A 57671-nucleotide genomic window follows, 5' to 3' on the forward strand; every position below is an offset into this window, starting at 1 on the left:
TGCTGCACGAACATTCGTCATGAACGAGACCAACTCCTCGGGTGGAGACCGCTGTATCGGGTGGGACCTCTGTACTCGCCGCGGCTGGATGCGCCCGGACGATGCGGAACGAGCGGAATGGATTGTGATACTGCCCTGAATATCGTTCCCGTTGTGTTACAAGTTCCCGGAATCAGTTTCGGGGACGTAAAACAATGCGAGCGGCATCTCACCGGGGCCCGCGCAGGGCATGATCGACGTGGCGCCGACAGCCCGACGCCACGACAGCCGCTGCGCCGGAACCGCTTCCGCCCACCCGACCACGAGAGGAGCCGATGACCACCCCGCCTCCCGCACCGAGACTCGAGATCACCGATCGGACCCCGGTCGGCATCGCGAGCGCCGTCACGCGCCGGATCCACGACGGCGCGCTCGCCCCGGGTGATCGGCTGCCCACGGTGCGCGCGCTCGCGAGCGAGCTCAAGGTCTCGCCCGTGACGGTGAGCCAGGCGTGGCACGCACTCGCTGCCGCGGGCACGATCGTCTCGCGCGGACGAGCAGGCACCTTCGTCGCCGACGACGCACTGGTCCGGCGCACGCGGCCGTCGGCGACTTCCGGGGCGCCGGGAGCCTCGCGCTACCGGCGGCTGCACCCCGGCAGCGAGGCGTCGTTCGCGCTCGACCTCTCCCGCGGAACACCGGATCCCGCACTGCTTCCCAGCATCGACGACGCTCTGCGCCGGATCTCGGGCGCGGGGCTCGCCGCCGACTATCTCGGCGACCCGATCCTGCCGGATCTCGATGCGCTGCTCCGGCGGTCGCTGCCCGACGCCGGCGAGCGGATCGCGATCCTCGACGGCGCGGTGGACGCCGTCGACCGCACGGTGCGCGAGTACGTGCGCTTCGGCGACACCGTCCTCGTCGAGGATCCGTGCTTTCCACCGTTCCTCGATCTGCTCACACGGGCGGGAGCCGAGCCGCTCGCGGTGCGGTGCGACGATCGCGGGCTGCTGCCGTCCGGGATCGAGGCCGCCCTCGCGCGTGCCAGGCCCGCGCTCGTCATCGTGCAACCGCGAGCCCACAACCCGACGGGAGCGTCGATGGACGACGCCCGCGCACGAGCGGTCGCCGGCGCGCTCGCGTCGTCGTCGGCCCCCGTCGTCGAGGACGATCACGCGGGGTCGATCGCGCGCGGCGAGCCCGTGTCGCTCGCCCCGTATCTCCGCGGGCGCTTCGTGCACGTCCGGTCGTTCTCGAAGTCGCACGGCGCGGATCTGCGGCTCTCCGCGCTCCGCGGTCCCGCCGAGTTGATCGATCCCGTCGTCGAGCGCCGGATGCTCGGGCCGGGCTGGACGAGCCGCCTGCTGCAACGCCTCCTGTTGTCGATGCTCACCGATCCCGTCGCGGCGGCCACCGTCGCGAGCGCGCGCGACACATATGCGTCGAGGGTCGCGTGCGTCCGTGACGCGGCGGCCCGCGCGGGACTCGACCTGCCCGACGCCGACGGGATCAATCTGTGGATCCCGGTGCACGACGAGTCGGCGGCACTCGTGAGCCTCGCTGCCGCGGGTATCCGCGCCGCGCCGGGCACACCCTTCCGTGTCGACGACGCGAACCCCGGCTCCACGCACCACGTGCGCATCACGGTGAGTGCCGTCGACCCGGAGCATGCGCCGTGGCTCGGCCACCAGCTCGCGGCGGCGGCCGTCGCCGAGCCGATATACCCGCGCCGCTGAGCCGCCGGGACGTAGGTTGGGAGCGAGTCGACGACTGCGACATGCGGAGGTGAGGACGATCGACACCGCGAACCCCGGCAGCGAGAACGACCCCGACGACGACGCCGTTCTCGTCGAACGCGTCTACGAGCATCCGATCGACGACGGCGACGGCTACCGCGTGTTCGTCGACCGGTTGTGGCCGCGCGGACTGCGCAAAGACGCGTTCCACTACGACGACTGGGCCAAGGAACTCGCCCCGTCGACCGACCTGCGTCGCTGGTACTCGCACGACGCGTCCCGCTTCTCCGAGTTCCGGTCGCGCTATTTCACCGAGCTCGATTCGCCCGCGGCACGTGCCGAGCTCGCCCGCGTCCGCGCGGACGCCGACGGCAGACCGCTCGTCCTGCTCACCGCGACGCGCGACGTTGGGCACAGCAACGCCGAGGTTCTCGCCGAATTCCTGCGGGGCGACACCGACGAGCCGGCCCCCTGGTCGTCCGGCTGAGCGCTAGGGTCACCCAGGGGATACCGAAAGGACACCGGGTGGCCGACTTCGATCGCGACACGATTCTGCCCGCACTCTTCGCCGAATGGGACGTCCTGCTCGAGCTGCTCGACGGCATCGAGGCAGACGCGTGGTTCACCCCGACCGCCCTGCCCGGGTGGACGGTGCACGACATCACCGCTCATCTCGTCGGGACGGAGTCGATGCTCGCGGGCATCGCGACGCCGCGTGTCGACGTCGACGTCGCCGCACTCCCCCACGTCCACAATCCGATCGGTGAATTCAACGAGCAGTGGGTCGAGGCGCTGCGGGAGCTGCCGGGCAGCGAGATGGTCGTGCGGCTCGCGGAGGTGACGCGACGACGCCGCGAGAGTCTCACCGCGATGTCCGACGACGACCTGCACGCCCCGGCCGACACCCCCGCGGGTCGCGCGAGCTATCTGCGGTTCATGCGGATCCGCGTGTTCGACTGCTGGGTGCACGAACTCGACATCCGCGATGCCATCGGCGTCCCCGGCGACGAATCCGGGCCGCGGGCCGAGGTCGCGTTCGATGAGATGATCCCGGCACTGGGCTTCGTCGTCGGCAAGAAGGCGAAGGCGCCGGACGGCACGCATGCACGGTTCTCGCTCGGTGGTCCGATGGCACGCGAGATCTCCGTCGAGGTGCGAGACGGACGCGGCGCCGTGTCCGCTGCGGCGGAGTCGGAGTCGGAGCCGGAGCCGACCGTCGGCCTCGCCCTCGATTCGCGGCTGTTCACCCGGCTGGCGACGGGCCGCACGCACGCGTTCGATCACCCCGGCGAGATCACCGTCACCGGAGACGCCGATCTCGGTCGCGCGATCGCGAACTCCCTCGCGTTCACGATGTGATCCCGGGGCACCCGGCGATCCGCGCGTATCTGGCGTCGTACCGGTTCGGACCTTCGGCCGGCGAGTTCGCGGCGTTCGTGGGGGCGGCCCGCTCGGCCGTCGTCGTGGCGGCCGCGGCGGATGTGTGGCCCGCGCGTGCGCGGGCTGGCGCGGTCGACAGCGAACTGCGCTCGCTCCGTGAGATCGGTCTGCAGGCGACGGAGCTCGATCTGCGGCCGCACGTCTCGCCGCACCATCGCGGACCGGACGCCGTCCTGCTCCGCGCACTCGACGCCGCGGACCTCGTGTGGGTCCGGGGCGGAAACACCTACGTCCTGCAGGCACAGCTGGTTCGATCGGGCGCCGGAGCCGCGATCGACGAGCGCGTACGGGCCGGTGCGCTGGCGTACGCCGGGTACAGCGCGGGAGCGTGCATCGCGGGGCCGACGACGATCGGACTCGACGCATCGGACGATCCGCGTGAGGTGGCGGAACTGGATGAGGTGGGCGCACCGGAGAGCCCGAGCGGAACGCCCGGCAGTGAGGGTCTGTCGCTCGCACCGTTCTGCGTCGTCCCCCATGCGCGCGATGCGAGCGGGGAGCAGTCGCTCCTCGGGACGGCAGAGCAGGTCGCGGACACCGTCGCGGCGATCGAGCGGGCCGGATTCACGGCCCTCGAACTGGGTGACGACGCCGCCGCCGTCACCGATGGCGACGGCCGCTGGCGTCACGTCACGCCGGTGACGCGCACGCCGATCGACGTCAGCGCATCGCGGACGGGAGCGGGCCCAGGGCAGCCACCCGCACCAGGGCGGTCCAGCTGAGCGCACATCGCCGGGCGGTCACCTCGTCGGCGTCGGCGAGCAGGACGTCGAGCAGGCTGCGCGGGTGTGCGCGCCAGCAGCGGGCCAGGCCGTCGACCTCGGCGACCGTGAACAGGCCCGTACCCCGCAGCGATTCGGTCCACTCGTCGATGTGCCCGGCGTGGATCTCCTCGAGCGAGTCGTACGCAGGACCGGCGTCGAGAAACTCCTGCGAGAGGACCGAGGCGGCCAACTCGGCGAGCCTGTCGTAGGACGCGCCCCCGAGCATCGCGCCGAAGCCGCGGGTCGGCGCCGGAAGATCGAATCGGGCTTCGGTGAAGACTGGTTCGGCGGTCATGTCGGTCCCTCCAGGTCACAGGTTGGCGCCCGGCCGACCTGCAGCGATCGACCCATCGTGAGAAACCTGACGCCGGGGTGTAACGCGGTACCACTTTCTGACGATGCGGTGACGCTAGCCCACCGACGGGCGTTGCGCACCCCCTACGTCGGAACGATCCGGTAACAGAGTGACGCACGTTACGAGAGGGAACCGTCCGGATCCCGGCTATGGCGTACGTCACTCTCGGCACCGGCTCGTGCCACTAGGCTGCTCACATGACCGACACGACCGTCGTGGACGACCCCGACAACTCCCGTTTCGTGCTGCGCGTCGGCGACGCGATCGCCGCCTTCGCCGAGTATCGGGACGAGGGCGCCGCCCGCGAGTTCTTCCACACCGTCACCGAACCCGACTTCCGTGGCCGCGGCCTCGCACGCACCCTCGTCGAGCACGCCCTCGACGACGCCGAGCACCGCGGTCTGCGCGTCGTCCCCACGTGCGAGTACGTCGCGAAGGTGGTCTCCGGCGAGCCGCGCTATCAGGCGCTCGTCGACGGCTGACGGTCCGCGGACCCGCGATCAGCGGAACCCCACGACGCGGGTGCCCCACGCTTCGCGCATCTCGCGATCGGGGTCGAGCGCGAGTGCGTCCTGAGCGTCGACGAGCAGCGTCGCGCGCTCGTCGGTCGTGTACGGCGCCCAATGCGTCGAGCCGTCGAGTGCGGTCGGGGTTCCGTTGTGCGCGAACGACGTCCACCGTCGTTGCACTCGCGCCGAGACCTCGAGCGCGGACCTGCGCCCGCCGAGCCAGAACGTCGGGTCGACGTCCAGCGTCCCGAAGTTCCCGAACACGTACGGCAGTTCGGTGGCGTGGGCCGCACCCACGCGCGCGGCCCGCAACATCGGTGTCGCGTGGTCGAATCGGTACACCCACGTCGGGCAGTACCTGCTGTGCGCGTCCGCGACCCAGATCGCCGGCATCCGGAAGGCCGCGTCCCGCGAGACCGCGAGAGCGCCCTTCGGCGACGCGGGATCGGGATACGACGCGAGGATCTCCTCGAGGCGGTCGCGCCCGATCTCTGGAGAGTCGACCGCGAGCGCGTCGAGCATGGCACGCACCGATTCCGCCGTCACCGGCAGCAGCGCGGACTTCATGAACCGGAAGATCGACGCCTCGTCGCGGTTCGAGCCGATCACGAGAGGGATCCGGTGTGCGCGCCCCTTCTGGAACGCCGCGACCGGATACCACGGCAGGAACACCCGATCGACGACGGGCGCGAACGCGAGGGTCCCGGGAATCCGGGACGGGACCTCGTCGAGCAGTGCGTCTCCCGCGGCGACGAGATCGTCGACCGGGACGTCGCGCAGACGGGACGCGTCACCCAACTCGAGGAGGTCGAGGAACCGCCGCGTCACCTCCCGCGCGCGGTCGGCCCCGTACACCGACGTGGCGGGCGGACTCTGCGCGATCGCGCGATCGAAGGCGTGCGCCGCGGCCGGGCACGTCATGAGCGTCGTGATGGACGCACCACCGGACGACTCCCCGAACACCGTCACGTCGTGCGGGTCGCCGCCGAAGCTCGCGATGTTGCCCCGAACCCACCACAGCGCCGAGAGCTGATCGCGCAGGCCGCAATTGGTCTCGTAGTGCGAGTCGGCGTCACCGAATCCGCTCGGATCGAGGAAACCCAGCGGGCCGAGCCGGTAGTTGATCGTGACGACGACGACCTCGCCGCGGCGCGCGAGTTCCGTGCCGTCGTAGATCACCTGCGAGCCCGATCCGAGACCGTAGGCACCGCCGTGGATCCACACCATGACGGGGTACGGCTCGGGGCCGGGCGGCGGGGCCCACACGTTGAGCGAGAGACAGTCCTCGCTGTGTTCCGTCTCCGGATCGATCTGAACCCCGACACCCGTCCCCTGCGGTGCGATGGGGCCGAATCGGGTGCAGTCGCGGATTCCGCGCCACGGCTCCCGCGGCTCGGGGGCGCGGAATCTTCCCTCGCCCGCGGTCGACGCCGCGAACGGGATTCCCCGCCACACGCGCAGGTCACCGGCGACCTCACCGCGCACCGGACCCGCGCGTGTCCGTGCGACCAGCGAATCGGTGTCGTTCACGGGCGCCTTCCTCGTCGTCCGTAGGGCCGGCTTCCCCCCCACGATAGGCAGTGTTACCCTCGTCCGTGTCCGACACGAGGTGCTACCCGGATCGGGACGCACCACGGCGTCCCGGACGAGGTGGCTGAGAACACACCCGACGAACCTGCTTCAGGTAATACTGACGAAGGGATGTCATGGCTACAGCCGACTTCGACGTGCGCGACCTTCACTCCGATGCGTCCGCACTCGACGACGAAACCTCCACCGCCACAGCGAGATTCACCGACGAACTGTGGTCCCGCACGATGCGGATCCGCCGCGCGATCGACGACCTCGAGTTCCTCGTCCGGCTCGGCGACGGCACCCTGCCGCCCGACGTCTTCCGGGTCTACATCGAGCAGGATCAGCTCTACCTCGAGGGGTACTCGAAGGCCCTCGCGCTCGTCTCGGCCGGGGCACCGGACCCGCAGGCCGGGGGGTTCTGGGCCACTTCGGCCGCCACCGCCGCGACCGTCGAATCCGCGTTGCACGGCGACCTGCTCGGCAGCGATGCCTTGCCGGACGCGACCGGCACGCCCGTCCACACCCCCGAGTGCCTGGGCTACGTCTCGTTCCTCACGGCGACCGCCGCGACGCGGCCGTACGCGGTGGGCGCGGCCGCGGTGCTGCCGTGCTTCTGGATCTACGCGGACGTGGGCCGACGGCTCGCGCAGCAGGCGCGCGACGTCCTCGCAGCGGATCCGGATCACCCCTACGCGAGATGGGTCACGACGTACGACGCCCCCGAGTTCCACGAGTCCGTCGAGCGCGCCCGCGAACTCGTCGACGCCGCTGCGGCGGCCGCGACCGAGGCCGAACGCGAGGAGATGGCACACGTCTTCGACATCGCGTCACGCTACGAACTGATGTTCTGGGATTCGGCGCTGCACCCCCGCCCCTGGCCGGCCTCGTGACGCGGCGGCTGCGCGCCGCCCTGACCGTCGTCGTCGCCGCCGTGATCGGCGCGGCGACCCTCGCCGGATGCTCGTCGCCGGGCTCCGACGACGGCACCGTCAGGTTCGCGCTCGACTGGACGCCCAACACCAATCACACCGGGCTGTACGCCGCGATCGAGAACGGCTGGTTCGAGGAGGCCGGTCTCGACGTCGAGGTCCTCCCGTACAACGACACCTCGCCCGACGTCCTCGTCGCATCGGGCGGCGCCGACTTCGGAATCAGCTTCCAGCCGTCGTCGACGTTCTCGAAAGCCGCCGGAGCACAGTCGGTGTCGGTGCTCGCGCCGCTGCAGCGCTGGGCCTCGGGAATCGCGGTTCGCGCCGACGCCCAGGACATCACGCGGCCGCGTGATCTCGACGGCAAGACCTACGCCGGCTTCGGCGATCCCGGCGAACAGGCGTTGCTGCAGCAGGTGATTCGCGCCGACGGCGGACGCGGCGAGTTCACCACCGTGACGCTGGGTACCTCCGCGTACGAGGCGGTCTACTCGGGACAGGCCGATTTCACGTCGTCGTTCTACGCGTGGGAGGGCATCGAGGCGGAGCGCCGGGGTACACCGATGCGGTACTTCGACCAGACCGACTACGGGATCCCCGAGCAGTACGCGATCGTCGTCGACGGCAATCGCGACTGGCTCGAGGCGAATCCCGACCGCGCGCGGGCGTTCGTCGGCGCTCTGGAACGTGGCTACCGGTTCGCCGCCGACGACCCGGATGCCGCGGCCGATCTGCTGATCGCGGCGAATCCGGGCGTCTTCACCGACGAAGAGCTCGTCCACGAGAGCCAGCGGATGCTCGCCGAGCGTTACATGCGCGACGCGAACGGCGACGTCGGGCGGCAGACCTTCGAACAGTGGGCCGGATACTCGGGATTCCTGTACAGAGCGGGCGTCCTGACCGGGCCCGACGGCACACCGCTCACGAGCGAACCCGACTGGTCGGAGTACTTCACCGACGAGTACCTCGACTCGCCGTGAGCGGCGTCGTGGAGAACGAATCGTGAACGCGCTGCGCCGGATCGGGCCCGCGCTGCTCGTCGTCGCGGTTCTCCTCGTGGTGTGGCAGGTGTACGTCGCCGTCTCGGGCGTCGCGCCGCAGGTTCTGCCCTCCCCCACCCGCGTCGCGGAGATGGGGTGGGCGAACCGCGCCGACATCGGGGCGCACACCGCCGCGACGCTGCAGGTGACCTTCGTCGGGTTCTCGCTCTCGCTCGTGTGCGCATGGGCACTCGCGATCGCGATCGACTTCTCGCCGTTGCTGCGACGCGCGGTGATTCCGCTGCTGGTCGTGTCGCAGACGCTGCCGATCATCGCGATAGCGCCGCTCATGATCATCTGGTTCGGCTTCGGCCTGCTCCCCAAGGTGCTCGTCGTCGCACTCGCGACGTTCTTCCCGATGGCGATCGGTCTCGTCGAGGGGTTCGCGTCGGCGGACCGCGGCGCGGGCGCGCTGCTCCGCAGCATGGGAGCCACACGCACTCAGGTGTTCCGGTACGTCCGCCTGCCGTCGGCCCTTCCGCGGTTCTTCACGTCGCTGCGCATCGGGATCACGTACGCGGTCGTGGGCGCGGTCTTCGCCGAGTACGTCGGCGCGACGTCGGGCCTCGGCATCTACATGGCGCTGCAGAAGAACAGCTTCCGCACCGACCTCGTGCTCGCGGCCGTCGCGGTGACCGCCGCGATCAGCGTCGTCCTCTATCTCACGACCTATCTCGTCGAACGCGTGGTGACGCCGTGGGCGCTCGCCGAACCGCAGCGACGGACACCCGCAGTCCGGGAGAACGCATGACACCGTCCACCGAGTTCCTCACCGCCCGCGGGCTGCACAAGTCCTTCTCCGGCGATCACGGCACGCGCGCGGTGCTCGGCGGTGTCGACTTCCACGTCGCGCGTGGCGAATTCGTCGCGATCGTGGGACCGAGCGGATGCGGGAAGAGCACGCTGTTCACGCTCCTCGCGGGGCTCGACGACGCCGACTCCGGCGAGATCGTGCTCGGCGGCGAACGCATCACCGCCGGTGTACCCCGGTGTGCGTACATGCCGCAGAACGATCTGCTCTTCCCGTGGCGGTCGGTCCTCGAGAACGCCTCGCTCGGGCTCGAAGTACAGGGGGTTCCGCGGGCACGCGCACGCGAACGGGCCGGGACACTGTTCGCGGAGTTCGGACTCGACGGTTTCGAGGACGCCCGGCCGTCGCAACTCTCGGGCGGGATGCGCCAGCGAGCGGCACTGGTGCGCACCGTCGTTCAGGAACGCCCGCTCCTGCTCCTGGACGAGCCGCTCGGTGCCCTCGACTCGCTCACCCGCACCGACATGCAGTACTGGCTGCAGGACGTGTGGTCGCGGTTCCGCTGGACGGCCCTGATGATCACGCACGACGTCCGCGAGGCCCTGCTGCTCGCCGATCGTGTTCTCGTCCTCGCGCCCAGGCCCACTCGCGTCGCTCGCGAGATCCGCGTCGATCTGCCGCGCCCACGGACGCTCGACACCACCGCCACCGACGAGTTCACCGCGCTCGAACGCGAGGTCCTCGCTGCGCTGGTGCCCACCGTGAGTACGTGAGACTCCGTCGTGAGTACGTGAAAGTTCGTTCGGGGCGGTACGGGCCGGTATCGAAACCGTAAACCGGAACGTACCGACCTGCGGCACCGCACATTCCCCGGTTTCTATAGCGTCACGGCGTCCCCATCCACCGCGATCCCGGGCGTAGCGTCGATCAGCACACACGACGGGGTGTGGCCGCGCCCCGTGCCGTCGACGGAGACGAACGGAGGCATCATGAGCGTTGCCGAACGTGCGCGCGCCGACGCTGCCACACCGCGCCGCTCGCCGCGCCTCGCGCGCCGGCGGCCGACCCGGGCCGTCGCACCCGTGATCGAGGAGTTCGCGGGCGCGTCGTTGCAGTCGCAGGTGCTGGCGCAGTCCTTGCGCCGCACCGTCAAACCGCTCCTGAAGACCTGGTCGCGGTACCCGACGCTGCCGTGGCCCGCAGGCCTGATCGATCTCGCCTTCCAGCCCGTCGGACCCGCGCCGGGCCACGACCGCACCCGCGTGCGGCTCCCGCACTCGTTCGCCGAATTCGTCCGTCCCACAGGCGACCCCGGCGCCACCCAGGACGACACGCCACGCGCGATCCTCTACCTCCACGGCGGCGGCTTCCTGTGCTGCGGCGTGAACACCCACCGGCAGATGGTCGCGCGCATCGCGAACCGGTCGCATGCGGACACACTGAGCGTCGCGTACCGGATGATCCCCGAGGCACCCCTGCGCGGGGCCGTCGCGGACGGCGTGGACGGCTATCGCTGGCTGCTCGACCAGGGCTACGAGCCCGGCCGGATCGCGATCGTCGGCGACTCGGCGGGCGGCTTCCTCGTCTTCATGGTGACGCTCGAAGCGCTGGCCGAAGGCCTGCCCGCGCCCGCCGTGGACGTCGCGATGTCGCCGCTCACCGACCTCGATCCGGCCCGCAAGCTCGCGCATCCCAACGCGAAGGCGTGTCCGGTCTTCCCCGACAGCGCGCTGCGAGCGCTGTCGGTGCTCATCGACCGCGTCGACACCCACGCCGGGTCGATCCCGTGCGACTCCCCCGTCGACGCCGACCTGCGAGGCATGCCGCCTGCGCTCATCCAGGTCGGATCCGACGAGATCCTCTACCCCGACGCACTGCTCATGGCCGAACGGCTCGGCGCGGCGGGGGTCCCGAGCACGGTGCAGGTGTTCGAACGTCAGGTCCACGTCTTCCAGGCGGCAGCCGGCTTCGTCCCCGAAGGCCGCCGGGCCCTGTCCGAACTCGGCCGTGTCGTCCGCGAAGCGACGGCCTGAGACGACCGTCACTCGCGCGAAACCTGAGAGAGCGATAACGGCCGCCGTTATCTAGTGTGTACCGCGCTAGTCAACCAGCGGCGATGCCTCCAGGACCGTGCACCGTTTCGCCGCCCGACACGGACGGGTACGCATGAGAGATGGAACAGTCGTCGCCGGAACCGCGGTGGTCGCCGCACTGACCATCGGCGCCGGCGTGCTCGTCGGTGCCGCGGACGGCGTGTTCGCCGGACCGCCGCCCGTCGTCGAACCGCCCGAACTCGTCACGTCGGGGCTCAACGTCGCGACCGGCTTCTACACGTCCCCCACCTCGGTGCGTCCCGTCGTCGAGATCCCGCCGTCGCCGACGTGGGCCGTCGCACCGCCGCGCACGGCACCGCCCCGCACCACGGCCGCCCAGAGCTCCGAGCCGCCACGACCGCCCGGCGAGGAGCACGACCGCCCCGCCGAGGTGATCGAGCTCGCGGTCGCTCCCCAGCCCACGGAGCCCGCCGTCGTCGATCTCCGTCCCGTCACCCCGGTCCCGCCGCCCGAGCCCGCACCCGAATCCCCCGCGCCCGCCGAGCCCGCCGAGCCGGCTCCGGAGGAGCCCGAGATCACGATCCCGCCCGTCGCCGCGCCCGCCGAGTAGCCGCCGGCAGCCCGCCACCGCGAGTCCGGCTGCCACGACGCCGCGGCGGTAGAGTGATTCCCGTCCGGTTACTGCGGCACGGGGACGGAGGCTCGGCTCATGGCGAAATCCGCGCCGTCGAACGGGCCGGACGAGCAGGGCTTCGACCTCGACAGCGCGGTCAACCGCGCGTGGGCCGAGTTCCAGGTGAGCCTGGCCGATCACATCTCGCAGATGGCTCCCGGTGACGCCCTCGTCCTCGAGAACGGTTACGACGACCTCGGCGAGCAGGCCGAAGACCACGAGCCTCCCGATCAGGGACGTACCCCGTCGTCGGGCGCGACGGGCATCCGGCCGTGTGTGCAGTTCGTCCTCGACGCGGGCGACCGCGTCCGGTGCGAGGTCCCGTCGAACCACTTCCTCCATCCGCGCCGCACCCTGACACGCGCCGCCGAACGGCGGCTCACCGAACTCGGCTGGGCGCCGCCGTCGCGCTCGCCCCTGCAGCCGGGGCGCGGCGGCTCCGCGACCTTCCGGATCGACCATCCCCGCACCGGCGCGGACCGCCTCGCCGCGATGGCCGCCGCGGCGTTCCGCGACGTCTGGAACGTCACGCATCCGTCGTTCCTGCGCGCCGACTCCGGCGCCGGCACCGCCGTGGCGCTCGCGTACTCCGCCGACCCGCCTGTCTTTCCGGAGATCGATCCGCTTGCGGCGATCGCGCCCCGCGACACCGACCACCTCACCGAGATCGTCATGTACGCGCTCGTACCGTTGCTCGGCGTCGTCCCCGAACAGGATTCGGACGGCGACATCCCGATCCGCTCGGGCGGCGGCATCGTGTTCGTCCGCGTGACCGACACCGGCATCTCGCTCTTCGCGCCGCTCGTCCAGGACATCGTCGACCGCACGCGCGCCGCCGAGGTCACCGGTGACCTCAACCGGACGTGGTCGGGACTGAAGTTCGTCCTCGCGGACGACCGGCTCTCGGTGTTGTGCGACGTGCCGGCACGGCCGTTCGTCGCACAACACCTCCGCGACGCGCTCGATCTGTGCGGGGCCTTCGTTCGCACCGTCGACGACCGCTTCGCCGCGCGACTGCACGGCACCGCGTTCTTCTCGGATCAGGACGACAAACACGGGTCGTCGGCGGCACGGACGCACCGCAGACTCACGACGGGCGATCTCCCCGTCGAACTGCTCACGCTGCACGACCTCGACCCCGAGGGCACCGGCACGCTCGACGGCGCGACCGTCGCGGCGGTGTGCGGCGGCAGCCACCAACGCATCGCGCACGTCCTGCGGATGGGCAACGAGTGGGTCGCACAGTTCCGGCGCGACGCCGCCGAGACGAGTGCCCGCGGCGACGACGCGCATGCGGACACCCTCGATCGCGACGGCGACACGTGGGAGCGGGTCGTCACGAGCCTGCGCAAGGCGCTACGACTCGTCAACGGGCGGCCGGGAACCGAGCCCGAGACCACCGTCGACCCGGACGACGACGACACGCGGTTCGGCGCCAGCGGACGTCACCGCCCGCCCGGCGACACCTGACGCCGCTGCGGCCGATACCGCCGCCGCTCCCGGCGGTGAGCGATCGCGAGGAACCAGCACGTCGGTGCGCCGACGACGGCGATCGTCGTCGCGAGCACACGGAGTTCGACGTGGTCCGCGCCGAACGGCGCGACGAACAGCACGATCGTGAAGAACACGGCGCCGAGTACCCGCCAGTGCGGGCCGACGACGGCCGCGATCGGAGACCAGACGGGCCGGACGGCACGCGAGATCGCCTGTCCCGCACGCCGCCACGCGGGCAGGGCCGCCGGTTCGGGCGGTGCCGGGGCCGGCCGCTCGCGCGCGGCGGACTCGCGATCGCGCCGGTCCCGCAGCGTCGTCGCGAGGTCGTCGACCGGTTCGATGCCGTCCTTCGTCCAGGTGAACAGGGCCATGTGCGCCGACCGGGCGTAGTCGCGAGCGTCCTCGGTGTAGCCCGACTGCGAGAAGAAGAGCAGCATGCGCCGCCAGTCGGCGCCGCGCGTGCTGTAGAGCCCGCGCAGATCCTCCGCGGTCGCCGGGCCGTCGCGCCATTTCACCTGTGCGGACGCACCCTGTGCGAACACGTCGATACCGTGGCCGGTGCCGTACTCGAGCGCAGTGGCGTCACGGAACCCGATCGTGCGCATGTACTCGGCCGCACTCGATTCGGCTTCCACCGACGTGCGTATGCGCACGATCCGTCACCCCTCTCACTCTCCGGTCTCGTGGCGACGGAGCGCGCCGCCACGATCGACGGTACACACGTCGCCGCGGCGACCGGGACCACCGCGCGATGCGGGCCGGTTGCTCGCGACGGCGAGTTTGACGGCCCGGCGGCCCGGGTACCCGTCCACAACCGATCGATCCGAGTCGCCGAACGAGGAGGACGGGTATGTCGCTGGACAGTTACGAAGGTGACGCCTCCCGCGTCACTCGCGGGCACGTCGGCACCGCGATGACCGACACCCGCGGATATCCGGGCTTCATCCTGATCGGCGGATCCTTCGCCGTGCTCGGGCTCTTCATCGTGGCGCTCGGGTACGGATTCGCCGGATGGGCCGTCATCGCGGGCATCGCGTTCGTCGTGATGCTCGGCGGCGGCGTCACCTACGCGTTGCTCGAGCACCGCCGCATCGTCCGGGTCAACGAACGCGAGAACCGCCCGGATCTCCAGGGCCACTGAGCTGCGGGGCCACTGAGCTGCGGGGCCACCGGGCTTCGGGGCCACCGGCCCCGTCGTCACCCCAGCGGCGGCCGCCGTGTGTGCCAGTCGGTAGCGCGCTCGTAGGCGTGCGCTGCGGCGAGCACCCGCTGATCGCCGTGCCGTGCAGCGACGATCTGCAGCCCCACGGGCAGGCCCGCGGCGGAGAAGCCGCACGGCACCGAGGCCGCCGGTTGCTGCGTCAGGTTGAACGGATAGGTGAACGGCGTCCAACTCGTCCACCGCTCCGCCGACGACCCTGGGGGAACCTCGACGCCCGCCTCGAACGCGACGATCGGCACCGTCGGCGTCACGAGCAGGTCGTAGGTCTCGTGGAACGTGCCCATCCGCAGACCGAGCGCCATCCGCCGCGCCATCGCCTCCAGATAGTCCTGCGCGCTGTAGGTGAGACCCTGCCGGCAGATCTCGGCGAGCCCGGGGTCGAGCAGCTCCCGCTGCTGCTCCGTGAGGTGCTCGGTGGCCTTCGCCGCACCGGCGAACCACAGGCACTCGAACGCCCACACCTCGTCCGCGAAACCGGGATCGACGGCGTCGACGCGCGCACCGAGATCCGCGAGCACGCCCACGGCCTTCTCGACGATCGCGTCGACCTCGGGATCGACCGTCGCGAACCCGAGGTCGCGGCTGTACGCGATCCGCACACCCTCGAGCGGGGCGTCCTCGGGCACCTCCGCGAGCGCCTGGACGTACGGCACCGCTGGCTGCGGCAGCGCCGACCAGTCACGCGCGTCGAAGCCCGTGACGACGTCCATCAGGGCCGCGGTGTCGGCGACGGTGCGCGTCATCGGCCCCGCGTGGGCGAGGGTGCCGAACGGACTCGACGGAAACAGCGGGATGGCGCCGTAGGTCGGCTTGAGGGTCGTGACGCCACAGAAGCTCGCCGGGATACGGACGGAACCGCCGCCGTCGGTGCCGAGGGCGAGCGGCGCCATTCCCGCGGCGACGGCCGCTCCCGCACCGCCGCTCGATCCGCCCGCCGTCGTGGCGGGGTTCCACGGATTGCGGGTGATGCCGGTGAGCGGGCTGTCGGTGACGCCCTTCCACGCGAACTCGGGCGTCGTCGTCTTGCCGACGATCACAGCACCCGATTCGCGGACCCGCGCGACGACGGGCGCGTCCTCGGGCCACGGCTGATCGGGGTCGACCGTCTTCGAGCCGCGCCGCGTGGGCCGGCCCGCGGTGAGGAAGATGTCCTTGATCGAGATCGGCACGCCGTCGAGCAGGCTCTTCGGCTCGCCCGCGAGCCAGCGTTTCGCCGAACTGCGCGCTTCCTCTAGCGCGAACTCGTCGTCGCGCACACAATAGGCATTGACAGTGCTGTCATGGCGGTCGATGCGTTCCAGCACCGCCGCGGTCGCTTCCTCCGGCGACACCTGCGCACTGCGATAGAGCGCGGCGAGTTCGGTGGCGGTCAACCCGGCGAGGTCCTCGAGATCGGTCACGGAACACTTCCTAACGCCGTCGGCCCCCGCTCGGGGGCGAATTCCATCACATCTGCTGGGGATCGACTCTCGTTCGATCGATAGTAGATTGTCAACAATAAGCACGCGAGAGAGCGGTGGCATCATGAGCAGCAACGTCGCCCGGCAGAAGTACATCGGAGTCATCTCCCCCTACGACTTCGCGCTCGATCGCGAGATCTGGAAGTGGACGCCCAAGCGCACCGACCTCCTCATGACGCGAACGTCCCATCTGGGACTGCCCTCCACGGTCGCGATGGCCGAGGGCATCTCCGACGACCGCACTCTGACCTCCCGTACCCGCGCACTGCTCACTACCGACCCGGACGTCGTGCTCTACCTGTGTACGTCGGGCAGCTTCGTGCGGGGCGCGGACGGTGAGCGCCACATGCGCGACGTCATGCACGGCGCGGGCGCGCGGCGGGCGATCACGACGTCGGGCTCGCTCGTCGACGCCGCCGCGGCACTGGGGGTGACGCGGCTCGCCGTCGCGACGCCGTATCTCGACAACGTGACCGGTTGCCTGCACGAGTTCCTCCACCAGAGCGGGATCGAGGTCGTGGGCGGGTCGGGGCTCGGGATCGACAGCCGGATCTGGGAGGTCGATTCGGCGCGCACGCGCGAGCTGGTCTTCGCGGCCGATCGCCCCGACGCCGAAGCGGTCTTCGTGAGCTGCACCAACCTGCGTACGTACGGATTGATCCGCGAGCTCGAGGCCGAACTCGGCAAGCCGGTCCTCACCGCGAACCAGGTGTCGGTGTGGAACGCGCTGCGGGTCGCCGGGATCAAGGCGCCCGACATCAAGCAGCGCCTGTTCCTGGAGACCCGCGGACCGCGCCGTGAACGGCTCGCGACGGTGTCAGAGCTCCCCGTCGTGCCGGTCGAACCGGAGGACCTCACCTTCCACACCGCGTAGCCAGAGGTCGTTCGAGGCCTCGGCGATCTCGTCGAGGCCGCGGACGATCGTCGCGAAGACGGTGCCCGGAACGAAGCCGAAGTCCGCGTTGAGCAGCAGGTTGTTACGACCGTAGAAGACGGCGAGGTCGATCTTGCCCTGCGCCGGAGTGTCGACGTCACCGTATCCGTGCGTCGACGGCGTGAGCTGCCACGGCGCGAACTCGAAGTACATGACGTCACCCGGAATCGGCGTGATGGTGGGGTTCTCGAGGCCCGGCTCCTCGTCGGCGAAGGCGTCGACGAGGGTGTAGATCTCGTTGCGTGCGTACTTCGCATGAAAGGCGTTCACCCCCAGCGGAAGTGAATTCCACACCGCATCGCACGTCCTGGGCGCCTCGGCGTCGAGAAGCTTCGCGACGCACGTGACGCCGCGCCGGGTGAGGGTGATGTCGATGTAGCGCGCCATGACGCTCCTTGCGCTCGGGACCGCGCCACCCGGCACGCGGGCGGCGCAGTCGGTACATTGACGACCGTCGGTACATTGTCGACAATCCTGCAATCGCTGATTCTGCACCGGAGGTGACATGTCCGCCACTCGCCCGGCCATCGGGATGCTCTACCCGGGACACTCCGCGGAGGACGACTTCCCCCGCTTCGAGCGCGTCCTCGGCGACGACGTCGCGCTCCCGGTGACGCACACCCTCATGAACGTCGACGCCCACCGGCTCGAGCAGCTCCTCGACTGGGGGCGCGACGAGACGCTCGCCGCGGGCGCCGACGACGCGGGAGCCGTGGACGCCCTCGTCTGGACGTGCACGTCGGGCAGCTTCTGCTACGGCTGGGACGGCGCCCACGCGCAGTCCGCGAAGCTCGCGCAGCACGCGGGCGTTCCCGCGTCGAGCACCTCACTGGCGTTCGTCCACGCGCTGCGGCACATGGGCATCGACACCGTCGGCGTGTCGGCCACCTACCCCGAGGACGTCGCGGAACTGTTCCGCGACTTCCTGAAGGCGGGCGGCATCGAGACCGTGCGGACGGTGGGCCACGACGTCGTGACGGCGGCCGAGGTGGGGACGTTCGGCCGCGACCGCCTCTTCGAGATCGCCGCGTCGGGCGATCACCCCGATGCCCAGGCGATCCTGCTGCCCGACACCGCCTTTCACACCGTAGAGCATCTCGATGCGCTCGACGCCCACGTCGGCAAGCCGGTTCTGACCGCCAACCAGGTCTCGGTGTGGGAGGCGCTGCGCCTCGTCGGCGTTCCTGCCCGGTACGCGGGGCTCGGCACGCTCTTCGGCGGCTTCGCCGCTCGTGCGTGACTTTCCGGTCCCCACTCCGGAAACTCACGCACGACCATTCCTTGACTCGTTCAAGTTTTATGCGGGATAGTGTGACTGTGCCCACAAGCGCGGATTTCCCCGAGCAGCTGCGGGACGTGAGGCTGCGCGTTACACGGCCCCGCATCGCGGTACTCGAAGCCGTCCATGCGCACCCGCACTCCGACACGGAGACGATCTTCACGGCCGTGCGCGAGAGCAGGCCCTCCGTGTCGCGGCAGGCCGTGTACGACGTCCTGCACGCCCTCACCGCCAAGGGCCTCCTCCGGCGTATCCAGCCCGCGGGCTCGGTCTCGCTGTACGAGGCCCGCGTCGGCGACAACCACCACCACATCGTGTGCCGTTCGTGCGGGACCGTCCGCGACGTCGACTGCGTCGTCGGCGAGCCGCCGTGCATCACACCTCCCGATCAGGAGGATTTCGTCCTCGACCAGGCCGAGGTCCTCTTCTGGGGCATATGCCCCGACTGTTCCGAAGCGTCTCGTTCGCCTCGGTGATCACAGCCCGATTCACCGAAAACCGGAAGGAAGCACGCAGTGTCAGAGAGCGAAAACCCGGTAATCCCTTCGCCGACGCCGAAGGCACACCGCCCGCGGACCAATCAGGACTGGTGGCCTGAGCAGGTCGACCTGTCGCCGCTCAAGAAGCACACACCGCAGGCCAGCCCGGTGGGCGCGGATTTCGACTACGCCGCGGAGTTCGCCGATCTCGACGTCGAGGCCGTCAAGCGCGATCTGTTCGAGCTCATGACCACCTCGCAGGACTGGTGGCCTGCCGACTACGGCCACTACGGCCCGCTGTTCATCCGGATGAGCTGGCACGCCGCCGGCACCTACCGCACCCTCGACGGTCGCGGTGGCGGTGGCGAAGGTGCCCAGCGGTTCGCACCGCTCAACAGCTGGCCCGACAACGCGAGCCTCGACAAGGCCCGGCGACTGCTGTGGCCGATCAAACAGAAGTACGGCAGGTCGCTCTCCTGGGCGGATCTGCTGGTGTTCGCCGGCAACTGTGCGATCGAGCAGATGGGGCTGCCGACTTTCGGCTTCGGGTTCGGACGCCCGGACATCTGGGAGCCGGAGGAGATCTACTTCGGCGAGGAGGAGTCCTGGCTCGCGACCAACCGCCGATACTCCGGTGAGCGCGAGCTGTCCAAGCCGCTCGGCGCCACGACGATGGGTCTGATCTACGTCAACCCCGAAGGGCCCGAGGGCCAGCCCGATCCGGTCGCCGCAGCCCACGACATCCGCGAGACCTTCGCCCGGATGGCGATGAACGACGAAGAGACGGTGGCGCTCATCGCCGGCGGGCACACCTTCGGCAAGACGCACGGCGCCGGCAATCCCGACCTCGTCGGTCCCGAGCCCGAGGCCGCCCCGATCGAGCAGCAGGGGCTCGGCTGGAAGAGTTCGTACGGCACCGGCGTCGGCAAGGATGCCATCACCGGCGGTCCCGAGGTGGTGTGGACACCGACTCCGACGAAGTGGGACAACACCTTCCTCGAGACGCTCTACGGGTTCGAGTGGGAGCTCACCAAGTCGCCTGCCGGAGCGTGGCAGTGGACAGCGAAGGACGGCGCCGGCTCGGGCACCATTCCTGATCCCTTCGACGGCCCCGGCCGGGCTCCCACCATGCTCACGACCGACCTGTCGCTGCGCGAGGATCCGGAGTACGCGAAGATCACGCGGCGGTGGCTCGATCACCCCGAAGAGCTGAGTGAGGCGTTCGCGAAGGCCTGGTACAAGCTGCTGCACCGCGACATGGGGCCGCTGACGCGCTATCTCGGACCGTGGGTCGCCGAACCGCAGCTCTGGCAGGACCCGGTTCCGGCCGTGGATCATTCGCTGGTCGACGAGGACGACATCTCCGCGCTGAAGGCGACGATCCTCGACTCCGGGCTGACCGTCCAGCAACTCGTGTCCACGGCCTGGGCGGCGGCCGCCAGCTACCGCGGCACCGACATGCGCGGCGGCGCCAACGGTGGCCGCCTTCGGCTGGCGCCGCAGAAGGATTGGGACGTCAACGAACCCAGCAAGCTCGCCGCGGTGTTGAGCACACTCGAGGACGTGGCCGATCGCTTCAACGCAGCGGCACCCGAGGACAAGAAGGTCTCCTTCGCAGACATCGTCGTCATCGCGGGCGCAGCAGGCGTCGAAAAGGCCGCGCAGAATGCGGGTTTCGCTGTCACCGTCCCTGTCACCCCCGGGCGGACCGACGCGTCGCAAGCGGACACGGACGTCGAGTCGTTCAGTTTCCTCGAGCCCGTCGCCGACGGCTTCCGCAACTACCTGCAGCCGGGTGTGAAGGCTCCGGTCGAGCATCTTCTCGTCGATCGCGCGTACATGCTCGACCTCACCGCTCCCGACATGACGGTGCTCGTGGGCGGGCTGCGGGCGCTGGGTGCCAACCACGGCGGCACGAAGCACGGCGTCTTCACCGACCGCGTCGGCGCGTTGACGAACGACTTCTTCGTCAACCTGCTCGACATGCGCACCCAGTGGAAGGTGTCGGAGGCGGAAGACGGTGTCTACGAAGGCACCGATCGAGTGTCGGGTGAACCACGGTGGACAGCCACGGCCGCCGACCTCGTGTTCGGCTCCAACGCGATCCTGCGTTCGCTCGCCGAGGTCTACGCGTCCGACGACGCGAAGGAGAAGTTCGTCGCCGACTTCGTCGCGGCATGGGTCAAGGTCATGAACAACGACCGCTTCGACCTGTAGGCGCTGCGCGCTCGTGAGTGAGTTTCCGGTGTGGGGCCGGAAACTCACTCACGAGTCGGAGGCCACGTAGCCACGCTGTTTGTCGACGACGTTGCGCAGCCCGTCTCCCGCGACGTACCGCTCGACGTTGTCGACGAACAGCTTCGCGAGGCGATCACGCCAGCCTCGCGCGTCGCCGCTCATGTGCGGCGAGATCAGAACGTTCTCGAATCGCCACAACGGCGACTCCGCCGGCAGCGGCTCCGTCTCGAAGACGTCGAGCGCCGCTCCGGCGATCGAACGCGACTCGATCGACGCGACGAGATCCTCCGTGACGACGAGTTCGCCCCGCCCGACGTTGATCAGCCGCGCCGTCGGCTTCATCGCAGCCAGGACGCGCTCCCCCACCATGTGCTCGGTCTGCTCGGTCAGCGGAGCGACCATCACCAGCCAGTCGTGATCGCCCACGTACGACTCGAGGTCGTCGCTCAGCCGCACCTCCCCGAAATCGGGGTCCCCGCTCCGCTCGCGCCGCCCGGCCCCGACGACCTCGACGCCGACGGCACGCAGCAGTCCCGCGATCTCACGGCCGATCGCACCGGTGCCCACCACGACGGCGCTCGTTCCGGCGAGCTGCTCGGTCTCACGGTGACGCCACAGCCGGCCGTCCTGCAGCCGCAGCGACCGCGGCACGTCCTTGGCGAACGCCAGCATCGACGCGAGCACGAACTCCGCGATCGGCCGGTCGAAGATGCCGCGCGAATTCGTCACCACCACATCGGAGTTCACGAGACCGTCGAAGAGCAGCGTGTCGACACCCGCCGCGGCGACGTGGATCCATCGCAGCGAGTCCGCTGCGGGCCACGCGGCCTCGAGGGCGTGGGAGAAGAAGTCCCACACCAGCAGGACCTCGGTACCGGGAAGCGCCTCGGCGAGCGTGTCCGCCGTCGCGTAGCGCACCTCCGCGACGCGCTCGACCGCGCCCAGACCGTCGGGCAGGTGCTCGTCGTGGAGGATCGTGACGATCACAGCACACCTCCGTCCCGCTGCTGCATGAGCGCCGTGAGATCGCGTACGGCGGTGTCCATGTGCTCGTGGATCGCCGCCTCGAGCTCCGGGAGTGCACCGCTGTCGAGCAGGTCGACGAGGTGCCGATGCTCGTCGGCCAGCACGTGCGGACGGTTGTAGGCGTTCGCGAGATGCACCATGCACATGCGTGATTCGGCGGCCAGCGTCGAGTAGATGCGGACGAGCCTGCTGTTGCCGGTCGCGTCCACGAGGGCCTGATGGAACGCGAGATCCTGTTTCGCCACGCGCGCCCAGTCGCCCGACGCGATCAGCGCGGGCATTCCGTCGACGATCTTCGAGAGCGTCGCGACGGCAGCCCGCTTGCGGGTCTTCGGGAAACCGAACACCGTCTGCGCCGCCGCGGTCTCCACCGCGTCACGTGCGGCGTAGATCTCGGCGACGTCGTCGGCGCTCAGTTCGACGACGAACACCCCCCGGTTGCGGTGACTGACCAGCAGCCCCTCCTGCGAGAGGCGTTGCAGCGCTTCGCGTACCGGCCCGCGCGAGACCTCGAGCTGCCCCGCGAGCGACGCCTCGCTGAGCTGCTCGCCCGGGCCGAACGAGCCGTCGAGTACCTTCTCGCGCAACTGGTTGGCGATGAGGACCGCCGTCTGCGGTGCGTCGATCGGCGACAGTGTCCTGCGTTGTGCTGCTCTCGCGGCTGTTCTCGCCATGGGTCGTCAGCCTTTCGGGATCGCCAGATACTTGTATTCGAGGAACTCGTCGATACCGATTCGCCCGCCCTCGCGGCCGAGCCCCGACTGCTTCACCCCGCCGAACGGTGCCGCGGGATTGGACACGAGGCCGGTGTTGAGGCCGACCATGCCGACCTCCATCCGGTCGCTCAGCCGCAGTGCCCGGTCGATGTCCTGCGTGAACAGGTATCCGACGAGCCCCCAGTCGGTGTCGTTCGCGACGCGGACGATGTCGTCCTCGTCGTCGAACGGATACACCGCTGCGACGGGGCCGAAGATCTCGGTCGACGTCATCTCCGAGGCGAGATCGACATCGGTGAGGACCGTCGGCGCGTAGAAGTAGCCGCGTCCCGTCGCCGGTTCGCCGCCGAGCGCGACACCGGCCCCGCGCTCCACCGCGTCGGCCACGAGCCGCTCCACCTTCGCGACGGCCGCCGCATCGATCAGTGGTCCCACGTCGGTCCCGTCGTCACGGCCGTCCCCGACCGTGAGCGCACCCATCCGCGCCGCGAGCTTGTCGGTGAACTCCGCTGCCACCGAACGATGCACGTAGAACCGGTTGGCCGCCGTGCACGCCTCACCCATGTTGCGCAGCTTCGCGACCATCGCACCGTCGACGGCCTTGTCGAGATCGGCGTCGGCACACACGATGAACGGTGCGTTGCCGCCGAGCTCCATCGACGTCCGCATGACAGTCGTCGCAGCCTGCTTCAGCAGGATCTTGCCGACCTCCGTCGAACCGGTGAAGCTGATCTTGCGGGCGAGACCACCCTCGAGCCAGGGGCCCACGACACCCGCCGCGTCCGTCGTCGTGACCGTGTTGAGGACGCCCGGCGGGAGCCCGGCCTCCTCGAGAATCGCGGTGAGTTTCAGTGCGGTGAGCGGGGTCTGCGGCGCCGGCTTGAAGACCATCGTGCAGCCCGCCGCGATGGCAGGCCCGATCTTCCGGGTTCCCATCGCGAGCGGGAAGTTCCACGGCGTCACCAGCACACACGGCCCGACCGGCACGCGATCGACGATGATGCGGTTCTTCCCGTCGCCCGTCGTCGTGGTGTCGCCCGAGATCCGCACGGCCTCCTCGGAGAACCACCGGAAGAACTCGGCGCCGTACGTGACCTCGCCGCGCGCCTCGGCGAGCGGCTTGCCCATCTCGATCGTCATGATCTTGGCGAGATCGTCGGCGCGGTCGAGAATCAGTTCGTAGGCGCGGCGCAGGATCTCGCTGCGCTCGCGCGGAGGGGTCCGGGCCCACTCGTCCTGCACGCGGGCCGCCGTCTCGATCGCGCGCTGTCCGTCGTCGGGACCGGCGTTCGCGACGGACGCGACGGCCGTTCCCGTCGCCGGGTTCTCGACGTCGAACGTCGCACCCGACGACGCCGGCGACCACTGCCCGTCGATGTAGAGCTCGGTGGGCACGCTCGGCAGTTCACGGGCGTACTGCATTCGGTCGCTGTCGGTCTCGGCGGTCATCGCTGGGCCTTCCGGGTGGTGTCGTCGCGCGGAGTGGATTCGTCTGCGCGGGGATCGAGGATCTGGGCGAGATGGACCGAGTCGCGGCCGGGATCGAGGTGACGGACCTGCATGTGACACGAGAATCCATCGGTGAGCACCTGCGCGGTGTCGGCTCGCAACGCGGGTGCGAGAGCCTGTTCTGCGACCTTCATGCTCGTCTCGTAGTGCTCCTTCTCGAAGCCGAAATTGCCGGCCACACCGCAGCACCCGGTTGCTTCGCGGACACGCTCGACGCCCACCGCCTTCAGCGCCGCGCGCTGCGTCGACGCCCCGAACGCGGCGTACTCGTGGCAGTGCGTCTGGACCGTCACCGATTCGGGGACGCTCGTGGTCGGGCGCCAGCCGTCGCCGGTGAGCCGGACGACGTGATCGGCGAAGCTGCGCACCCGGTCGGCGACCCGGCGCGCCGCGTCGGTGTGGACGAGTTCGGGCAGATCCTTGCGCAGGGCCGCCGCGCAACTGGGTTCGAGCACCACGATCGGGCGGTCGGTTCCGTCGTCGAGAGCCGCCGCCGCATCGGCCAACAGCGAACGCGCGGTGTCGAGTTGGCCCGTCGAGATGTAGGTCAGGCCGCAGCACGCGTCGGCGCGGCAGTCGGCGCTCTGGTCGGCGTCGCCGAGCACACGTCGCGCGGCATCGATCACCTCCGGACGGAACGCTCGGGTGAACGTGTCGGCGAACAGGACGACGTCCGCATCCGCCACGCGGTCGCCCACCGCGCGCCGGACCTCCTTGCGCGAGGCGAAGCGCGGGAGTTCCCTGGCGTCCGTCAGCCCGCCGAGTCGTGCACCGAGTTTCGCGAGAGACGGCATCGCGGCGAGCCGATTGACGAGTGGAGCCGAGCGCTCCACGAGCTCGAGCCATCGGGGCAACCACCCCAGCGAATAGTGCGAGAGCGGGCGGCGGTGCGTCTCGTAGTAGTGGTGATAGAACTCCGACTTGTACGTCGACATGTCCACCCCTACCGGACAATCCGTCGAGCATGCCTTGCACGACAGGCACAGGTCGAGCGACTCGCGGACGTCCTCGCTGGCCCAGCCGTCCGCGACGGTCGGTGCGCTGCGCACCATCTCCTGCAGCGCACGGGCACGTCCCCGGGTCGAATCCTTCTCGTCGCGGGTGGCCCGGTAGCTCGGGCACATCACGCCGCCCGTGTCCGCGCGGCAGCGGCCGACACCGATGCAGCCCTGCACGGCGTGCACGAAGTCCGCGACGGGGACGGGCCGGCTCGGCGTGAGATCGAAGCTGGTCTGCCACTCCCGGGGACTGACGCCGTCCTGCGAGAGGTCCGCCGTCAGCGGTCGCGCGTCGACGATCTGGTGTGGGTTGAGGATGCCCTGCGGGTCCCAGATCCGCTCGAACATCGTGAACGCCTCCATCATTCGTGACGAGTACATGAGCGGGAGGAGTTCCGAGCGTGCGCGGCCGTCGCCGTGCTCGCCGGACATCGATCCCCCGAACTCGACACAGAGCTGCGCGGCACGGCGGATGAACTGCGCCATCGTGTCGCGGCCCTCGGGTGTCCGCTGATCGAAGTCGATCCGGATGTGCATGCACCCGGCACCGAAGTGGCCGTAGAAGATTCCGGTGAGCCCGAACTCGTCGAGCAATGCGGTGATCGCGAGGAGGTAGTCGGCGAGCCGCTCGGGCGCGACGGCGGAATCCTCCCAGCCCGTCCACGATTCGCCGCCCTCCTCGAGGCGGCCCGACAGACCGGCACCGTCCTCGCGGACGCGCCACAACGAGGCGCGTTCGGCTGGGTCGTCGACCTGCCGGGCGTCGACGACGCGGCCGTCGGCACGCAGCTTCTCGAGCAGCTCGTCCCTGCGCTCGCGGACCTGGCCGAGGTCGTCGCCGTCGAGCGAGACGTACAGCCAGGCCTCGCCGTCCGGGAGTCCGACGACGGCGTCGGCGCCCCGCCGCCATCGCATCGTGTCGACGATCTTGGAGTCGATGCCTTCGAGTGCCGCCGGTTGGTAGCCGAGGATCGTCATCGTGTCGCGCGCGGCGTCCACGATGTCGCTGTACCCCAGGCACAACAGGATCGCCGCAGGCGGAACGTTCACGAGGGCGACGGTCGCGGCCACCACGATCGCGCACGTTCCCTCGCTCCCGACCAGCGCGCGCGACGTCGAACCCGTTCTCGGGCAGCAGGTTCTGCAGATGGAAACCGGACACCTGACGCGGGATCCTGCCCAGTTCGAGCCGGAAGTCCGCGAGATACTCGGCGGTCAGCGCACTCAGCTCGTCGGTGAGCCGCGCGGCTTCGTTCGCTGCCTCGGCGTCGGCCGGGTCGGTCGCGTGGATTCCGGTGCGCGTGGCCGTGACGCGGTGGCCCGACGCCGTCACCAGGTCGAGTGCGACGACGTGATCGGACGTCCGGCCGTAGCGCACGGAGTGATTCCCGCAGGCGTCGTTGCCGATGGCACCGCCCACCGTGGCGCGCGACTTGCTCGACGGGTCGGGCGCGAACGTCATCGCACCGTCCGACGCCGCGAGAATCTGTGCCTGGAGATCGGTGAGCACGATGCCCGGCTCCACCACGGCTGTCGACCCCTCGTACGACAGCACACGGTTCATGTACCGGGAGAAGTCGAGGACCACGCCCTCGCCGATCGCGTTGCCCGCCAGCGAGGTTCCGCCACCGCGCCCGACAACCGGCATACCGGCCGCACCGCACGCCCGGACGACGGCCGCCACGTCGTCCGCCGTGCGCGGGAAGACCACTCCGTAGGGTGGAACGCGGTAGTTCGAGGCGTCGTAGCTGTACTCGGCCCGGCGACGCGGCGACACGTCGAGTTCGATGCCCGCTGCGCGCAGTGACGCGACCAGATCGGCGGGTGCGGTGGTGTCCGTCAACCGAGCGCCACCTTCATGGCGGCGCCGATGCGCTCGAGACCCTGCGCGATCTCGGTGTCGCTCACGTTCAGTGCGGGAATGACGCGGACGACGTTGCCGTAGCCGCCGCACGTGAGCAGCAGCAGGTCCTGGTCGATCGCCGCCTGCTGCACACCGGCGGCGGCAGCGGCGTCGGGTTCGCCGTCGGCCGTGAAGAATTCGAGTCCCTGCATGAGACCTCGGCCGCGGACGTCCGCCAGGCCGGGGAACTGCGTCTGCAGGTCGCGGAGACCTGCATTGAGCTGATCGCCTCGGGCTGCGGCGTTCTCGACCAACTTCTCGTCGCGGATCACGTCGAGGGTGGCGACGCCCGCCGCAGCGGCGACGGCGTTGCCGCCGTAGGTACCGCCCTGCGATCCTGGCCACGCCTTGCCCATCGTCTCGGCGGAGGCGGCGATCGCGGAGATCGGGAAGCCCGAGGCGATGCCCTTCGCGGTGATGAGGATGTCGGGGCTCGCCGCGGACCACTGGTGTCCCCAGAACTTTCCGGTCCGGCCGACGCCGGCCTGCACCTCGTCGAAGATCAGCGCGATGCCGTGCCGATCGGCGCGCTCGCGCAATCCTTCGAGGAAGGCGACCGGGGTCGGCAGGTAGCCACCGTCGCCGAGCACGGGTTCGATGAGGAACGCCGCGGTGTCGGCGGGCGTCGAGATCGACTGCAGCAGATAGTCGAGTTCCTTCAGCGCGAACGCGACCGCCGTCTCCTCGTCCCAGCCGTAGCGCAGCGCGTACGGGAACGGGGCGATGTGGACGCCTGCCATGAGCGGCGCGAATCCGGAGCGGAACTTGGTGCCCGCCGTCGTCAGCGACGCCGCGGCGACGGTGCGGCCGTGGAAGCCACCGTGGAACGCGATGATGTTCGGGCGTCCCGTCGCCATGCGGGCCAGACGGACGCAAGCCTCGACGGCTTCGGCGCCCGTCGTGGCGTAGAAGACGGAATCGAGCCCGGCAGGGAGGTATTCGCCGAGCCTCTCGGTGAGCTGCAGCAACGGCTTGTGCATCACGGTCGTGTACTGGGCGTGGATGATCGAACCGACCTGCTCACGTGCGGCCTCGACGACGCGCGGGTGGCAGTGGCCGGTGCTCGTGACGCCGATACCGGTCGTGAAATCGAGGTAGTCGCGGCCGTCGGTGCCGTGAATCCAGCTACCGAGCGCATGGTCGACCACCACTGGGGTGGCCTGCTTGAGGACGGGGCTCAGGGTGGTCATGAGTACCCATGGTCATCGGCAAGTCGTCGATTGTCAACAATCGACAGGGGGTGACGGCGACTTGTTGAGCCCCTTCGCGAGCACCCACACCGCGGAGCGACGTCACTCTCCCCGAGCGCTAGAGTGCTCTCCGACGACCAGACCGAGGGGGATCACGTGTCGGAACTGAAGCTCGATGAGGGCACCATCGAACAATGCGTCGCCATCTGCGATCGGATGCTGGACAAGCTGATGCTGGCTCGAGGGCGCGCTTCGGTGACCCTTCGCGCCGATGGTTTCGGCACTCTCCCATCGGCGCTCCAACTCGCTGCAGGGTACGAACGAAAAGCGCAGGAGGTCGCTGAGACCTTGAACCACTACATCGCCGCCGTGCGCGCGATGCGTGAAGCGTTCGAACAAGGTGGGTTGGCCTACGCCGATGCCGATAGTCGAGTCTCGAGCGTATTGCGGAGCATCGACAGCGGTGGTGGTCGGGCATGAGCCGCAAGACCCGGGCAATCGCACTGCTTTCCGCCTCGATGATGCTCAGCGCAGCATGCTCGACCGAGGCCGAAACGCCTGGCGCTGACTCATCGGCGGAGCGACCGCTCCCCACGGAGGCCGATGGTGCCGAAAGCCCACAACGCTCCGAGATCGCATTCGATCCGTGCTCCGATATCCCTTCGACGTTGCTGGGGGAATTGGGCTACGACCCCGGCACTCAGGACACGTCGAAGTTCGATCCCGGCAACTACGAATTCCGCAGCTGCATGTGGCTTTCGATCTCTCGGCAGTATTCGCTCGGCGTCATGGCAGGGAACGTGACGTTTGCGGAGGAACAGGCCAAGAACGCAGCGTATTCCACCGCTGTCGATGTAGCGGGCCGAGAAGCGATCATCGGCAACGAGCCGGCGGAGAACGACACTTGTTTCGTCTCGATGCGTACCGACTTCGGGATCGTCATCGTCACCCGAATCGACTTCGACCTGCCGATGGAAGGCGCCACACCCGAGCAGCGTTGCGACGGCATCATGGCCGAGGCGGAGGCGATCGAGGCACTGCTCTGAGCTCCGAGTACGCGATGCCACCGAGACCTCGGTAGGATCCACCGACACGGGGAGCGTCACAAGATCACCAAGGGGGATCGATCCATGTCGGACGACAAAAACACCGGCCAGCCGAATACTCCGTACTACGGGGCGCCGACCACGTTCGACATGCCTACGCGAGGCGCTTCGGCGCCGCTCCCGCCCGACCTCACACCGAGTCCCGCACCGACTGGAGTCCTGCCCGACTCGGCACACTTCTCACCGGCCAGCGCAGGCCCCGACGACGGGCTTCGCTCGGATGCCGCGCTGCTCGCCGAACGTTCGCATCTCGAACACGATCCCGCATACATCGGGGACGTCGAGAACTACAGCGCGATGGAACATGCCGACCTCGTCGCCCACGTTCAGGCGATCGACACCGGCGTCATCGGCGCACTCGGCGACGCGTACAAGCAACTCTCCGCCGATCTCGACATCGCCTGGGACGTCCTCGCGCTCCGTCGCATCCTCGGCGATGGCAGTTGGACCGGCGACGCGGCATCCGCTGCAGAGTCGGCGCTCGCCACCTTCGGTTCCGAGGTCAGCCGTCTCAACGACGCACTCAACGGCGTCGGCCTGAAGCTCGACTACGCCGAGTCCACCGCGTCGGCCACGAAGATCGCGATGCCGCCGGTCCCCGAGGTCGTGGGACACCCGCTCCCCCTGGATGCATCGACCTACGCCGCGCGCCAGAAGCAGGCAGAAGGCGCCCGCCTCGAAGCGGTCCGGATCATGACGACGCTCTACGCACCCGGCTACGTCTCCTCGGGCTCGTCCGTTCCGTCGATGCCCAGGCCCAGCGAGATCGCTGGCCCCGGCAGCGGTGGCGGTGGCGGCATGGGGTCGCCCGGTGGATTCGGCGGCGGCAGTGGTGGTTTCAGCAACGGCACCGGGCAGCACTCCGCTTCGTCGACGCCGACCGACGCAATGCCGGCAGCCGACGACGCCGCATCCACCCAGGCCGCATCCGCAGACGGCGCCCCTGCCGGCACCCAGCCTGCGAGCGCAGGAGGAACTGCGCCCGGCGCCGCCACGACATCCGCCGCGTCGTCCCCCTACGCGTACGGTGCCACTCCTTCAGGAACCTCCAACGGCACAGGAACCTCGAACGCGCAAGGCGCCGGAATCTACGGAGGCGGCGGTCACGGATCCGGCGGTGGCGGTGGCTTCGTCGGAGGTGCGGCGGGAGGCGGCGGCGCACGTCGCTCGAACGAACGCGAGGCTCCGAGTGCGGCGTCCGGGGCCATCCCGGGTGCTGCGGCGGGCGCAGCCGCCGCAGCAGGCGCGAACATGGCGAAGTCGGGTATGGGACTCGGCCGTCCAGGCACGGGAATGGCGCCGATGATGGCGGCGGCACCGGGCGCCCGCGCCAACGGCGCCGAGGACACGGAACACGAGACCCCGAGCTACCTCGTCACAGTGGAGAACGGCAACGAATTGGTCGGCGAGATCGCACCCGTCGCTCCCCCGGTTCTCGGAGCCTGACGGCGATCGCAGTACGAATCTGCTACTACGGCACCGGCTTTCCCCGTAGCGCCTGCAACCGACGCACGAACTCCTCGTCCGCGAACGGAATGACGATCGCCGAACCGTCCGAGGCGACCTCCGGCCCCGCCAGACCGCGCCGGGCCACCCTCGACAGCAACAGACCACCGAGCGTCGCGAAGAGCGCCGTGAAGAACCCGATCGACGCCAGACCGAGGTACCCCTCATTGCCGTTCAGGATCACCCCGACGAACGCGAGCGCACCCGCCGCGGCAGCCACATAGAGCGTCCAGGCCGCGACACGCCACCACCTTCCCTGACCGAGACATCGCTTGCACCGTGGCCATTCGAGAGTCGCCTGGAACACTGGCCCGGCGTTCCTTGCATGCTCGATCGCGTCCGCCATACCGAACAAAAGGTGGTTGTGCAGCGGCTTGCCGCTTGCGTGGTCGGGGTGATGGGAAAAGGCCATCACGACAGGACGGTCCACCTCTGTTCGGCCGTGGTTCGCACACACCGACGGCAACTCCTCGGCGGCCTCGAGCATCGTGTGTGCCAGTCGGTCCGCCAACTGCGGAAAACGCTGTGGCCCCAGTTCACGCCGTCGCACCGCGAGGTGCACGTTCGAGTAGAGAATCTTCCTCCCCATGCGGGCAGCGTATGGTGCCGCGACGCGAGGCGGACGACCGGAATCGACCACGCCCGCCTACGTCACAACGCTGCACCGTTCGGTGCGTCGGCGAGCGTGTGTCGGCGGTCGGGTTTATGTTCGGTGCACAGGTTCGAGGGAGCACGAGTACCCGACCCGATCACGAGGGGGTTCGACATGCCCACACCGTTCCCGTCGGAGTACGACGGCCACGTCATGGCGTCCTGGGTCGACTTCCGCTCGGCTCTCGCCGAGTTGGTCGCCGAGATGCACGAGGACGACCTGCTCACGCTCGATCCCGTGTGGGAGACTTTCCCGACGGACCGCGGTGTGCAGTGTTTCTGCTGGTCGGAGGGCACTATCCGACTCGAGATCCCGTCGAACCACTATCTGACGTTCGAGGACAAGCTCACCGTCGACGACGAGCAGTGGCTCGTCGACGCGGGCCTGAACCCACCGTCGGGGCGGCCGGGCTCCGCCGGCGACGGCTCCCCCGCGTTCTGGCTCGACACGGCGCCGCGCTACGCCGACCGGATCGCGGACATCGCGGTCCGCGTCCTGCGCGACCTGTGGGGCATCCCGCACCCGGCCTTCGTCAAGGCGAACACCCCTGGTTCCTCTCGCGCGCTCGATCTCGCGGCGCCCGCGCCCACCGAGTCCCGCGGGTTCGGGTTGACGGTGCCGACGCAGCCGGAGTCGCCCGCCGACCTGCGCAGTCTGCTCATCGACACCCTGTCCGACGGCCTCGACTTCCATATCGACCTCGACGGTGACGGCGACCCGGTGCTGCGGCTCAACGGCGGAATCGTCCACATCTGGCCTGCCGACGACGAGCCCGCCGTCCAGGTGTTGACGACCCTGCTGCGCGGTGTGACCGACCGCTCCCGCATCGTGGAGCCGCTGAGCGAGTTCAACCGGACCCACCGCTACTTCCACGCCGAACTCGTCGGCGAGAGCCTCGTCGTCCAGCACACCTTCCCCGCGGCACCGTTCGTACCGCAGCATCTCGTCGACGTCCTCGCGACGCTGTCGGGGATCCTCGACACCGTCGACGACGACTTCGTCGCCCGCTTCGGCGGACGTTCGGCGCGGATGACGACCGACCACGAGTGCGAGGACGACGAACTCCCCGAAGAACTCGTACACCTCGCCGAACTCGACCCGGAGGGGTCCGGTTTCCTCGACATCGAGACCGTCCTCGACGTCTGCGGTCAGAACAAGGCGACACTGCAACGCTTCATCGAGATCGCGCACGAGCAGGAACGGTCATGGCTCGACAACGCCAGGACGGCGATCACGCAGGCCGAGCCCGACGAGGCAGCATCGTGCCGTCACGAAGCGGACGGCTGGGCCAACACGACGAAGGCGCTGCAGCGCGCACTCGCGTTCGTCTCACGCCACCCCAGCACGAACCGGGTCGGCCAACCGCAACTCGAACTCTTCTCACCACCCACCGATCCCACGCTGTTCGACGAGTGGGAGATCGACGAGGAGTAGGCGGCTTCGCCGCTCGTGCGTGAGTTTCCGGCCCCTGCACGGGAAACTCACGCACGAGCGCGCAACGCCTACTTCAGACCCGACCGGACGAACGCGTCGACGACGTGGCGCTGCAGGAAGATGTAGATCAGGAAGATCGGCAGGCACGCGAGACCCGACGCCGCCATGACCGCACCCCAGTTGTTGCCCTCGGCACCCATGAAGCTCCGGATTCCGATCTGCACCAGCGCGTCCGAGTTGCGCAGCACGAGCGACGGCCACAGATACTCGTTCCACGCATTGATGAACATCATGATGGACAACGCCGCGAGGGCCGGCTTCATGTTGGGCACCACGACCTTCCACAGCGCCGCCCACGATCCCTGCCCGTCCATCTCGCTCGCATCGAGCAACTCCCGCGGGAACGCCTCCATGTGCTGGCGCAACATGAGGACGCCGAACGCCGAGCACAGATTCGGCAGGACGACGCCGGCGATCGTGTCGAGCAGACCGATCTGCGAGATCAGCAGATAGTTCGGGATCATCGTGACCTGGAACGGCACGAGCCAGGACCCGACGAAGATCATGAACAGCACGTTCTTGCCGAAGAACTGCCACCGCGCGAACGCATACGACGCGAGCACCGCGACGAGCATCTGACTGACCGTCAGCACGAGCGCCATCCCGAAGGTGTTCAGCATCATCGCGCTGATCGGGATCGTGTCGAAGACGTACCGGAAGTTGTCGAGACTCAGCGGCCACGGGATCGGCGACGCGGACAGGGCGTCCTCGGGCCCGCGAAACGCCGTCGTGTACATCCAGTACACCGGAAAGACGCTCACGAGCGCGACGACGGCGAGGACGAGGTGCCCAGTGGCGCGCCGCGCGGGAAACACCCGAACGCGACCGCGCGGTGCGGACGTAGCGACGGATTCCGCCGCGTCACCGCCCGTCTCGGCCGGGGCGCCACCGGGCGGATCGAGTAGAACGAGGGCCATCGTGACTCCAGATCAGTTGTCGTAGAACGCGAGTTTGTCGGACACCTTGACGAACACCACCGCGATCGCACCGAACACGAAGAAGAACAGCGTTCCCGCGGCCGCCGAGAGTCCCGCGTCGAAATTGCGGAATCCGAACTCGTAGAGCAGGTAGTAGATGTTGTTCGACGACCCGCCCGGACCGCCCTGCGTGAGGATGTCGATGATCGGATACGTCCACTGCGCGCTGAGCAGGATCGTCATGAGCGCGAGGAAGACGAGCGTCGGCGACAGCAGCGGCAGGATGATCCTGCGCGTGATGTACCACGGCTTCGCGCCGTCGAGCGCGGCCGCGTGCGAGTAGTCCGGGCTGATGCCGGCCATTCCCGCGGACACGACGAGCACACCGAACCCGAGCAGCTGCCACCCCACGACGGCGACCACACCCCACAGCGCCATCGACGGCGACCGGAAGACGTCTCCCATCTCGTGACCGAAGGTGGCCGCGATCCGCGGGATCACGCCGTCCTCGGCGTTGAACAGCCATCGCCACACCGCACTCGACGCCACCGGGGTCACGAGGAACGGGACGAAGATGAGCGCCTGATAGATCGTCTTGGCACGTCCCGACACTCGCGTGCTCAGCAGGGCGATGACGACGGGAAGCGCGAGCGAGAGCACGAGGAAGGCGGCGATGTAGACGAGCGTGTTCCCGACCGCCTGCCGCAACTCGGGCAACGCCACGACCTCGGCGTAGTTCTGCAGTCCGACAGGCGTTTTCGACGACGTCGGGATCATGTTCCAGTCGTAGAACGACAGCTGGAACGTCTCGACGAGCGGCTTGTACGTCCACATGACGAGCAACGCGACCGCGGGAAGGAGATAGAGGTACGGGACGAACGCGCCCGCCCGCCGCCGGCGGCGATTCGGCGGCGCGGATGCGCCCTGCGAGTCGCCGGCCGGTCGCACCGGAGCTTCGATGAACACGGGCTGCCTACAGGGCGGAGGCGAGCGCGGCGTCGCGCTCGTCCGGCGTCATGGCCGCGAAGCGTCGCAGCTTCTCACCGGACATCTCGTAGAGCGTCTCGGCGTCCTCGAGCGGAACGACGGTGTGCACCACGCGGTCGGAGTACACGTGCACCATGTTGAACGCCCGCGCGCCGTCGACTCCGCGCATTCCGTCGTCCGCGGCGAACAGGTCCTGCGTGTAGCAGGTGGCCGCCGCGACGGACACGGGAACACCCGCGAACGTGCTGGTCGTCGAGTAGTGCAGGTGACCGCCGAGGACGCCGCGCACGTCGGTTCCGGCGATGACGGCCTCGAGCCGGTGCTGGTCGGCGAGTTCGACGTACTCCAGAATGTCGAGCGTGCTGGGGATCGGCGGGTGATGCAGCGCGACGAGGGTGCCGTGCGGCGCGGGCTCGTCGAGAACCCCACGGAGCCAGTCGAGTTGCGCATCGGTGATCTCGCCGTGGTGCTCGCCGGGCACGGTGCTGTCGAGCACGACGATGCGCAGCCCGTCGATGTCGTACACCGCGTCGACGGACTCCTGGGTGGGCTCGGCGTCGAGCAGGCCCGCCCGGAACGCCGGCCGGGCGTCGTGATTGCCCATCACCCAGATGACCTCGGCGCCGATGCGTGCGGCGGCGGGCTCGACGATCGCACGGAGCCGCGCGTAGGCGTCGGGCTGTCCCTCGTCCGCGAGATCACCCGTGAAGACGATGGCGTCGGGACGCTGGCCCGAACGCTCGAGCCGCTCGAAGAGTGCGGCGAGATGCGAATCGCTGTCGACCTTGTCGTGCAGGCGTCCGTCGTTCTCGACGAAGTGGGTGTCGCTGACGTGAAGGACGTAGTGGCTGGGTGTTCCGTGCTGGCGGCTCATGGAGATGGTCCTTTCGAATGTTCCGGGGTGATCGCTGTCGTCGGGCGACAGCCGTCAGTGGGTGAGAGCGGCCCGGAGGCCGGCGAGTTCCGGCTCCGTCATGCCGTGGGCGCGGAGGTAGCCCGCCGCGTCGCCGAACCGCAAGCGGATCGACTCGAGTGCGCCGAGCATCACGGGCGCGGGACTCGACGCGACGATCTCGGTGAGGTCGATCGGCGAATCGGGATACTTCGTGCGGAAGGCGGCCGTCATCGCGTCGGCCCACTCCCCCGCGAGCATGATCTCGCTCAGCGCGTAGTCTGCGGCGACGTCGCGGTCGCTCACGCCGACGGCGGACAGCGCGAGTGCGACGACGAGGCCGGTGCGGTCCTTGCCCGCGGTGCAGTGGACGACGACGGGGCCGTCGGCGTCGGCGACCATGCGCACCGCATCTGTGAGGCGAGTGCCGTGCTCGTCGAGGATCGTGCGGTAGAGCGCGGCGAGATCGAACCCGCCGTCGGCGGGAAGCGCGAGCGCACCGGCCTTGCCGTACACCGAGTGATGGACGTAGCGGCACCCGACGTCGCCGAGTGCGTCGGGAGCGGAGACGACCTCCTCGTCGTCGCGCAGATCCAGCACGAGGCGAACGTCGAGGGCGCCGAGCGCCCGTCGGCCGTCGTCGCCCAGCGCGTGCAGTGCGTCGGCGCGGAGCAGGCGGCCCCAGCGGGTCACGGCGTCGCCGGCGCGGTAGCCGCCGACGTCGCGAAGATTGTGGACGCCCACCAGATCGTGACGGCGGGTGGGGGGAAGTGCGGTGGTCATCGTGGACTTTCGTGTCAGGAGATCAGCTGCTGCGCACGCTCGGCTGCGGCGCGCATCGTGGCCTCGGGGTCCTTGCCGTAGAACACCGACTGCTCGATCGCGTCGGCGAGCACCGTGTCGACCTGGACGTAGGAGTTGCCCGGGTAGGACGTCCACGGCTCCATCGTGTCGAGCTGGTCGAGGTTGGGGCGCACGACCGGCAGCGAATCGACCCAGTCCTTCAGGGCGCCACCGTCTTCGGTGAGCGAGGTACGCAGCGGCAGGTAGCCGATGCCGGTCGAGATCTTCTCGTAGGCGTGATCGCTCGTGAGGAACGAGATCAGTTCCCACGCTGCACGCTGCTCGGCGGGGTCCTGCGAGAAGACGAAGAGGGCGGAACCCGAGTTGGTGGGGACGGCGTCCTTGCCGTCGAAGGCGGGCATCGCTGCCGCCCGCAGTTCCCAGCCTCCCGCGTCCGCGGCGGCGAGGTAGGAGCTCTGCAGTGCGGAGGTCTGCAACTGAATTGCGCTCTGCCCCTTACCGAAAGACTCCATCATCGTCGCCGACGACGCGTTCTCGAGGACGCCCTCGTCGTACAGCTCACGCAACATGTGCACCGCGTCGAGCGAGTCGTCGGACGCGAACTCGATGGTCTCGCGGTCGTCGGAGAGCACCGCGCCGCCCGCCGACCGGAACAGACCCTGCATGCACCAGTTACCGCCCTTCACGGCACAGCTGACCGTGAGCGCGGGACGTCCGAGGTGTTCGGTTGCCGCGCGTGCGGCGTCCGCGACGGCGTCCCACGTCGAGAGGTCCGTGTCCGTGGGCAGGCCCGCGGCCTCGAGGACCGACGCGTTGTAGAACAGCACGGGGGTGGAGAACACGTACGGAATCCCGACTGTCGTTCCCTCCCAGTCGGCGAGGCCCGCCGCGTTGGGGTGGAACGGGTGCTCACCACCGAGGTGCTCGTCGACGACGTCGGCACCCGCGATGGCGTCGACGGGGACGGCACCGAGCTCGTTGACCGTGAAATCGAGTGCATCGAAGGTCAATTGAGCGACATCGGGTGGGTTTCCGGCGAGCAGCTGCGTCTGGACGCTCGACGCCGTCGCGCCGTTGTCGGTCGAACCGCCCTGCGTAGGCTGGGCCTGCACGGAGATGTTCGGGTGCTGCGCCTCGAACTCGTCGATGAGCGAGTGGACGGTGTCGCTCCACGCGCCGGCCTGCAGCAGGTTGTAGGACTCGAAGGTGATCTCGACCTGCTGATCGGCCGAGAGTTCCGGGACCGGGTCACCCGAGCCGGTCGCGGCCGTGGTGGTCCCGGTGGCGCATCCCGCGGTCGCGAGGACGGCCGCCGCGGAGAGCGCGGTGAGCACCGTACGAACGGTGGTGGACATGCGGAGAACTCCTGAGGTCAGGCGCCCGCGAGAGCGTGGGCGGAGACGGTGTCGGGGACCCAGTCGAGGCGGCGCCCCGATGTGCGGTCGAAGAGATGGAGGTCGGTGAGATCAGCGGTGAGGACGACATGCGCACCCACGTGGAGACCGGTCGGCCTGCGGCCGCGGAACGAGAGCGTCGTGCCCGTCTCGCCGACGACGCAGTGCGCGATCTCCTCGGAACCGAGATTCTCGAGCAGATCGACGACGGCGTCGAATCGCACCTCGTCGTCGGGCTCGGCGATCCGGAGATGTTCGGGACGCACCCCGAGCACGACGTCGCGCCGCTCGGTCTCGCCGTGCCACAACGGAGCTCGCACTCCGGGGGCGTCGACGACGACGCGCTCGGAGTCGGCTGCGACGTCGCCGTCGAGCAGGTTCATCGGCGGGCTGCCGAGGAAGCCGGCGACGAACACGGACGCGGGGCGGTCGTAGACCTCCTCGGGCGTGCCGATCTGCTCGACCTTCCCGCCGTCGAGGAGCGCGATCCGTGTCGCCATCGTCATGGCCTCGACCTGGTCGTGCGTGACGTAGACGAACGTCGCGCCGAGCCGGCGATGGAGCGCGCCGAGTTCGCGGCGCGTCGCGGTGCGCAGCTTGGCGTCGAGGTTGGAGAGCGGCTCGTCCATGAGGAACGCGCGTGGGTTGCGCACGATCGCCCGGCCGACCGCGACGCGCTGACGCTGCCCGCCCGAGAGTTCCTTGGGCTTGCGGTCGAGCAGGTGGTCGATGTCGAGCTGCCCTGCGGCGTCGCGGACGCGCTCCTCGATCTCGGCCTTGTCGGTCCGGCGAACACGCAACGGGAACGCGAGGTTCTTCTGCACCGACAGATGCGGGTAGAGCGCGTAGTTCTGGAAGACCATCGCGACGTCGCGCTGCCGCGACGGCGCATCGGTGATGTCGACGTCGTCGAGGAGGATCGATCCGCTCGTGGGTCCGAGCAGCCCGGCGATCATGCGCAGCAGAGTCGTCTTGCCGCACCCGGACGGTCCGAGCAGAACGAGGAACTCACCGTCGTCGATGTCCATCGAGATGCCGTCGACGGCGGCGACGTCACCGTACTTCTTCGTCAGTTCGCGAATGCGAATGCTGCCCATGCAGACTCCCGCTGAAACTCGGTTACCGAATCGATCTCGGTTTCGGATATTCGTTACATCCCTAGTGAGCCAGTCGAAAGTGAACGATCACCGAACGCCCGGGGGCGCAGTGGTGATGGTTGCCGTAATAGGCAAACCTCCTGCGCTTGTCAGGCGTCCGTCGGATCGATCAGCGCGGCAACGGTTTCGATGGAGCGCGCGTCGTCGGTGACGTCGAGACACACCTGCGCGAGCGCCAGAAGGAATGCAGTCTGGATCACCGGCGCAGACACGCTGTGCCCGCTGTAGGGTCCGGCACCACCGCCGACGACGAGCGGGTGATCGGCGAGGCGAGCGAGCCGCGACCGGGGATGCGCGGTGACGCCGACGACGACCGCGCCCGCCGCGCACGCCGCCTCGGCCACCTCCACCGTGCGCGGGTTCAGGCCCGTGTCGCTCACCGCGACGAGCACATCGCCGTCGCCGAGCTGCTGCGCGAGGACCTGCTGGAGGATCGCGTCCGTCGGTGCGTCGACCCGCCGGCCGCTCCCGAGCATGCGCACCGCGAACGATGCCGCCGCGGGCGCCGACCCGCCGTTGCCGACGACGAGAACCCGCTCGGCCCCGCGCACGGCGTCCACGGCACTGCCGAGGGCGTCGTGCGAGAGCGGTGAGAGCGAGCCGGCGAGATCCGACGCGACCTCGCGGACGATCGTCTGGACGAGCAGCGGTCCGCTGCGCTCGCCCGCCTCCGGATCGTCGCCGTGACGCGACCCGAGATCGCGCAGCAGCAGCATGCGAAGTTGCTGGAAGCCGCCGAAGCCGAGGTTCTGGCACGTGCGGACGACCGTCGCCGTCGAGGTCCCGGCGGCACCGGCGAGGTCCGCCGCGGAGAACCACGCGACCTCGTCGGGACGGTCCAGACACACCTCCGCGACGCGGCGTTCACTCGGGGCGAGAGCGGACAGCCCTGCCCGGATGCTGGAGACCACGGTCCCCACCGGCGGGACCTCGGAGCGCGGAGTCATAGGCTCTGGACTAACACACCCGGGTGAACGGAGGACGATCGAATGCGAGTATCCGTGGTGGATCTGGGCGTCGTGACGCCCGGCGAGTCCGAGGCGGACGCACTGGCCGCGTCGCTCGAATTCGCCCTCGCAGTGGAGCAATTCGGGTATCGCCGGATCTGGTTCGCGGAACATCACCTGAGCCGGATGGGCGCCGCGCACCATCCGGAACTGCTCATCGCAGCGGCGGCCGCGCGCACGTCACGGATCCGGGTCGGATCGGGGGCGGTGCTCATGAACCACTACAGCCCGTTCAAGGTCGCCGAGATGTTCCAGCAGCTCGAATCGATGTTTCCGGGCCGCATCGACCTGGGCATGGGCCGTGCCACCGGTGGCCCCGTCGTCGACATCGCGATGCAACGCGACCGCACCGCGCGCCAGGCGGTCGACCACAGCCAGCAGGTCCTCGAGGCCCTCGCGTGGCTCGGTGGCCGGTTCCCCGCGGATCACCCGTTCGCGGGCAATCCCCTCGTCGCCGGCGAGCACACGACACCGCAGCCGTGGCTGCTCGGGTCGAGCCCGTCGAGCGCCGAGCTCGCGGCAGCACTGGGAATCGGCTACACGTTCGCGGGGTTCATCGCACCGGCGGCCGCCACCAGTGCGCTACGCAGGTACCGAGAGGCGTTCCGTCCCACCGAGTTCGGCCCGCAGGAACCGCGCGCGATGCTCGCCGTGAACGTCACCGTCGGCGAGGACGACCGCGACGGCGCCCGCCTCGCCGGCTCACCGAAGGGGTACTACGCACGGCTGCGGACGCAAGGCGGCCACTCGCTCGTCCCGCTGCCCGAGGAAGCCGAGCGCGAGCTCACCGAGCAGGAACGGGCCGAGCCGACGACGATCGCCGACGGCCGGTGGCCGCGATTCGTCGCAGGCTCACCCGCCACGGTGCGCGCGACGATCGAGCAGATGGCGGACGAGTCCGGGGCCGACGAGGTCATGGTCCAGTCGATGATTCCGCGGCTCTCGGACCGCATCGAATCGCACCGCAGACTGGCCGAGGCGCTGATCGGCTGAGCCTCCCGTCGTGCCGGTATCAGCCCCGCGCGGCGAGCGCCTCGTGCGCGGCGACGAGGTCGATGCGCAGCCAGCCGCCGTCGGGGCCGGCCTCGTCGAGCGGGTACCCCGCCTCGATCGCCGTATCCCGAAGCACCTGGAGCCGCTCCTCGACGCCGAGGTCGGGTGCCGCGGTACGCAGCAGGACGGCGGCCTCCGCGGGGATGTCGTTCACGAGCGACGGGTCGACCTGCTCGAATCCGTAGGTCATGTGGTCGCGGTAGAGGTCGCCGTCGGTCAGCGTGTACGGCACGTCCGACGCCGCGACATCGGCGAGCGGTGCGCCCGCTTCCGCTTCGAGAACGGCGCGCACCTCGACGGCCGCCTCGTCCACGAGCCGTGCGAACGCCGGGTCGGCGAGGCGATCGGCCGCCGCGGCCTGGCCCATGATGCGCCCGCCCATGACGTCGAGCGGGTAGTGAACGCCGAGCACGACCCTGCTGTGCCCGATCTCGGAGGCCCGCGCCAGCAGCTGCGGTGCGAACTCGGGAAGCATGTCGGCGAGCAGGATCGCCTTCCAGTAGCCCTGATTCGTGTGACCCGACGGGTAGGAGCCGCTGCCGGCGACGTCGGCGTACGGGTCGGCGCCACCGCTCACGCCGTCACCGTGATAGCGCGTGATCCGCTCGGGCGCGACCTCGAACGGACGCGGGTTGCTCCAGAACTGCTTCTCGATGAGCGTCGAGTTGGCGACGAGGCCCGCGCGGCCGAGGTAGCCGTCCAGCAGCGCCGCGACCTTCGGCAGCCGGCCGCCCGCGAGCGCGTCGCGGAAGATGCCGCCGAGGCGTTCACCGAGCGCGTCGTGAGCGATTCGAGGCGATCGTGGTTGTCGTCGAAGAGCGCACGTGCCTGCGTCTGCGCGTCGGCCGCGTTGTTGACCTCCACGACGTGATCGAGGTTGCGCGCCAGGACGTCCGGTCGGCCGTCGCGCAGCGCCGTGAAGCCGTCGAGGATGCCGATGTAGGTGCCGCGGGCGGGGAGGTCCGACGGGTACGGGCCGACGAGCTCACCGAGCTCGAACGGTGCCGGGGCGGGCGGCTGCGCGAACGCCGCAGGGGACGCGAGTCCCACCGTCAACGCCGCCGCGATGCCGACGACGGCGACTCCTCTGCGCAACCTCATCCGCGGACCCTTTCGCTCGCTGCTGCCCTCATGGTGGTGTCTCGTCGTGAAGTTAAGCCCGTGAAGCGTCGGGAATGCAACGCATCGGTGAACATTCGTGTCGAGTCGTCAGTGACGCAGCGCCTCGAGCGCCCGGATCAGCGACGCCGCGTCGAAGGGCCAGGTGTGCAGCGCCATCTCGCCGTGCGTCCGCCCGACGTAGAACGTCGGTGTCACGGCGAGGTCGCTCGTGGCCGCGTCGAGCCGATCGTCCTCGACGCGGCTCGCGAGCGCGCCGTGGCGCAGCTCGCTCTCGAAGCGGTCCATGTCGAGCCCGAGGTCCTCGGCGTAGTCGTACACGTCCTCCTCGGTCAGCGCGTCGCTGTGCCGGAAGAGCTGATCGTGCAACTCCCAGAATCGCCCCTGTTCTGCCGCGGCCTCGGCCGCCTCGGCGGCGAACCGCGCGTGCGGATGCTCGTCGTCTTTGGGCAGATGCCGGAAGACGTAGCGCAACGAGTCGCCGAAGTGCGCCCGGACCTCCCACATGCTGCCGGTCGCCTTGCTGCAGAACGGGCACTCGAAGTCGCCGTACTCGACCAGCGTCAGGGGCGCGTCCACCGGCCCGCGCACATGATCGCGCTCGGGATCGACGGGGCGCAGCAGGTGCGTTCCTGCATCGGCGACGGGCGGATTCAGGCGTTCGTCGATCCGGAATATCGCCCACGCGAGCGCCGTCGAGAGGATCGCGGCGACGAGCACACCGATTCGCGCGTCGTTCGCGGCGGCGGCGTCGTCGACGGCGAGCTCGACGATGAACAGCGAGATGGTGAAGCCGATGCCCGCGAGCGCGGCGCCGCCGAGCACGTGCCCCAGCGACAGGCCGGGTGGCAGCACACCCCACCGCGTCCTGACCACGAGCGCCGTGGCGCCCGCGATGCCGACCAGCTTGCCGACGACGAGCGCGAGCACGATTCCCCACGTCAGCGGCGATCCCAGCGCCTGGCCGATCGCTCCCCCGCCCACCACGATTCCGGCGTTCGCGAGCGCGAAGATCGGCACGACGAGATACGACGTGTAGGGCCGGTAGAGCCGCAGCAGCCGCTCGTTCACCGACACCGCCTTGACGACGGCGAGCTGCGCGGACCGCGCATAGTCCGAGTTCGGTGACTGCCGGAACGCGCGCGTGACCTCGCCCGCGTGCTCGACCTCGGCACGCCGTGGCGGATACACCGGGAGGATCAGAGCGATGAGGACGCCCGCGAGCGTCGGGTGGACGCCGGACTCGAAGAACGCGAGCCACGTCGCGGCCGCCACCAGGAAGTAGGTGACGCCCCGCCACACCTCGAGCCGCCGCAGCTGCCAGATCACCGCGAGCCCGACGGCGCCGAGCGCGAGCGCCCGCAGGTCGAGATCGTCGGTGTAGAAGACCGCGATGATCGCGAGGGCGCCGATGTCGTCGGCAACGGCGAGGGTCAGGACGAACACCCGCAGTCTCGCACCGCGCTTCGGCCCGACGAGTGCGAGTGCGCCCAGCACGAACGCCGTGTCGGTGGACACGACGACCCCCCACGCCTGCGCCTCGTCGCCGGACGGGTTGACGAGCAGGAACAGCAGAGCCGGCAGCGCAAGCCCCGCGATCGCGGCGACGACGGGGACCGACGCGCGCGAGCGGTCGGTCAGTTCGCCCATCGCGAGTTCACGTTTGACCTCGAGTCCGACGACGAAGAAGAACAGCGTCATCAGCGCGTCGTTGACCCAGTGTTCGAGGTCGAGCGCGATGCCGTGGTCGGCGATCGTGATCGCGAGTTCGGTGTGCCAGAAGGTCTCGTAGGAGTGGCCGATGTTCGCCCACACCATCGCGACGAGCGTCGCCGCGAGCAGGACACCGGCCGCGAGCTTGTCGTCGCCGGCGATCGCCGCCAGTCGTCATCCGCCCTCCTCGATCGGCGTCAGACTAACCCTGCGCGGTGCGTACGCGGCGGCGGCCGGACAACGGCGGTGGGGTCAGCAGGTCGGCGCTGCCGGCACATCCCGATCGGGCCGGACCGAATCGGACAGGCGTAGGCTCGCGCCGTGCTCATGTTGACCAGTCGACGCTTCGTCGACCTTCGCCTGCAGGCGAGCGCGATCTGTACGCGCTTCGCGTGACGGCGCGCCCCCACATCAGCATTCTGCACAAGAGCATTCCGCTCTCGGGCGCCTGATTCGCCGATCGCGCACACGGCCCTCCCTCGCTCACGCGACTCCTGATGCGTGCGGCCGATCGCCGCGCGCCGCCTCGAAAGGCACACCCATGTCCGGCACATCCGTGTCCCCGCGCGCCGAGAAGCCTCGGCGCATCCCTCGATGGCTCACGCGGTTCGGTCCGCAGATCCTCCTCGGCCTGATCGTCGGCATCGCGCTCGGTCTCGTCGCCCGCGCCCTGCCCGACGCCGCCGACGGCAGCGACAACTGGCTGATCGGCACGCTCGGCACCCTCGGTTCCAGCTACGTCAAGCTGCTCACGGTCGCCGTCGTGCCGCTCGTGTTCACGGCGATCGTCAGCTCGATCGCGAATCTGCGCGAGGTCGCGAACGCCGCGCGGCTCGCGGTGCAGACGCTGCTGTGGTTCGCGATCACCGCGTTCGCCGCGGTGATCGTGGGCATCGTCATCGGGCTCGTCGTCCGGCCCGGCGATCACACCGGCGTCACCGCCGCGGCGGAGAGCACGCCCGCGACAGCCGGTTCGTGGTGGGGTTTCCTCACCGGTCTCGTCCCGAGCAACTTCCTCGGGCTCGGCGCCAAGACGACGATCACCGACGCCGGTGCAGCCACGACGTCGCTGAGTTTCAACATCCTGCAACTGCTCGTCGTCGCCGCCGCGATCGGCATCGCCGCACTGAAGGTCGGGGAGAAGGCCGAACCCTTCCTGACGTTCAACGCGTCGCTGCTCGCGATCGTGCAGAAGGTGCTGTGGTGGATCATCCGGCTCGCGCCGATCGGCACCGCCGCACTGCTGGGCAACGCCGTCGCGAGCTACGGCTGGGACGCGATCGGGTCGCTCGGCTGGTTCACCGCCGCGATCTACCTCGGTCTCGCGATCGTGTTCTTCGTGATCTACCCCGTCCTGATCCGCGCGCACGGCCTGTCGATCCGCAGCTTCTACTCGGGCGTGTGGCCCGCGACGCAGCTCGGCTTCGTCTCCCGCTCGTCCATCGGGACGCTCCCGCTCACCCAGCGCGTGACCGAACGCAATCTCGGTGTGCCGCGCGCGTACTCGTCGTTCGCCGTGCCCCTCGGTGCGACGACGAAGATGGACGGATGCGCCGCGATCTACCCGGCGATCGCCGCGATCTTCGTCGCCCAGTTCTACGGACTGAACCTGACGATCACCGACTACGTGCTCATCGTCGTCGTGTCCGTGGTCGGCTCCGCCGCGACCGCCGGGACGACCGGCGCGACCGTCATGCTCACTCTCACACTGTCGACACTCGGGCTTCCGCTCGCCGGGGTCGGACTGCTGCTCGCCGTCGAACCGATCGTCGACATGGGCCGAACCGCAGTGAACGTCACGGGGCAGGCGCTCGTCCCGACGATCGTCGCGAAGCGCGAAGGCATCCTCGACCGGGCCCGCTACGACGCACCACGGAACGGTGATCCGTTCGACGACAGCGACGTCGACGGCGAACCCGAACGCGACGCGGACCCCGACACCGGCACGGATCGCCGAGAGAGTACGCCCGTCACCGCGTAGCCTTCGCCAGTGTGACGACAGCACGGCCCGGTATCGATCGCCTCGTGGCGCAGCTCTTTCGTGCGCGCAATCGGTACTGGGCCGTCGCCGTCGTCGCGGCGACGGCATTCCTCGAATCGATCGCCGACGAGGTGCTCGAGGACGACGACCGCGACCGGCTCGACGCCGGGACCTCGCGGATCAAGAAGCGCAGTCGCGCCGCCGACAAGATGCGGCGCAAGGTCGCCGAAGGGGTCTTCGACCCGCCCGAGACGCCCGAGGACGTCGAGGACGCGCTGCACGACCTGGTCGGCATCAAGGTGCTGTGCAAGAGCCCGCGCGACCTCCGGGCGTTCACCGAGGCCCTCGAGCGCGCCTGCACGACGCCCGACGCGTCGATCCGTTTCGCGATCCCGCCCATCGACTACGTGACCGCACCCAAGGACAGCGGCTACCGCGCCTACCACGCCGTGATCGTCGTCCCCGTCTCCACCAATCACGGCGACCTCGCCATCAAGGTCGAGGTCCAGGTAAAGACCCGGCTGCAGGACGCGTGGGGCGAACTCACCCACGAGGACATGTATCGGCCCGGTGAAGCCCTCAAGGCCGACCCGGTGCACGAGGACTACGCGCGGCGGATGGCCGACCTGCTCGCGACCGTCGACGACATGGCCGACACGCTCGCGCTCGAACTCGACTCCAAGACCGGCGCCGAACCGAGCATCCCCGTCCGGGCGGACGTCGACACCGAGCCGGAGCAGACGACGATCGCCCACGTGACGCGGACCGGGCCGAAGTACGCGCTCGCCGTCGGCCCGGACGGGCGGCGCGGGCTGATCCCCGCGAAGGCGGTGCGCGATCTGCTGGGCACCTCCGACCGAATCCGGGTCAGCGACCACATCGACGTCGGCGACCGGCTCGCCGTCGTCGTCGACGAGACCCCCGACGCGCTCTACTATCACCCACTGTCGCTCCCCGAACACTGAAGTCGCCCCTGCAACGCCGAAATCCCAGGTGGAAGCCGTCTGACGGGACCTGTACGGGCGTTCGATACCATCGGACGTCGTGACCGACCGCGTTCTCGACGACCCGACCATCGCCAGTGGACCACCGGTCGAACCCCCGCCGCCGCGCCGCTCTCGCACCCCGCTCGTCGCGATCGTCGCGGCCCTGCTCGGCGTGCTCGCGGCGCTGTCCGTGCCGTTCCTTCCCGTCCAGCAGCAGCAGTCGACGCTGACCTGGCCGCAGAACGACGTCCTCGCGAGCGTCGACGCACCTCTCGTGTCGTACGCGCCGGTTCGGCTCGACGTCGCGATCCCCGCGGAATCGGTCGCCGAGGTCGCCGCCGCCGGCGGTGGCGTCGTCGTCTCGACCGCCCCTCCCGGCGCACCCGACGCCGAGCGCTACGGCCTCGTCGCGAAGGTCGTCGGCGGAGACAACGCGCCGCCCGCCCTCGAGATCGTGATGCGGGATCAGGTGCTCGCGACCCTCGACGTCACGCCGGGTGCCGACACCTCGTTCACCATCGCGTCGACCCCGACCGAGACCGTCGTCACGGCCGGCGGCGAGACCGTCACCCGTGACGGCGACCTGCGCCCGCAGATGGTCGGCGTCTACAGCGACCTCGACGGCGTCGCCCCCGACGGGACCAGCGTCACGGCCGAACTCGATTCGCGGTTCTCGTCGTCGCCGAGCGCGATCAAGCTCGTCGCGATGGTCGTCGCCGTCCTCGCGACCGTCGTCGCCCTCGTCGCGCTGTACCGCATCGACGCACGCGACGGCCGCCGCTCCCGGCGCGTCCTGCCCGCCCGCTGGTACCGCTTCACCCCGCTCGACGGTGTCGTCGTCGGCACGCTGCTGCTGTGGCACTTCATCGGCGCCACGACGTCGGACGACGGCTACCAGTTCACGATGGCCCGCGCGTCGGAGACGTCCGGGTACATGGCGAACTACTTCCGGTGGTTCGGCGTCCCCGAGGCGCCGTTCGGCACGCCCTACTACGACCTGCTCGCCGTCATGGCGAACATCTCCACCGCGAGCCCGTGGATGCGGCTGCCCGCGCTGCTCGCGGGCGTCGTCGCGTGGTTCGTCATCAGCCGCGAAGTGGCCCCGCGCCTCGGCCGTGCGGTGAAGTCGAGCCGTGTCGCGCTGTGGACGGGCGCGCTCGTCTTCCTCGCGTTCTGGCTCCCCTACAACAACGGGCTGCGTCCCGAGCCGATCGTCGCGCTCGGCGTCCTGCTGACGTGGTGCTCGGTCGAGCGCGCCATCGCGACGCGCCGGTTGCTTCCTGCCGCCGTCGCGATCCTCGTGGGCGCGCTCACCGTCACGGTGGGTCCGTCCGGCATCATCACCTTCGGCGCCCTCATCGCCGGAGCGCGGCCGATCCTGCAGATCGTCATCGAACGCGCCCGCGCGCTTCCGGTGCCCCGCATCGCCGGATACCTCGCGGTGCTCGGCCCGATGCTCACGACGGGCCTCGTCGTCCTCGTCGCGGCGTTCGCGGACCAGACGCTCGCCGCCGTCCGCGAGATGCAGGCGGTGCACGCGATCGGGCCGTCGATGGCGTGGTTCGAGGAGTACAACCGCTACCAGTGGCTGTTCAACATCAGCGCCGACGGCTCGCTCGCCCGCCGCTTCGGCGTCCTGGTGATGATCCTGTCGCTGATCGTCGTCATCCCCATCATGCTGCGCAAGGGCGGGCACATTCCCGGCACCGCGGTCGGGCCGTCGCGGCGCATCGTCGGCATCACCATCGCCGCCGTCGCCCTCATGATGTTCACGCCGACCAAGTGGACGCACCACTTCGGTGTGTTCGCCGGACTCGCGGGATCGCTCGCACTGCTCACCGCCGTCGCGGTGGGCACGACGGCGCTCCGCTCGAAACGCAACCGTGCGCTCTTCGCCGCCGCCGTGCTCTTCGTGCTGGCGCTGTCGTTCACGAGCTCGAACTCGTGGTGGTACGTCTCGAGCTACTCGATCCCGTGGTGGGACAAGCCCGTCGAGATCGCCGGACTCGGTGCCGGCACGATCCTGCTCGGCCTGACCGGGCTCATGCTGCTCGTCGCCGGATTCTGCTTCCTGCGGGAGCCGTACGAGAAGCCGTCCGCGACGCCGTCACGGCTGTGGTCGGTGGCACCGCTCACCGTCGGAGCCGGCGCGATGGTCGCGTTCATGGTGCTCTCGCTCCTCAAGGGAGCGGTCTCGCAGTACCCGGCGTTCTCGCTCGCCTCGTCGAACTTCGGTGCGCTCGCCGGCAACTCGTGCGGCCTCGCGAGCGAGGTCCTCGTCGAGACGGACCCGAACGCGTCGATGCTGCGTCCGGTGAGCGGCGACGTCGCGGGCGGACTCGCGGCGGCGAGTGTCGGCTTCGATCCGAACGGCGTCGCCGACGACCTGCGAGCCGACGAGGAGGCCGCGTCCGAGGGAATGGCGAACTCCGTCGACAACGAGGACGGCCAGTCGTCCAACACCGCCGGAACCGGTGGCGGTGCGGGCGCGGCCGGCATCGGCGGCAGCACCGTCGCACTGCCGTTCGGGCTCGACCCCGCGACGACACCCGTCATGGGCAGCTTCGGCGCGCCGGGCGCCGCGGCGCTCGAATCGCAGTGGTACGGACTGCCCGCGGATCGCGGCGAGATCGTCTCGGTCTCTGCGGCGGGACGCATCCACTCGGTCGACTCGGACGGGATCGCGACACCGGGTGCGCGGCTCGACGTCGAGTACGGCACGACGCAGCCCGACGGCAGCGTCGAGGTCCTCGGCAGCGAACAGCCGATCGACATCGGCCCGGCCCCGTCGTGGCGGAACCTGCGCGTGCCGACGGACCGCATCCCGGCGGAGGCCGACGTCATCCGGCTCGTCGCCGACGACTCGTCCGCGGACTCCGATCACTGGATCGCCGTCACGCCGCCGCGAGTCCCGCAGACGCAGACGCTGAACGATCTGCTGGGATCGGACACGCCCGCCATGATCGACTGGTCCGTCGGGCTGCAGTTCCCGTGCCAGCGGCCCTTCGATCACAACCTCGGCGTCGCGGAGATCCCGGAGTACCGGATCCTCCCCGATCGTCCGGCCGCGGTGATGACCAGCCTGTGGCAGAACCACTACGGCGGCGGCCCCCTCGGGTGGCTGCAGCTGTCCACGTCGAGCAGCACGATCCCGACCTACCTGCGCGAGGACTGGGACCGCGACTGGGGCAGCCTCGAGCGCTACGAGCGTCGTGACACCGAGGCCGTACCCGCCGAGATCGACGCGGACACCGTGACGCGGTCGGGAATGTGGACCCCCGGCCCGACCATCACGGCGTGGTAGGCGGCTCCACCGCTCGTGCGTGATCTTCCGGCCCCGAGACCGGAAACTCACGCACGAGCGCGGAGCGCCTACTCGAAGTGCGCCTTGTAGATCTGACCGTGGACGCCGACCGTCCGGTCGACGACCTGCGAGATCGTGAAGTCGGCCGCTGCCGACAGGTACGCGTAGGCGGTCGCGCGGTCCATGCCCTTGTCGTTCTCGAGGAAGTCGAGAGCGTTGACGACGGCGCGCCGCATCGCGATGTTCAGATCCGACGACTGCCCGTCCACCGCACCGTCGGGATCCGACAGTCCGATGGGGATCCAGGCGTCGTCCGTCTCGGCGAACGGGTAGCCGTACGCGACCGACGGCACGTCTCCCGACCCCGGCTTGTGCACCGTCAACCGGAACGTGCCGCGCAGCGACCCCTCCATCGCCGTCAGCGCGACCTCGCCGTCGCCCATCGCCATGTGCGGATCACCGACGTAGAACAACGCGCCCTCCGCGAAGACCGGGAGATAGAACTTCGATCCCTCGCCGAGCAGCCGGATGTCGATGTTGCCGCCGCCGAGCGTCGGCGGAATCGAGTTCGCGTTCGGCGACGTCGGATCCTCGTCGGGCGAGAACGCGACACCCATCATTCCCATGAACGGGCGCAACGGGAATCGCACCCGCGCATCGCCGTAGGTCATGACGCCCTGACCGTCCTCGATCGGCGTGAACGTCGAGATGTTGCCGTAGTCCATCGGGTTCGCGGCAGGCCTGCCGTCGGAGGCGACCGGCGGCATCACCTCGTCGACGGTGATCCCGGCGGGTGCCCCGCCGTCGGCCGTCGAGGCCAGCGCGCCCTTGCCGTGCCGGCTCGACACGACCCCGTACGGCACCCGTGGCACCGCCGCGAGCGTCTCGATCTCGAGGACGTCACCCGGCTGCGCGCCCTCGACGAACACCGGCCCCGTGACGACGTGGGGGCCGTCACGGTCGACATCACGCGGGGTGCGGTCGTACTCCGCCGCGACGGCGATCGCGTCGTCGAGAACGTCGGACTCGTCGACACCGAGCCGACCGAAGTACTCGACCGGATCGCGGCCCTGATCCTCGAGGATCCCCTCGTGCGACACCGCGTCGATCGTGACGGTCTCACCCGACGCCATGCGCATCACCGGATCGCTGTGGGTCGTCGGAACATAGCCCCACAGCACCTGATCCGGCTCGGAACCGAGGTAGTGATCGCCCTCGATCTCCCCCTGCCCGGGCTGCAGGATCGGCACACCGCCCGCATAGGGTGCCGACGACGCGGCAGGGGCGGCCTGCGGCGAGTCGCCGCCGCACGCCGTCGCGACGCCCGCGACCCCGACTCCCGCACCGACGGCGGCGACCGCGCGGAAGAAGTCCCGCCTCCCGAGTCCTCGTGCGAGATTCTCCGCCGCTGCACGTGCGAACGAATCGGTCATGGGCACCTCCGGATTTCACGACGACGGGTCGCCCGGAAAGTACCGTTCGGACGTTTCCGTCGCGTTTGGCCGTGTGACGAGCCCTGTACCCGAGTGCGATTCGGCCCGAGTGCGATTCGGCCCGAGCGCGATTCAGCTCGCGAACGCCCCGAAGCGGCGGAACCTGCTGCGATGGAAGAGCACCGGCTCGACGTCGCCGCTCACCTCGAATCCGTTCACCCGCAGCACGACGATGGCGTGATCGCCTGCGGGAACCTGCTGATCGACGGTCGTGTCGAGCCGGACGCTCGCGCCGTCGACGAGCAGCGCGCCCGACGGCGTGGTCGTCGTCGTGACGTGCGCGAATCGATCTCCGGTCCTGGATGCGAGCGAGCGTGCCGCGACGTCGTGACTCTCGCCCAGGACACTGATCCCGATTCCGGCGGCGTGCTCGAGTCGAGGCCACGTCGTGGACGTGTTCTGCACACAGAACGCGACGAGCGCCGGATCGAGCGACACCGACACGAACGAGCTCGCGACCATGGCTACGCGTGTGCCGTCCACCTCGGCGCCCACGGCCACGACACCGCTGGGAAAGTGGCCGAACGCCTCCCGCAGGGCGGCGGGATCGAACGCCGTCATCGGCTCGCTGCCCGGACGAGAGCGCGGCCCCACCGTTCGGCGTACTCCTCGGCCCGCCCGTCGGTCTCGTACGTGCTGTCGAGCAGGTACAGCCCGGGCGCGGGCGTCGTCGCACCCAGCTCGGACAGCACCGGCGAGAGCAGTGTCGTCGGTGCGAGCGCGTGCGCAGGACCGGCGCCGAGCATGAGCGGAACCGCGACGACGTCGCGCAGCCCCTCGCCGGTCTCGAACTGGTCGAGGAACAGCTTGAGCACTCCGGTGTAGGTGGCCTTGAACGTCGGCGACGCGAACACGACGAGGTCCGACTCCGCCACGGAGCGGACGGCGGCCGCGACGTCCGGATCACCCCAGCCGAGCAGGGCGGCGCCGAGATCGATCACGTCGATCGTGTGATCGGGCGCGGTCCCGGTCACGGCGGTCGCGACACGAGTCGCGGCGTCGAGCGTGCGGGAACGCGGTTTGGGGTTGCCGGCCACGACGGAGACGATCACGAACTGCACACCTTTCCTGGAGGTCACCCGCGATCGTGACCCGCTCGGGCCGCGCGCACCACCCTTACCCGCAGCGTGATCGGAAGGGGCGGCTGCGCCGCTCGTGCGCGAGTTTCCGCCCTCTGGACCGGAAAGTCACTCACGAGCGCGGAGCGCCTCCCGACCTCGATGGTGAGCGGCGTCCCCGCCGTCCCGCGTTCGTCGTGGGCCGCGCGGGCGATCGGGACGGCCACGAGCGACCGGACGGCGCGCCGCACGCTGCGGGCCCCGTAGGCGCGATCGAAGCCCGCCCGGTACACCACCTCCGCGACCTCGGGCGCCATGACGACGGTGAGACCGCGACGGGCACATCGCAGGGTCAGCGCCGCGAGTTCGAGTTCGGCGACGGCGCGGCCCGCGTCGGCGTCCAGCGCGTCGAAACAGACGATCTCGTCGAAGCGGTTGAGGAACTCGGGATCGACGCGGCGCTCGAGCACCCGGCGCACGATGCGCTGCGTACCACCGGATCCCGCGCCGTCACGACGACGGGCCGACGCGATCGCAGCGCGCGCCCGCCCCCACGGCGTGCGCTCGGCCGTGAACAGCTCGCGGGCACCGAGATTCGACGTGAAGAACAGATGCGCGTTGCGGAAGTCGATCGTGCGATTGCCGTTCGCCAGCCGCAGCACGCCGTGATCCATGACGTGGAGCAGTGCCCGCAGCACGCTCGTGTGCGCCTTCTCGAGCTCGTCGAACAGCACGATCCCGGGCGTGTAGAAGTCGCCCTCGACGCGGCCGCTGTCGAAGAGGCTGAAATCCTCTCTGCTCCCGGCGTATCCGGGAGGCGCGCCCGAGAGCGAGGCCATGTAGTGCTCTTGTGCGAGCGACGACATGTCGATGCGGCACAGATCGTCACGGCCGGTGCGGATCTCGCTCGCGACCTGCCGCACGAGTTCCGTCTTTCCGACGCCGGTTGGACCGACGAGCAGCGTGCACGACAACGGACGGTCGGGCTCCCCGAGACCCGACCTGCCCAGTTCGATCGCGTGAGCGACGGCGCGAACCGCGGCCGGCTGGCCGACGATCCGCGCCGCGAGGCGGGATTCCAGATCTCCGTGGCGGCGCTCCCCCGCACCGGCCTCGCCCCTCAGCTCCGCCTCGCGCCGCTGCGCCTCGATCCGGTCGTTCGCGAACGGCACCGTCAGGCCGTCGCGGTCTTCTCGACGGGGAGATCGCCCACGCGGCAGTCCGCGACACCGACGGTGCTGCGCGTGATCGCCTCGACCTGCTCCTGCGCCCGCTGAGCGTCCGTCACCCACGTCTTGTAGAAGTCGAACGGGCAGTCCGCGACACCCTTGTCGCCGTCGCCGCCCGCATGGACTCCCGTGTAGCCGCGATGCAGCAGCTTGAACATGTGGTTCTGCGACTGGTCGTGGGTGCGGGCATCGCGGATCGCGGAGATCGACAGCTGCGCGAACTGGATGCCGAACTCCTCCTCGCCACACTCGCCGAGCGTGCGGCCGTCGAACCCGATGATCGCCGAGTGCCCGAAATACGAGTACACGCCGTCGAATCCGGCGGCGTTGGCGACCGCGACGTAGGTGTTGTTGGCCCACGCCATCGCCTTGGACATCATCACCTGCTGGTCCTTGGCCGGGTACATGTAGCCCTGGCAGCGGACGATCAGCTCGGCGCCCTTCATCGAGCAGTCCCGCCAGATCTCGGGGTAGTTGCCGTCGTCGCAGATGATGAGCGAGATCTTCATGCCCTTCGGGCCTTCGGTGACGTACGTCGTGTCTCCCGGGTACCACCCCTCGATAGGGCACCAGGGAATGATCTTGCGGTACTTCTGCCGGATCTCGCCGGCGTCGTCGATGAGCACGAGCGTGTTGTAGGGCGGCTTGTTCGGATGGTCCTCGTGCTGCTCGCCGGTGATGGAGAAGATGCCCCACACCTTGTTGCGCCGGCACGCCTGCGAGAAGATGTGCGTCTCCTCGCCGGGAACCGTTGCGGCGGTGTCGAACATCTCCTGGTTGTCGTACATGATGCCCTGCGTCGAGTACTCCGGGAACACGACGAGATCCATCCCGGGCAGCCCGAGTTTCATCCCGTCGATCATCTCGGCGATGCGGTGGCAGTTGTCGATCACCTCCGCCTTGGTGTGCAGGCGCGGCATCTTGTAGTTGACGACGGCGACGCCCACCGTGTCCGGGCTCGAGGAGATGTCTCCGTGGCGCATGACCGATTCCTTTCCGCGGACAGAATTACTTCCATTTGGAACTGTTTCGCATGAACCTAGTTCTGCGGGCCGTCCGCCGCAACAGGTGTGACGGCGCACGAGTCCGCTCAGAGCGTCGCGACGACCTCGAAGTCGTAGCCGTCCGCCCGCGCCAGATACACGTCGTGCCGCCCTTGCGGGCCCGCGAATCGCACCACGCCACGCGGGCCCTCGTACGCGAGCCCCTCGACGGCCGCGGTCAGCCGCCGCGGATCGGTCGACCCCGCGCGTCCCACCCAGCGCGACAACGCGATCATCCCCTCGAAGCAGCTCTCGGCCGTGTTGCTCAGCGCGGGTGCGCCCGGCCCGTGCAACGCCGAGTACCTGCCCTGCAGATCGAGCGTGTCGGCCGTCGTGAGCGAACGGAAGTAGCCCGCCGACGAGTACAGGCCGATCGCGCCGTCGTCGCCGCTGCCCATCAGCATGTGCTCGTCCATGAGGGGGCTGAACCGGATCACCCGGTCGTGGAGTCCGCGTGCCGCGAACTCGCGGTTGAACAGCACGGCGTCCTGGCCGACGAGAAACATCACGACACCCAGCGTGGTCCGCGACCGTACGCTGCGCTCCTCGACGACGTCGACCAGTTCGGTCACCGCGGCCTCGTCGCCCATCCCGGTGAAACGTGCACCGCCGAAACGCAATCCGAGATCGGGCGCGACCGACGCGACGTACTCCGCGGAACGGCGGGGCCAGACGTAGTCGTGCCCGACGGCGAGCCAGTCGCGCACCCCGAGGTTCGTCGCGAGCCACGAGAGCGCCGGTGCGACCTGCGTGCCGGGCACCTCCCCCGACGCGAGCACCCCCGGCCTCGTCTCGCCGCCCTCGTAGAGCGCGGTGTAGACGTACGGCACGCGGCCGCGCACCACGCTCGACAGCAGATGGCGTTGCGACGAGATGTGCCATCCGGTGATGGCGTCGACCCGGCCCGACGACACGAGCGCATCGACCTCGGCGGCGAGGCGCGGAGCGGCGACGCCCGAGTCCACCTCGATCAGGTCCACCTCGCGCCCGAGCACGCCGCCGTCGTCGTTGAGTTCGTGTGCCGCGAGTTCGGCGACCGCACGGCACGACGGCCCGAAGAGTCCCCCGACCCCCGACTGCGGGCAGACCATGGCGACGGTGAACGAGTCGCGTCTCCGGGCGCTGCGGCTCCGGGCGTCGCGCGTGCCGGGGTTCATGCATTCGCCTCGTTCGTCGCTGGTCTCGCTGGTCGCACCTCGCGGGGGACGGCACCCACGCTCTCCCGTCGGGTTTGCACGGGCGTCACCGCCCGATTACAACCATATGAAAACGATCACGCGGGGCGCGTGACAACCGCGGCGAGTGCGATACTCGCCCCCGGGCGCCAGCCCGCCACGAGACCTGTCCGGACACCCGATCAGAGCCGAGCGACACCATGACGACAGCACCCGGCCGTCCCCGGCAGGCCGCCGACGCAGCCGAGGTCAGGCCTGCACTCGCGCTGCTGCGCGCAGCGCGACTGGCCACCGAGGCGCTCGCCGCCGCCGTCGAGGGCACCGGGCTGACGGTGGATCAGTGGCTGACTCTCGAACTCCTCGCGACGCGGTCCGGCGACGGTCTCGCGATGAACGAACTCCGCGCGCTGACGGGCATGTCGGGGGCGACGCTCACGCGCACCGTCGACAAGCTCATCGCGGAGTCGCTCGCGCACCGCGAGGTCGACCCGTTCGATCGGCGGCGGATCCTCGTGCACGTGTCACGACGTGGCGCCGCGCTGCACGCCGCGACCGCCGGCGACGTCGACGCCGCGGATCCGGGCGGCGTCGCCGCTCGTGCGTGAGTTTCCGGTCCAGAGGGCGGAAGATCGCTCACGAGCGCGGAGCGCCTATCACTACCGGCCCGGGCGGGCGGTGGTGACGTGGGGAACCCACCCCGACAGCGGCCATCGCTTGAGCCCGACCCGCGACGGCATCACGCGCTTGCCCACGTACCGATCCGCTTCGTCGGCCGCCTCGACCGTGAGTTCCCACAGCGCGGAGTCGTCGCTGCGCGCGACGAGCGTCCAGTCCTTCGCGCGGTAGACGGCGCGGACGATGTCGTCGGCGAACACGAACACGGGCAGATCACCGGTACCGCGCACGGCCTGACCCGCATTCCACGGCCCGCGCACGAGGGCACGGACCCGCTCGTCGTCGATACCCGGCTCCGCCGCCTCGGGAACGCCGAGCAGCAGGCTCGGCGTCGGCAGGTCGGGCACCGGCTCGGCGGCATGACGGAGCGCGAGATCCTCGAGCCGGACCGGACGGCGCTCGGCGAAGGCCGGATCCGCGACGTCCACGAGCGCGCGACGACCGTCGAGCGTCACCGCGGCGGCCGCGATCTCCGCGGCCCGCGCGCCGTCGAGCCCGTCGCCGACGCGGCCGAGCACGTACACCCCCACCCCGAGGCCGCTGTCGTAGATCTCGCGAATCGTCGTGATCGCGGCGTCGCGCACCTCGTCGGCGACGGTCTCCGTGCGCTCGGTCTCCGCGAGCCGATCGGTGAGCGCGAGCGCCTCCCATACGAGCGCGTAGCCGTCGTTGC

The 57671-nt window shown here is 69.6% G+C and carries 54 protein-coding genes and 1 pseudogene (2 of these 55 cut by a window edge); 26 read left to right on the forward strand and 29 right to left on the reverse strand.

The window, feature by feature from the left end; genetic code table 11:
- Positions 1–21, reverse strand: the beginning of a protein-coding gene (locus RR1_RS09950) for a nitrilase-related carbon-nitrogen hydrolase (RefSeq protein ID WP_010839788.1). It extends 816 nt beyond the left edge of the window; the window shows 21 of its 837 coding nt (coding positions 1–21); its start codon is at positions 19–21; its stop codon lies beyond the left edge, outside the window.
- A 293-nt stretch (positions 22–314) separates the two neighbouring features.
- On the opposite strand from RR1_RS09950, the gene RR1_RS09955 reads away from it, so the two are divergent.
- The 4 genes from RR1_RS09955 to RR1_RS09970 are packed head-to-tail and all read left to right on the forward strand — an operon-like array spanning position 315 to position 3877.
- Positions 315–1715: an aminotransferase-like domain-containing protein gene (locus RR1_RS09955; protein WP_010839786.1), complete on the forward strand. Its 1401-nt coding sequence runs from the start codon at positions 315–317 to the stop codon at positions 1713–1715.
- A 49-nt stretch (positions 1716–1764) separates the two neighbouring features.
- The gene (locus RR1_RS09960) at positions 1765–2202 is read left to right on the forward strand and encodes a DUF488 domain-containing protein (RefSeq protein ID WP_010839785.1); all 438 of its coding nucleotides are present in this window, start codon (positions 1765–1767) and stop codon (positions 2200–2202) included.
- 38 nt (positions 2203–2240) lie between these two features.
- Positions 2241–3074 carry a maleylpyruvate isomerase family mycothiol-dependent enzyme gene (locus tag RR1_RS09965; protein WP_010839784.1) on the forward strand — a complete coding sequence of 278 codons (834 nt, stop codon included), beginning with the start codon at positions 2241–2243 and terminating at the stop codon, positions 3072–3074.
- Complete coding sequence (locus tag RR1_RS09970; protein WP_010839783.1) at positions 3071–3877, forward strand: Type 1 glutamine amidotransferase-like domain-containing protein; 807 nt, start codon at positions 3071–3073, stop codon at positions 3875–3877. Before RR1_RS09965 ends, RR1_RS09970 begins: the two co-directional genes overlap by 4 nt.
- On the opposite strand, the gene RR1_RS09975 is transcribed toward RR1_RS09970, so the two are convergent.
- Complete coding sequence (locus RR1_RS09975) at positions 3816–4214, reverse strand: hypothetical protein (protein WP_238559068.1); 399 nt, start codon at positions 4212–4214, stop codon at positions 3816–3818. The genes RR1_RS09970 and RR1_RS09975 overlap by 62 nt on opposite strands.
- A 257-nt stretch (positions 4215–4471) precedes the next feature.
- Between RR1_RS09975 and RR1_RS09980 the strand changes: the two genes are divergently transcribed.
- Positions 4472–4756, forward strand: coding sequence for a GNAT family N-acetyltransferase (locus RR1_RS09980; RefSeq protein ID WP_010839781.1), 285 nt, complete (start codon positions 4472–4474; stop codon positions 4754–4756).
- An 18-nt stretch (positions 4757–4774) separates the two neighbouring features.
- On the opposite strand, the gene RR1_RS09985 is transcribed toward RR1_RS09980, so the two are convergent.
- On the reverse strand, positions 4775–6313 hold the full coding sequence (locus RR1_RS09985; protein ID WP_010839780.1) for a carboxylesterase/lipase family protein: 1539 nt from the start codon (positions 6311–6313) through the stop codon (positions 4775–4777).
- 287 nt (positions 6314–6600) lie between these two features.
- On the opposite strand from RR1_RS09985, the gene RR1_RS09990 reads away from it, so the two are divergent.
- From RR1_RS09990 to RR1_RS10020, 7 genes are all read left to right on the forward strand, one after another.
- Complete coding sequence (locus tag RR1_RS09990) at positions 6601–7248, forward strand: TenA family protein (RefSeq protein ID WP_238559074.1); 648 nt, start codon at positions 6601–6603, stop codon at positions 7246–7248.
- A complete protein-coding gene (locus tag RR1_RS09995; RefSeq protein ID WP_010839778.1) occupies positions 7245–8267 on the forward strand; it encodes an ABC transporter substrate-binding protein in 1023 nt (340 codons plus the stop codon). The genes RR1_RS09990 and RR1_RS09995 overlap by 4 nt, the downstream gene beginning before the upstream one ends.
- Before the next feature lie 22 nt (positions 8268–8289).
- Positions 8290–9078, forward strand: a complete 789-nt coding sequence (locus RR1_RS10000; protein WP_010839777.1) for an ABC transporter permease — start codon at positions 8290–8292, stop codon at positions 9076–9078.
- On the forward strand, positions 9075–9851 hold the full coding sequence (locus RR1_RS10005) for an ABC transporter ATP-binding protein (protein ID WP_010839776.1): 777 nt from the start codon (positions 9075–9077) through the stop codon (positions 9849–9851). Before RR1_RS10000 ends, RR1_RS10005 begins: the two co-directional genes overlap by 4 nt.
- 216 nt (positions 9852–10067) lie before the next feature.
- Complete coding sequence (locus tag RR1_RS10010) at positions 10068–11111, forward strand: alpha/beta hydrolase (protein WP_081634240.1); 1044 nt, start codon at positions 10068–10070, stop codon at positions 11109–11111.
- 133 nt (positions 11112–11244) lie between these two features.
- Positions 11245–11742 (forward strand): hypothetical protein, encoded by a 498-nt coding sequence (locus RR1_RS10015; protein WP_010839774.1) that lies wholly within the window; start codon positions 11245–11247, stop codon positions 11740–11742.
- 99 nt (positions 11743–11841) lie between these two features.
- Positions 11842–13275: a T3SS (YopN, CesT) and YbjN peptide-binding chaperone 1 gene (locus RR1_RS10020; RefSeq protein ID WP_010839773.1), complete on the forward strand. Its 1434-nt coding sequence runs from the start codon at positions 11842–11844 to the stop codon at positions 13273–13275.
- Here RR1_RS10020 and RR1_RS10025 read toward each other — a convergent pair.
- Positions 13251–13952 (reverse strand): restriction endonuclease, encoded by a 702-nt coding sequence (locus RR1_RS10025; protein ID WP_238559067.1) that lies wholly within the window; start codon positions 13950–13952, stop codon positions 13251–13253. The genes RR1_RS10020 and RR1_RS10025 overlap by 25 nt on opposite strands.
- Positions 13953–14149: 197 nt before the next feature.
- Here RR1_RS10025 and RR1_RS10030 point away from each other — a divergent pair, with 197 nt between their 5' ends.
- Positions 14150–14440 carry a hypothetical protein gene (locus RR1_RS10030; protein WP_010839770.1) on the forward strand — a complete coding sequence of 97 codons (291 nt, stop codon included), beginning with the start codon at positions 14150–14152 and terminating at the stop codon, positions 14438–14440.
- 56 nt (positions 14441–14496) lie between these two features.
- On the opposite strand, the gene RR1_RS10035 is transcribed toward RR1_RS10030, so the two are convergent.
- The gene (locus tag RR1_RS10035) at positions 14497–15921 is read right to left on the reverse strand and encodes an amidase (RefSeq protein ID WP_010839769.1); all 1425 of its coding nucleotides are present in this window, start codon (positions 15919–15921) and stop codon (positions 14497–14499) included.
- A gap of 124 nt (positions 15922–16045) precedes the next feature.
- Between RR1_RS10035 and RR1_RS10040 the strand changes: the two genes are divergently transcribed.
- Complete coding sequence (locus RR1_RS10040) at positions 16046–16855, forward strand: maleate cis-trans isomerase family protein (RefSeq protein WP_010839768.1); 810 nt, start codon at positions 16046–16048, stop codon at positions 16853–16855.
- On the opposite strand, the gene RR1_RS10045 is transcribed toward RR1_RS10040, so the two are convergent.
- Entirely contained in the window at positions 16799–17302 is a 504-nt protein-coding gene (locus tag RR1_RS10045; RefSeq protein ID WP_040774888.1) for a DUF3830 family protein, read from the reverse strand. The genes RR1_RS10040 and RR1_RS10045 overlap by 57 nt on opposite strands.
- A 118-nt stretch (positions 17303–17420) precedes the next feature.
- Here RR1_RS10045 and RR1_RS10050 point away from each other — a divergent pair, with 118 nt between their 5' ends.
- Genes RR1_RS10050 through katG form a run of 3 tightly spaced genes read left to right on the forward strand, consistent with a single transcriptional unit; the run spans position 17421 to position 20890 of the window.
- Positions 17421–18155: a maleate cis-trans isomerase family protein gene (locus RR1_RS10050; RefSeq protein WP_040774886.1), complete on the forward strand. Its 735-nt coding sequence runs from the start codon at positions 17421–17423 to the stop codon at positions 18153–18155.
- A 59-nt stretch (positions 18156–18214) separates the two neighbouring features.
- Positions 18215–18670, forward strand: coding sequence for a Fur family transcriptional regulator (locus tag RR1_RS10055; RefSeq protein WP_371836784.1), 456 nt, complete (start codon positions 18215–18217; stop codon positions 18668–18670).
- A gap of 39 nt (positions 18671–18709) precedes the next feature.
- Entirely contained in the window at positions 18710–20890 is a 2181-nt protein-coding gene (katG, locus tag RR1_RS10060) for a catalase/peroxidase HPI (protein WP_051111296.1), read from the forward strand.
- 48 nt (positions 20891–20938) lie between these two features.
- On the opposite strand, the gene RR1_RS10065 is transcribed toward katG, so the two are convergent.
- From RR1_RS10065 to RR1_RS10085, 5 genes and pseudogenes are all read right to left on the reverse strand, one after another.
- Complete coding sequence (locus tag RR1_RS10065) at positions 20939–21898, reverse strand: D-2-hydroxyacid dehydrogenase (RefSeq protein ID WP_010839763.1); 960 nt, start codon at positions 21896–21898, stop codon at positions 20939–20941.
- Complete coding sequence (locus RR1_RS10070) at positions 21895–22611, reverse strand: GntR family transcriptional regulator (protein ID WP_010839762.1); 717 nt, start codon at positions 22609–22611, stop codon at positions 21895–21897. Before RR1_RS10070 ends, RR1_RS10065 begins: the two co-directional genes overlap by 4 nt.
- Positions 22612–22617: 6 nt before the next feature.
- Positions 22618–24102, reverse strand: coding sequence for an NAD-dependent succinate-semialdehyde dehydrogenase (locus RR1_RS10075; protein ID WP_010839761.1), 1485 nt, complete (start codon positions 24100–24102; stop codon positions 22618–22620).
- Positions 24099–27003, reverse strand: a pseudogene (locus RR1_RS10080) (FAD-binding and (Fe-S)-binding domain-containing protein). Before RR1_RS10080 ends, RR1_RS10075 begins: the two are co-directional and overlap by 4 nt.
- On the reverse strand, positions 27000–28253 hold the full coding sequence (locus tag RR1_RS10085; RefSeq protein ID WP_010837438.1) for an aspartate aminotransferase family protein: 1254 nt from the start codon (positions 28251–28253) through the stop codon (positions 27000–27002). The pseudogene RR1_RS10080 and the gene RR1_RS10085 overlap by 4 nt, the downstream one beginning before the upstream one ends.
- A 123-nt stretch (positions 28254–28376) precedes the next feature.
- Between RR1_RS10085 and RR1_RS10090 the strand changes: the two genes are divergently transcribed.
- The 3 genes from RR1_RS10090 to RR1_RS22300 all read left to right on the forward strand — a co-directional run bounded on the left by RR1_RS10090 (position 28377) and on the right by RR1_RS22300 (position 30805).
- Positions 28377–28733 (forward strand): hypothetical protein, encoded by a 357-nt coding sequence (locus RR1_RS10090; protein ID WP_010837437.1) that lies wholly within the window; start codon positions 28377–28379, stop codon positions 28731–28733.
- The gene (locus RR1_RS10095) at positions 28730–29299 is read left to right on the forward strand and encodes a DUF3558 domain-containing protein (RefSeq protein ID WP_010837436.1); all 570 of its coding nucleotides are present in this window, start codon (positions 28730–28732) and stop codon (positions 29297–29299) included. The genes RR1_RS10090 and RR1_RS10095 overlap by 4 nt, the downstream gene beginning before the upstream one ends.
- Before the next feature lie 84 nt (positions 29300–29383).
- Positions 29384–30805 (forward strand): hypothetical protein, encoded by a 1422-nt coding sequence (locus tag RR1_RS22300; RefSeq protein ID WP_010837435.1) that lies wholly within the window; start codon positions 29384–29386, stop codon positions 30803–30805.
- A 25-nt stretch (positions 30806–30830) separates the two neighbouring features.
- Here RR1_RS22300 and RR1_RS21935 read toward each other — a convergent pair whose 3' ends face one another.
- Entirely contained in the window at positions 30831–31505 is a 675-nt protein-coding gene (locus RR1_RS21935) for a hypothetical protein (protein ID WP_143153788.1), read from the reverse strand.
- Between the two features lie 126 nt (positions 31506–31631).
- Here RR1_RS21935 and RR1_RS10110 point away from each other — a divergent pair, with 126 nt between their 5' ends.
- Positions 31632–32951, forward strand: a complete 1320-nt coding sequence (locus RR1_RS10110) for a T3SS (YopN, CesT) and YbjN peptide-binding chaperone 1 (protein ID WP_040772514.1) — start codon at positions 31632–31634, stop codon at positions 32949–32951.
- A gap of 68 nt (positions 32952–33019) precedes the next feature.
- Here the strand turns inward: RR1_RS10110 and RR1_RS10115 are convergent, their stop codons facing one another.
- From RR1_RS10115 to RR1_RS10145, 7 genes are all read right to left on the reverse strand, one after another.
- Positions 33020–33928: a carbohydrate ABC transporter permease gene (locus tag RR1_RS10115; protein ID WP_072713629.1), complete on the reverse strand. Its 909-nt coding sequence runs from the start codon at positions 33926–33928 to the stop codon at positions 33020–33022.
- A gap of 12 nt (positions 33929–33940) precedes the next feature.
- Positions 33941–34876, reverse strand: coding sequence for a carbohydrate ABC transporter permease (locus tag RR1_RS10120; RefSeq protein WP_040772477.1), 936 nt, complete (start codon positions 34874–34876; stop codon positions 33941–33943).
- Between the two features lie 25 nt (positions 34877–34901).
- Positions 34902–35789, reverse strand: coding sequence for a phosphodiesterase (locus RR1_RS10125; RefSeq protein WP_010837327.1), 888 nt, complete (start codon positions 35787–35789; stop codon positions 34902–34904).
- A 54-nt stretch (positions 35790–35843) separates the two neighbouring features.
- Positions 35844–36590, reverse strand: coding sequence for a tyrosine-protein phosphatase (locus RR1_RS10130; RefSeq protein WP_010837328.1), 747 nt, complete (start codon positions 36588–36590; stop codon positions 35844–35846).
- Between the two features lie 14 nt (positions 36591–36604).
- Positions 36605–37966 (reverse strand): extracellular solute-binding protein, encoded by a 1362-nt coding sequence (locus tag RR1_RS10135; RefSeq protein WP_010837329.1) that lies wholly within the window; start codon positions 37964–37966, stop codon positions 36605–36607.
- A gap of 17 nt (positions 37967–37983) precedes the next feature.
- Positions 37984–39102: an ABC transporter ATP-binding protein gene (locus tag RR1_RS10140; RefSeq protein ID WP_010837330.1), complete on the reverse strand. Its 1119-nt coding sequence runs from the start codon at positions 39100–39102 to the stop codon at positions 37984–37986.
- Between the two features lie 149 nt (positions 39103–39251).
- Positions 39252–40082 carry a MurR/RpiR family transcriptional regulator gene (locus tag RR1_RS10145; protein ID WP_238558947.1) on the reverse strand — a complete coding sequence of 277 codons (831 nt, stop codon included), beginning with the start codon at positions 40080–40082 and terminating at the stop codon, positions 39252–39254.
- Positions 40083–40151: 69 nt separating this feature from the next.
- On the opposite strand from RR1_RS10145, the gene RR1_RS10150 reads away from it, so the two are divergent.
- The gene (locus tag RR1_RS10150; protein ID WP_010837332.1) at positions 40152–41162 is read left to right on the forward strand and encodes an MsnO8 family LLM class oxidoreductase; all 1011 of its coding nucleotides are present in this window, start codon (positions 40152–40154) and stop codon (positions 41160–41162) included.
- A gap of 19 nt (positions 41163–41181) precedes the next feature.
- Here the strand turns inward: RR1_RS10150 and RR1_RS22870 are convergent, their stop codons facing one another.
- The 3 genes from RR1_RS22870 to nhaA form a co-directional block, all read right to left on the reverse strand.
- Positions 41182–41877, reverse strand: a complete 696-nt coding sequence (locus RR1_RS22870; protein ID WP_238558949.1) for an acid phosphatase — start codon at positions 41875–41877, stop codon at positions 41182–41184.
- Positions 41796–42323, reverse strand: a complete 528-nt coding sequence (locus RR1_RS22875) for a hypothetical protein (RefSeq protein WP_010837334.1) — start codon at positions 42321–42323, stop codon at positions 41796–41798. The genes RR1_RS22870 and RR1_RS22875 overlap by 82 nt, the downstream gene beginning before the upstream one ends.
- 108 nt (positions 42324–42431) lie before the next feature.
- Positions 42432–44225: a Na+/H+ antiporter NhaA gene (nhaA, locus tag RR1_RS10160; RefSeq protein WP_051111086.1), complete on the reverse strand. Its 1794-nt coding sequence runs from the start codon at positions 44223–44225 to the stop codon at positions 42432–42434.
- 370 nt (positions 44226–44595) lie between these two features.
- Here nhaA and RR1_RS10165 point away from each other — a divergent pair, with 370 nt between their 5' ends.
- From RR1_RS10165 to RR1_RS10175, 3 genes are all read left to right on the forward strand, one after another.
- A complete protein-coding gene (locus RR1_RS10165; protein WP_010837337.1) occupies positions 44596–46035 on the forward strand; it encodes a dicarboxylate/amino acid:cation symporter in 1440 nt (479 codons plus the stop codon).
- Between the two features lie 11 nt (positions 46036–46046).
- Positions 46047–47000 (forward strand): GTP pyrophosphokinase, encoded by a 954-nt coding sequence (locus RR1_RS10170; protein ID WP_010837338.1) that lies wholly within the window; start codon positions 46047–46049, stop codon positions 46998–47000.
- Positions 47001–47079: 79 nt separating this feature from the next.
- A complete protein-coding gene (locus RR1_RS10175) occupies positions 47080–50325 on the forward strand; it encodes an arabinosyltransferase domain-containing protein (protein ID WP_010837339.1) in 3246 nt (1081 codons plus the stop codon).
- Positions 50326–50393: 68 nt separating this feature from the next.
- On the opposite strand, the gene RR1_RS10180 is transcribed toward RR1_RS10175, so the two are convergent.
- From RR1_RS10180 to RR1_RS10205, 6 genes are all read right to left on the reverse strand, one after another.
- Entirely contained in the window at positions 50394–51758 is a 1365-nt protein-coding gene (locus RR1_RS10180; RefSeq protein ID WP_010837340.1) for an acetamidase/formamidase family protein, read from the reverse strand.
- Between the two features lie 132 nt (positions 51759–51890).
- The gene (locus tag RR1_RS10185) at positions 51891–52379 is read right to left on the reverse strand and encodes a flavin reductase family protein (RefSeq protein ID WP_010837341.1); all 489 of its coding nucleotides are present in this window, start codon (positions 52377–52379) and stop codon (positions 51891–51893) included.
- Positions 52376–52870 (reverse strand): NADPH-dependent FMN reductase, encoded by a 495-nt coding sequence (locus RR1_RS10190; RefSeq protein WP_040772481.1) that lies wholly within the window; start codon positions 52868–52870, stop codon positions 52376–52378. Before RR1_RS10190 ends, RR1_RS10185 begins: the two co-directional genes overlap by 4 nt.
- Before the next feature lie 23 nt (positions 52871–52893).
- Complete coding sequence (locus tag RR1_RS10195) at positions 52894–54048, reverse strand: AAA family ATPase (RefSeq protein ID WP_010837343.1); 1155 nt, start codon at positions 54046–54048, stop codon at positions 52894–52896.
- A 2-nt stretch (positions 54049–54050) separates the two neighbouring features.
- Positions 54051–55088, reverse strand: coding sequence for an aliphatic amidase (locus RR1_RS10200; RefSeq protein WP_010837344.1), 1038 nt, complete (start codon positions 55086–55088; stop codon positions 54051–54053).
- Between the two features lie 107 nt (positions 55089–55195).
- Positions 55196–56239 carry a substrate-binding domain-containing protein gene (locus tag RR1_RS10205; protein WP_010837345.1) on the reverse strand — a complete coding sequence of 348 codons (1044 nt, stop codon included), beginning with the start codon at positions 56237–56239 and terminating at the stop codon, positions 55196–55198.
- 284 nt (positions 56240–56523) lie between these two features.
- On the opposite strand from RR1_RS10205, the gene RR1_RS10210 reads away from it, so the two are divergent.
- The gene (locus RR1_RS10210; RefSeq protein ID WP_010837346.1) at positions 56524–56928 is read left to right on the forward strand and encodes a MarR family transcriptional regulator; all 405 of its coding nucleotides are present in this window, start codon (positions 56524–56526) and stop codon (positions 56926–56928) included.
- 51 nt (positions 56929–56979) lie between these two features.
- On the opposite strand, the gene RR1_RS10215 is transcribed toward RR1_RS10210, so the two are convergent.
- Positions 56980–57671, reverse strand: the 3' portion of a protein-coding gene (locus tag RR1_RS10215) for a GIY-YIG nuclease family protein (RefSeq protein WP_040772464.1). The gene runs 400 nt beyond the window's last position; 692 of the gene's 1092 nt are visible here — the last part of the coding sequence; its start codon lies off the right edge, out of view; its stop codon occupies positions 56980–56982.

The sequence above is a fragment of the Rhodococcus rhodnii NBRC 100604 genome (assembly GCF_001894925.1).
GTDB lineage: Bacteria > Actinomycetota > Actinomycetes > Mycobacteriales > Mycobacteriaceae > Rhodococcus_F > Rhodococcus_F rhodnii.

Coding starts and splice junctions, on each gene's coding strand:
- RR1_RS10050 (WP_040774886.1), top strand. CDS start 17,421: ATGTCCGCCACTCGCCCGGCCATCGGGATGCTCTACCCGGGACACTCC.
- RR1_RS22300 (WP_010837435.1), top strand. CDS start 29,384: ATGTCGGACGACAAAAACACCGGCCAGCCGAATACTCCGTACTACGGG.
- RR1_RS10165 (WP_010837337.1), top strand. CDS start 44,596: ATGTCCGGCACATCCGTGTCCCCGCGCGCCGAGAAGCCTCGGCGCATC.
- RR1_RS10115 (WP_072713629.1), bottom strand. CDS start 33,928: ATGGCCCTCGTTCTACTCGATCCGCCCGGTGGCGCCCCGGCCGAGACG.
- RR1_RS10125 (WP_010837327.1), bottom strand. CDS start 35,789: ATGAGCCGCCAGCACGGAACACCCAGCCACTACGTCCTTCACGTCAGC.
- RR1_RS10040 (WP_010839768.1), top strand. CDS start 16,046: ATGAGCAGCAACGTCGCCCGGCAGAAGTACATCGGAGTCATCTCCCCC.
- RR1_RS10200 (WP_010837344.1), bottom strand. CDS start 55,088: ATGCGCCACGGAGACATCTCCTCGAGCCCGGACACGGTGGGCGTCGCC.
- RR1_RS10185 (WP_010837341.1), bottom strand. CDS start 52,379: ATGACGGCGTTCGATCCCGCCGCCCTGCGGGAGGCGTTCGGCCACTTT.
- RR1_RS10130 (WP_010837328.1), bottom strand. CDS start 36,590: ATGACCACCGCACTTCCCCCCACCCGCCGTCACGATCTGGTGGGCGTC.
- RR1_RS09990 (WP_238559074.1), top strand. CDS start 6,601: ATGCGGATCCGCCGCGCGATCGACGACCTCGAGTTCCTCGTCCGGCTC.
- RR1_RS10020 (WP_010839773.1), top strand. CDS start 11,842: ATGGCGAAATCCGCGCCGTCGAACGGGCCGGACGAGCAGGGCTTCGAC.
- RR1_RS22875 (WP_010837334.1), bottom strand. CDS start 42,323: ATGAGGTTGCGCAGAGGAGTCGCCGTCGTCGGCATCGCGGCGGCGTTG.
- RR1_RS10075 (WP_010839761.1), bottom strand. CDS start 24,102: ATGACCGCCGAGACCGACAGCGACCGAATGCAGTACGCCCGTGAACTG.
- RR1_RS10005 (WP_010839776.1), top strand. CDS start 9,075: ATGACACCGTCCACCGAGTTCCTCACCGCCCGCGGGCTGCACAAGTCC.
- RR1_RS10135 (WP_010837329.1), bottom strand. CDS start 37,966: ATGTCCACCACCGTTCGTACGGTGCTCACCGCGCTCTCCGCGGCGGCC.
- RR1_RS10010 (WP_081634240.1), top strand. CDS start 10,068: ATGAGCGTTGCCGAACGTGCGCGCGCCGACGCTGCCACACCGCGCCGC.
- RR1_RS10140 (WP_010837330.1), bottom strand. CDS start 39,102: ATGGGCAGCATTCGCATTCGCGAACTGACGAAGAAGTACGGTGACGTC.
- RR1_RS10045 (WP_040774888.1), bottom strand. CDS start 17,302: ATGGCGCGCTACATCGACATCACCCTCACCCGGCGCGGCGTCACGTGC.
- RR1_RS09955 (WP_010839786.1), top strand. CDS start 315: ATGACCACCCCGCCTCCCGCACCGAGACTCGAGATCACCGATCGGACC.
- RR1_RS10055 (WP_371836784.1), top strand. CDS start 18,215: ATGCGGGATAGTGTGACTGTGCCCACAAGCGCGGATTTCCCCGAGCAG.
- RR1_RS10085 (WP_010837438.1), bottom strand. CDS start 28,253: ATGACCACCCTGAGCCCCGTCCTCAAGCAGGCCACCCCAGTGGTGGTC.
- RR1_RS10180 (WP_010837340.1), bottom strand. CDS start 51,758: ATGACCGATTCGTTCGCACGTGCAGCGGCGGAGAATCTCGCACGAGGA.
- RR1_RS10015 (WP_010839774.1), top strand. CDS start 11,245: ATGAGAGATGGAACAGTCGTCGCCGGAACCGCGGTGGTCGCCGCACTG.
- RR1_RS10150 (WP_010837332.1), top strand. CDS start 40,152: ATGCGAGTATCCGTGGTGGATCTGGGCGTCGTGACGCCCGGCGAGTCC.
- RR1_RS09975 (WP_238559068.1), bottom strand. CDS start 4,214: ATGACCGCCGAACCAGTCTTCACCGAAGCCCGATTCGATCTTCCGGCG.
- RR1_RS10205 (WP_010837345.1), bottom strand. CDS start 56,239: ATGGTCTGCCCGCAGTCGGGGGTCGGGGGACTCTTCGGGCCGTCGTGC.
- RR1_RS10095 (WP_010837436.1), top strand. CDS start 28,730: ATGAGCCGCAAGACCCGGGCAATCGCACTGCTTTCCGCCTCGATGATG.
- RR1_RS10110 (WP_040772514.1), top strand. CDS start 31,632: ATGCCCACACCGTTCCCGTCGGAGTACGACGGCCACGTCATGGCGTCC.
- RR1_RS10070 (WP_010839762.1), bottom strand. CDS start 22,611: ATGGCGAGAACAGCCGCGAGAGCAGCACAACGCAGGACACTGTCGCCG.
- RR1_RS09980 (WP_010839781.1), top strand. CDS start 4,472: ATGACCGACACGACCGTCGTGGACGACCCCGACAACTCCCGTTTCGTG.
- RR1_RS10210 (WP_010837346.1), top strand. CDS start 56,524: ATGACGACAGCACCCGGCCGTCCCCGGCAGGCCGCCGACGCAGCCGAG.
- RR1_RS10030 (WP_010839770.1), top strand. CDS start 14,150: ATGTCGCTGGACAGTTACGAAGGTGACGCCTCCCGCGTCACTCGCGGG.